The following is a 57,671-nucleotide window of genomic DNA, read 5'->3' as shown; positions in this document are numbered from 1 at the left end:
ACCGGCCGCCAGCGCGTCGCCCAGCCGCCTGAGGTCGCCATTGGTCCACTGGGGAGTGCTGTTGAGAATGCTCAATGGCCAGCTTTCATGGGTCGTGAGTCGTCCAGTAGTAGATTCTGCGCGCCGCTTTCTACCGCATGGCTGTGGTTCGCGTACGCGAGCAGCCCCTGGGCAGAAAACGGCGTCAACCGAGCGTCAAACGGCGGCCTGGCCAAGGAAGCGCCCGCAGCGCTTTCAAAGCGGATTCACAGCCAATTCTTGATCGGCACCTCAACAGTGCTCGCATGCTCGTGTCATGACTGAAACACCCCGTGAACCTGTGACGCAGCCTGTCGCCACGACCGAGCCGGCGCCCGCCGCCGTCGCGCCCACCGAGAACAAGCCGAGCCGTCTCATGCAGGCGCTGGCCTGGGTCGGCATCGCGGCCGGCACCGTCTTCATCGTCGCCGTGGTCTTCGGCACCGGGTTCTTCCTCGGTGCGCATTCCGGCGACGGTTACGGTCATCACCATCGCGGAGGCCACGACCGCGGCGGCATGATGATGTTCCATCGCGGCGGCCCCGACGGCGGGCCGGGTCGGATGGGACCGCCGCACGGCATGATGCCGCCGTGGGGTCCCGGCCCCGGCTCGTTCGGCCCAGGTGGCCCGGGCAGTGGTTCAGAGCGGTCTGAGACCCCGGCGACACCGGCACCGCCTGCGCGACCATAATCACAGCCCGCTCTTTTGGACTGACTCCAAAGAGCGCGCATACTGGAGCCGTGACCACGGTGCATGTCCACGACCCCAAGGCCCTGTTGCGGGCCGCTGGGTTGCGCGTGACTGCACCGCGGGTCGCGGTTCTGCAGGCTCTGGCCGACCATCCGCATTCGACTGCAGACGATGTGGCCGGTCTGGCGCGTGAGAACCTCGGCTCGGTGTCCACCCAGGCGGTTTACGACGTCCTGCGGGCCTGCGTGAACGCCGGTCTGGTCCGTCGTATCGAACCTGCCGGTTCCTCTGCGCGCTATGAGACCCGCGCCGGCGACAATCACCATCACCTGGTCTGCCGGGTGTGCGGTGCAGTTGCCGACGTCGATTGCGCGGTCGGGGAGACCCCGTGTCTGGAACCCTCTGACCTGGCCGGTTTCGCAGTTGACGAAGCCGAAGTCGTGTTCTGGGGAGTCTGCGCGGATTGCCAGACAGCCGCCCCCAACTAGACCACTCTGCAGCCCAACGGACGCCCCGGCCACTTCCCCTTGGTGGCCGGGGCGCCTTGGTTTTCGCCCAAGCGTTGGGTGGGGTCGGCCGAATCGTGAGATTCTCGCTATCCATGACCCGCAATCGGCTTCTGGTCGCCGCGCTGCTCGCAGCGCCGGTGCTGGCCGCCGGGTGTAGCGCGGGCACCGAACCCGAGCGCGGTGCGGCCATGGTCTTCGCGGTCGGCGATTGCGTGAGCATCCCGGCCGCCAGACCCGATGCCCCGCAAGTCACGCGGGCCGGCGAGGTCTCCTGCGACGTCGACCCCAGCTACACCGTCGGGGCCATCGCCGACGCCAACGGCGCGTGTCCGAGCACCGAATATCAGCACCTGCCCGCCCAACTCGCCGATCCGTCGACCACGCGCTTGTGCCTGGTCCCGAATCTGGTCGCCAACCACTGTTACGAACTCGGCATGCCCGCGGGCATGGTCGAACGTGCCGACTGCACCGCGCGCAGCGTCCGGGGCCCGGGCGTCATGGTTCAGGTGACCCAACGGCTGGACGTGCGGGACGGGTCGGCCTGCCCTGCCGAAACCGGGCACTACGCCTGGCCGTACCCGTCGCCGGCGCGAACCTATTGCACGCGGACGGTTCACTAACTGGCATGATCGAGGCCATGCGTGCCCTGACTGTCGGTTTCGGGCTGGCCGGTCTCGCGCTGGCATTGGCTGCACCTGCTGGTGCGCGTCCCTCAGATCCCGGTGTCGTGTCCTATGCCGTCATGCCCAAAGGCTCGGTGGGCAACATCATCGGTGCCCCGATGACGTGGGAGTCCCAGTTCACCTCGCCGTTCCAAGGTTTTTCGGTGGAGAACCCGGTGTGCAACAACTGGGCCGACATCGGCCTCCCCGAGGTGTTCAACGACCCGGATCTCGCGTCGTTCAACGGAGCCACCACCCAGACCGCCGCCAACGACCAGAGCCATTACGTCAAGCAGGCGATCGGCGTCTTCGCGACGGCCGAGGCCGCCGACCGTGCCTTCCACCGCGTGGTGGACCGCACCAACGGCTGCTCGGGGCAGACCACCGCGATGCACCTCGACAACTTCGTGACCCAGGTGTGGACCTTCACCGGCGGCCCGGCGAGCGCCACCGACGCGGACTGGGTGAAGCAGGAGGCCGGCACGGACCGGCGCTGTTTCAACACCACCCGCAAACGCGAAAACGTGCTGCTGCAAGCCAAGGTGTGCCAGTCCGGCAACGCGGGCCCAGCCGTCAATGTCCTGGCAGGTGCCATGCAGAACACGCTGGGCCAGTAGAACATGTCGGTCCGATCTGGATGATGGAACAGAACCGAGCCGTTTGATCCGGTGAGGACCGGGAGGGGTGGTTGCTGTGGCAGTACCCGTCAGGACCGATGCGGCCCGGTTGGCTCCGGTCGAGTTCACCAGCGCCGAGGATGCCGCGGCGTTCATCGAAGCCCGCTGTTTGGATGACGGGCCGGTGGGGCAGGTGGGCCTGGAGATCGAGGCGCATTGTTTCGACCTCGCGGACCCGCTGCGGCGTCCGGGCTGGGATGAAATCTCCGACATCATCGCCTCGGTGCCCGCGCTGCCCGGCGGCAGCCGGATCACCGTCGAGCCCGGCGGCGCGGTCGAGCTCTCTGGCCCACCGGCCGAGGGATCGTCGGCTGCGATCACCGCACTGCTGGCCGATCGAGCCGTGTTGCGCGCGGAGTTCGAGCGACGCGGCCTGGGCCTGGTGCTGTTGGGCGCCGATCCGGTGCGGCCCACCGAGCGGGTCAATCCGGGCCTGCGCTACCAGGCCATGGAAACGTTCTTCGCGGCCAGCGGTTCTGCCGGGCCCGGTGCGGCGATGATGACGTCGACCGCCTCGGTTCAGGTCAACCTCGACGCCGGCCCACGCGACGACTGGTCCCGGCGGGTCCGGCTGGCACACGCCCTGGGGCCGACGATGATTGCCATCACCGCGAATTCGCCGATGCTGGGCGCACGATTCACCGGTTGGAAGTCGTCGCGGCAACGGGTTTGGGGTCAGCTGGATTCCGCCCGCTGCGGCCCGATTCTGGGGGCCGACGGAGATGATCCGGCCAGTGACTGGGCGCGCTATGCGCTGCGGGCACCGGTGATGCTCGTCAACACCCCGGACGCGGTGCCCGTGACCAACTGGGTCCCGTTCGCCGACTGGGCCGACGGGCGTGCGGTACTGGGCGGCCGCCGCCCCACCGAAGCCGACCTCGAATACCACCTCACGACGCTGTTCCCACCCGTGCGGCCGCGGCGCTGGCTGGAGATCCGCTACCTCGACAGCGTGCCCGACGCCCTGTGGCCCGCAGTGGTATTCACACTGACCACGCTCCTGGATGATCCTGAGGCTGCCGCGATCGCCACCGAGGCCACGGCACCGGTGGCCACCGCATGGGACCGGGCCGCCCGGATCGGACTCACCGATCGGCGGCTACAGGAGGCGGCGATCACATGTGTGGCGGCCGCGGCGGAACGGGCCCCGGTGGCATTGGCGGAATCGATGGAGCAGCTGACGCGTTCGGTCCAGGAGGGACGCTGCCCGGCCGACGGCTTCGCCGACCAGGTAGTAGGTCATGGAATCGCTTCTGCGATGAGCCAACTGGTGAAGGGCGAGCTTTGATCAACCGCGAGGCGCTGGCACTGCAGCTCACCCGGGCGCGGGAACGTACCCTGCGTCTGGTCGACTTCGACGACGCCGAATTGCACCGCCAGTACAGCCCGTTGATGAGCCCGCTGGTCTGGGATCTCGCCCATATTGGTCAGCAGGAGGAACTGTGGCTGCTACGGGGTGGTAATCCAGACCTCCCCGGCATGCTCGATCCCGAGGTGGACCGGCTCTACGACGCCTTCGTACATTCCCGCGCCAGCCGCGTCGAGCTTCCCCTGCTGCCGCCGGCCGACGCCCGCACCTACTGCGCCACGGTGCGGTCGCGCGCGCTCGACGCCCTCGATTCCCTTGACACCGACGACTCCGGCTTCAACTTCGGGCTGATCGTCAGCCACGAGAATCAGCACGACGAAACCATGCTGCAGGCGCTCAATCTGCGGTCCGGGCCGCCACTGCTGGACACCGGCAGTGCGTTGCCCACCGGTCGCCCCGGTGTGGCCGGTACCTCGGTGCTGATCCCGGGCGGCCCGTTCGTGCTCGGTGTGGACGAACTCACCGAACCACACTCGCTGGACAACGAACGTCCTGCCCATGAGGTGGACGTGGCTGCGTTCCGCATCGGCCGGGTACCGGTCACCAACGCCGAATGGCGCGAGTTCATCGACGACGGCGGCTATCAGCAGTCTTGTTGGTGGTCGCAACGCGGTTGGGCGCATCGGCAGGAGGCCGGTCTGGTGGCGCCCCAATTTTGGGGGCCGGAGGGCACCCGCAGCAGGTTCGGTCACATCGAGTCCATCCCGGGTGATGAACCGGTGCAGCACGTCACGTTCTTCGAAGCCGAGGCCTACGCCGCCTGGGCCGGCGCCCGTTTGCCCACCGAGGTCGAGTGGGAGAAGGCCTGCGCTTGGGATCCGGCGGCCGGTGCCCGGCGCCGATTCCCCTGGGGTGCATCGGAACCCACCGAAGCACTGGCCAACCTTGGCGGCGAGGCCCGTCGGCCCGCCCCGGCAGGGGCGTATCCGGCCGGAGCCTCGGCCTACGGCGTTGAGCAGATGCTGGGCGATGTCTGGGAGTGGACCACCTCGCCGCTGCGGCCGTGGCCCGGCTTCACCCCGATGGTGTACGACCGCTACACCGAGCCCTTCTTCGACGGTGACTACCGGGTGTTGCGCGGCGGCTCGTGGGCGGTGTCCGCCGACATCCTGCGGCCCAGCTTCCGCAATTGGGACCATCCGATCCGGCGGCAGATCTTCGCCGGTGTCCGTCTGGCCTGGGACGTCTGATGTGCCGGCATATCGGGTGGCTCGGTGCGCCGCGATCGGTGGCCGCCCTGGTGCTGGATCCGTCGCAGGGGCTGCTGGTGCAGTCGTATGCGCCGCGTCGGCAGAAGCATGGGTTGATGAACGCCGATGGTTGGGGCGCAGGTTTTTTCGACGACGGTGTACCGCGTCGGTGGCGCAGCGACAAGCCGTTGTGGGGTGATGCCTCGTTCGCGTCGGTCGCAGCCGCGCTGCGCAGTGGGTGCGTGGTCGCCGCGGTGCGTTCGGCAACCATCGGCATGCCCATCGAGCCGTCGGCCTCGGCGCCGTTCACCGACGGACAGTGGTTGCTCTCGCACAACGGGATCGTGAATCGGGCAGTGTTGCCGTTGACCGGGGTTGCCGAATCCACCGTGGACAGCGCCGTGCTGGCCGCGCTGATCTTCTCCCGAGGCCTGGACGCACTAGGGTCTACGATCGCCGAGGTCGGCGCGTTGGATGCCAATGCCCGGCTGAACATCCTGGCCGCCAACGGTTCTCGTATGCTGGCCACCACCTGGGGTGACACCTTGTCGATGCTGCGGCTGCCGGACGGCGTCGTGCTCGCCAGTGAGCCCTACGACGACGATCCCGGCTGGACCGACATTCCCGACCGCCATCTGGTAGACGTCTCAGACTCGCGCGTCGAGCTCACCCCACTGAAAGGTTCGGTATGACGCTCACCCTGTCCAATTATCTGGCCGCCGATTCGGCTGCCACCGCGCTGCGCCGCGATGTGCGCGAAGGGCTGGCGCAATCGCCGAAGATGCTGCCGCCCAAGTGGTTCTATGATTCGGTGGGCAGTGATCTGTTCGACCAGATCACCCGCCTGCCCGAGTACTACCCCACGCGCACCGAGGCGCAGATCCTGCGCGATCGCTCGTCAGAGATCGTCGCGGCCGCCGGTGCCGACACGCTCGTCGAGCTTGGCAGCGGCACCTCGGAGAAGACCAGGATGCTGCTTGACGCCATGCGCGACGGTGCGCAGTTGCGCCGGTTCATCCCGTTCGACGTCGATGCCGGGGTGCTGCGGGCTGCCGGCGCGGCGATCGGCCAGGAGTATCCGGGCATCGAGATCGACGCGGTGTGTGGTGATTTCGAGGAGCACCTGGGCAAGATCCCTTCGGTGGGGCGCCGCCTGGTGGCCTTCCTCGGTTCGACGATCGGCAATCTGACACCCGGTCCACGCGCGGAGTTCTTGGCCTCGCTGGCCGAGACCCTGCGGCCCGGTGACAGCGTGCTTTTGGGCACCGATCTGGTCAAAGACGCCGACCGGCTGGTCCGTGCCTACGACGACAGTGCCGGTGTGACAGCAGCGTTCAACCGCAACGTGCTCTCGGTGGTGAACCGCGAGCTCGGCGCTGATTTCGATCTCGACGCCTTCGAACATGTGGCGAAGTGGAATGCCGACGAAGAGCGAATCGAGATGTGGCTGCGGGCAGAGTCGCCGCAGCGGGTGCGGGTGGCGGCGCTGGATCTCGACGTCGATTTCGGCGCCGGCGAGGAGATGCTGACCGAGGTCTCCTGCAAGTTCCGGCCCGATGGGGTGGCCGATGAACTGGCGAAGGCCGTTCTGCGGCAAACACATTGGTGGACCGACGAATCCGGTGACTTTGGCTTGTCGCTGGCGGTGAAATGAGCCTCGCGCAGCAGTGGGCCGACGCCCGCCCGAAGGTGGCCGGGCTACACCTCGACAGCGGTGCCTGCTCGCGGCAGAGCAACGCGGTCATCGATGCCGTCGCCGCACATGCCCGCCATGAGGCCGAAGTCGGCGGCTACGTGGCTGCCGAGGCGGCAGCGCCGGTGCTCGCGGCAGGCCGGGCGGCCGTGGCCGCACTCACTGGGCTCGACGCCGACAACGTGGTTTACACCTCGGGCTCCAACCATTCCCTGGATCTGTTGCTCGGCAGTTGGGCGGGGGAGCGCACCCTGGCCTGCCCGTCCGGCGAGTACGGGCCGAACTTGGCGATCATGGCTGCCAACGGTTTTCAGGTGCGCGCGTTGCCGGTTGACGGGGATGGCCGGGTCGTGGTCGAGGAGGCGTTGCGTGCCCTGGTGTCGAATCATCCGGCGCTGGTGCACCTGACCGCGCTGGCCAGCCATCGTGGAGTGGCTCAGCCATTGGCCGAGATGGTCGCGGCGTGCCGCGAGGCGGGCGTGCCGATCGTGGTCGACGCCGCGCAGGCCTTCGGGCATCTGGACTGTAACGTCGGCGCCGACGCGCTCTACTCGTCGTCGCGCAAATGGCTGGCTGGGCCACGCGGCGTGGGGTTCCTTGCGGTACAGCCCGGATTGGTGGCGCAACTGCAACGGCGGGTGCCGCCGGCCGACTGGGATGTGCCGGTGACGGTGCTGCAGAGTTTCGAGCACGGTGAGCACAACGCCGCGACCCGCATCGGATACTCGGTCGCGCTGGGTGAACACCTTGCCGCCGGACCGGAAGTCGTCCGGGAGCGGCTCGCCGAGGTGGGCCGCGCAGCGCGGCAGGTGTTGGCCGGCGTCCCCGGATGGCGGGTGGTGGAACCCGTCGACGAGCCCACCGCGATCACCACGCTGGAACCCACCGATGGCGCCGATCCGGCCGGGGTGCGCGCCTGGTTGATCGTCGAACGCGGAATCGTCACCACCGCATGTGAACTCGCGCGGGCGCCGTTCGAGATGGCCAAGCCGGTGCTGCGGGTTTCACCCCACGTCGACACGACGGCCGAGGACCTGGAGCAGTTCGCGGAGGTGTTGCGGGACGTGCCGTAGTCGACGGCGGTTACGCAACTCGTAGAACGACTTTCGGGTGGTGTCGTCCCCGGTGTCCTCCGGATGTGACCCCTTGCGGTAGGTCATCACGGGGCGTAGGATCGAACACAAGTTCGAATAGAAGTTCTCCCCCGGAAGGGCAACTGAAGCTTCGCCCGCGCCACTGGCTCGACACGTTCCTGGGACGCCAGGACCTGCCGGAGTCGATATTTGTCGACCGCACCGCACGCCCGCGTGCCACCGTTTTGTTGAAAGCTTGGGTATCTGTCATGGACGCCACCTATCTGGACACCGTCATTGATGTGCTCATCGATGACCTCACCCCGTCACCGACTCCCGACGAGGACGCTGATCGCCGGTTGTTTCATCTACTCGATAGTCCCCGGCGGGTGGTTGATGACCAGCCGCTGCTGGCGGTCCTCGCGGCTGCGGTCATCGCCGGCAACCTGTTCGATTTTGTGATCGCCCAGGCAGTCGCAGCGGCTGAACGCGCCGGGATCCCAGCCCGCCAACATCTACGCACCGGGGCGGACCTGTTGACTGGGCTGGGTGTGGCCCCTGCGGCGGCGTATCGGGCAGCACGAGTCGGACGCGTCGCGCACACCTTGCCCGCGGTGACTCGGCAGCAACGTCTCGGGGCGTTGGGCATCGACTTCGCAGATGCGGTCGGGAAGGGCGTCAAACACATCCACGACCGTGTCGAGCTATCCGACGAGGACAGGGCCCAGGTGGTGCGGGCCCTGATGATCCAGAACACGCCGTCGGCAGTGAACGCGAAGGCTCGCGAGATTGCGATCAGCCGGGCGTCGGCCCAACCAGCGCAGGAGGCGGTGGTGCCGGTCGCCGAGAACACCGAACTCAACGAGATGACCCTGAACCAGAACGACGACGGCCGCATCAGCGCCACCCTTGACCTCGATGCGCTCACCGGTGAAGAACTGTTCGCCGCATTGGACCCGCTGTGCCGGCCCGTCCCACTGCCGGATGGATCGCCCGACCCCCGCTCGACCACCCGGCGGCGTGCCGACGCGTTCGGGCAACTGGTCCGTGATTACCTGTCCCACTCGGGCCGCCCCAGCTCCGGCGGAGTGCTCCCGCACGTCACGCTCATCCGGCCCGCCCACCCGACGACGCCTGCGGAGGCGGGGGTGTTCGGTCAGCGGCGCGTGGACAGGCTCGGCTTCACCGGGCCGATCAGCACCGCGACCGCGGACCTGATCGCGTGCGACTGCACGGCCGAGTCGGTCCTCATCGACGAGAACCAGGCGCCCCTGGACGTGGGCCGCGCTGAGCGACTGTTCCCGCCCCGCATCCGCAAGGCCTTGGCCGTACGGGACCACGGGTGCGCCTTCCCCGGCTGCGGCAGACCCGTGTCCTGGTGCGACGCCCACCACATAAACCCGTGGGGCACAGGAGGAATCACCAGCCTCGACAACGGTGTCCTACTCTGCCGCCACCACCACACATTGATTCACCACAGCGGCTGGCAGATCTACCTCGGACCTGACCGCCATCCCTGGTTTATCCCACCACACGACCCGGCAGGCCCCGAACCATCACACCTGCGCTCACACGCACGCCGCACCCTCACCGCCATGCCGACCGCCGCATAGCGAACTTCTCGACGTTGTTTGACACCTACACAGTGAAAGCCGCAGGAATGCGGCGGGTTCGGCGGTAGCTGGGCAGGATCGCCGGGCCCGCCGTTACCCCGCCTTGTGCGCGGTCAGCAAGAAGGCCGGGAACTTGATGCGGCCCTTCTCGTCGAAGTCGTGTTCGGGCAATTCGAACGGAACATCGGCCGGCATCGCGACAGCATTGGCGTGGATGAACGCGGGTCGGATCTCGTCGATCTCCCAGTACTTCGACACCGCTGCGCGCAGCTCGTCCTCGTCGACTTCGTTGGGCTTGGTCTCCAACTCCGCCGGGAACGCGCCCTTGGCGAACACCAGCACGTAGTAGTGCGCACCCGGGGCCGACGCGCGGTGGATGGAGCGCAGGTACCCGTCGCGGCCTTCGACCGGCAGGGAGTGGAACAGGGTCGAATCGATCACGGTGTTGAACCGGCCGTCATAACCGGTGAACGACGTGATGTCGGCCTGGGCGAAGCTGGCTGTCGACAGGCCGCGCACCTGCGCGGCGTTGTTGGCTGCGGCGATCGCCGTCGGGCTCAGATCCAGCCCCACGACGGTGAGGCCGTCGGCGGCCAGCGCCAGCGACAACTCGGCATGGCCGCAGCCCGCGTCGAGCACATCGCTCTCGAACTTCCCGGCCTGGTGCAGCGCGGCGAGCTCGGGCTGTGGCTCACCGATATTCCACGGCGGTTGGCCCTCGAAACCTGCTTCCCCCTTGTATGCGCCATCCCAGTCCAAGACCTGTCCAGATGTCATGGTTCCAACGTACGCGCCTCAATCCCAGGTATGGACGGGCTCATTGCTGTGCATCCGCTGGATGTACAGCCGCAGCATCTCCGCCAGCGCCTTGGGCCGGGCCAAACCTTGTGACTGCAGCTTGTGCACCGTTGCCACCTGCCACGTCGCCCCCGTCCGGCCGGTCTTGGCGCGACCTTCGATCACCCCGAGGTAGCGATCGCACACCTCAGCGGCCACCCCCCAGCGGCGCAACCCGTCGTGCGCCATCGGGAGCAGCTTGCGCAGCACCAACTCATCGGGGGTCACCTCGCCCAGGCCGGGCCAATACAGCCGGGCGTCCAGGCCGTGCTGAGCGCCCTCCACGAAATTGTGGTGGGCCGCCGCGAAGCTCATCTTGGTCCACAGCGGCCGGTCTTCTTCGGACAGCGTTCGCAGCAGACCGTAGTAGAACGCCGCATTCGCCAGCATGTCCACCACGGTCGGCCCGGCCGGCAGCACGCGGTTCTCCACCCGCAGGTGGGGCACGCCGTCCACCACGTCGTACACCGGACGGTTCCACCGGTAGATGGTCCCGTTGTGCAGCCTCAGCTCGGCCAGCTGGGGTGCCCGGCCCGCCGCGAGCTCGGCGACCGGATCCTCGTCGGACAGCTCGGGCAGCAGGGACGGGAAGTACCGCACGTTTTCTTCGAACAGGTCGAAGATCGAGGTGATCCAGCGCTCCCCGAACCAGACCCGCGGCCGCACGCCCTGGGCCTTGAGTTCGTCGGGACGAGTGTCGGTGGACTGTGTGAACAGTTCGATGCGGGTCTCGGCCCACAGCTGATGCCCGAAGAAATACGGCGAATTCGCCCCGACCGCGAGCTGCGGGCCGGCCAGCACCTGGGCGGCGTTCCAGTTGCGGGCGAAGTCGGCGGGGGAGACCTGCAGGTGCAGCTGCATGCTGGTACAGGCCGACTCGGGCGCGATGGACGCCGACTGCAGGCTCAGCCGTTCCGGCCCGGAGATGTCGATGGGCATGTCCTCGCCGCGCGCGGTGAAGATCGAGTCGTTGAGCGCCTGATATCGGGTCGACTGGCTCATCCAGCCGTCGGAAAGATGCTCGGGCATCAGCGTCGGCAGGATGCCCACCATCACGATGTGCGCGCCGTCCTCGCTGGCCTTGATCTCGGCGGCGTTGAGGCTGCGCCGCACCTCCTCCTCGAGGTCCAGCGCGGCGCGGCCGGGCAGCGGCCGCGGCGGAACGTTGAATTCGATGTTGTAGGCGCCTAATTCGGTCTGATAGGCCGGGTCGGCAATGGAGGCGAGCACTTCCTGGTTGGCCATGGCGGGCTGGTACTCGTCGTCGACGAGGTTGCATTCGATCTCCATGCCGGTGAGCGGACGCTCGAACTCGAAACCCGACTGCGCCAGCATGGTTTCGAACACGTCCAGACACAGCTGGACCTTGCGCCGGTACTCCTGCCGGTGCGCGCGGCTGAACTCGGTGTTCTTGACCTCTTCACCCACACCGCGATGCAACAACGCCAGCGGTCGTGCGCGCAGCAGAATGGCCAAATGACCTCACGGGACGACGACGATCAGGGTGGGCTCGAGCAGATTGCCCACCCTGATCGCGTCGCCTCGCTGACCGGGGTGCGCGCCGTGGCCGCGATGACCGTGATGGGGACGCACGCCGCCTATGGCACCGGCCTGCTTTCCCAGGGCTATCTGGGTCTGATGAGCGCCCGCCTCGAAGTGGGGGTGGCGATCTTCTTCGTGCTCTCCGGGCTGCTGCTGTTTCGCCCGTGGGTGCGGGCCGCTGCCACAGGAGTCGACGCGCCGAGCACCTCGCGCTATGCGCGAAACCGGTTCCGCCGCATCACGCCCGCCTATGTCGTCACCGTCCTGATCGTCTACGGCATCTATGAGCTGCGGCCAGTGCAACCCAATCCCGGGCACACGTGGACCGGCCTGCTCCGCAACCTCACCCTCACCCAGATCTACAGCGACAACTACTTCACGGACTACCTGCACCAAGGGCTGAGCCAAATGTGGAGCCTGGCGGTGGAGGTCGCCTTCTACGCTGTGCTGCCGCTGCTGGCATATCTGCTGTTGGTGGTGTTGTGCCGCAGGCGTTTTCGGCCCATACCGTTGCTGGCCGGTCTGGCGGCCCTGGCCGTGGTGAGCCCGTTGTGGCTGGTGCTGCTGCACACCGCCGAATGGATGCCGGTGGGCGGCGGCACCTGGCTACCGCACTACCTGATCTGGTTCGTCGGAGGGATGACGCTGGCAGTGCTGGGGGCGATGGGGATGCGGGTCTATGCGCTGGCGGCGCTACCGCTGGCGCTGGCCTGCTATCTGGTGGTCTCCACGCCGATCGCGGGCCTGGTCACTTCGCCGGTCCTCGACCTGTCCGCGGACCTGGCGAAGACCCTGTTCTATGCGGTCATCGCGACTCTGGTGGTGGCCCCGCTGGCTTTGGGTGGGGACGGCCTCTACGCCCGGCTCATGGGCAGTCGACTAATGGTGTGGCTGGGGGAGATCTCCTATGAGATCTTCCTGCTGCATGTGGTCGCCATGGACCTGGTCATGGAGTTCGTATTGGGCTGGAACGTCTACACCGGTTCGGCCACCGTGTTGTTCATCGTGACGTTGGTGGCCACGGTGCCTGCGGCGTGGCTGCTACATCGCCTGACTCGGCCGCGCGGGTAGTGGCCGGGCCGGCGCCCGCCCGCCCGGGCGGGGCCGCCAAGCCGTCGGAATGAGCGGGCGGGGAGTCGGTGGAACGGCCGTAATCCTGTTGCGGCGAAAGCAGATCGGCGTAATCGCCGTACTGGGGTGCTTGGTGGGTGGCTTGGGATTGTGCGTAGGCCTGGGCATAAGCCTGACCGTATGCGGAGCGTTGCGACGAATCGGGTTGGGTCACCGCGCTCTGCTGGTAGTACTGCTGCACCGCCTGGTTGTAATAGTCGAGGTAGGCCTCGTAGCCGCCGGCGACGGTGGCCGCAGCCGGCGCTTCCGGTGCCAGCCACAGCGCCGCGACGGCCGCCGCGGTCTGCAGTCCGTTGAGCACCGCGATCGTGGTCAGAACCCATCCAGAGGCTTCTGGGGAGGAGGCCAGGGCACTCGACAGGGCATCGAGGAAACCCGCACCGGCCAGAAGGGCGGGGAGCCAGAGGCGGGCAGACTGCTTGGGTAGCAGGCCGATTGCCGCGGCCAAACCGGCCAGCACGGCGAACCTGACGTGCCAGTCATTGCCGCCGCCATCGGCGGCCGGGCCGAAACTCACGCCATAGGCCACCAGCCCCAGCACGACCACCGCGATCGACAGGTTGCGGTGAAGCGGATTGGCCACGATCACTCCTTCACGTCAGTCAGTGCTGTTCGCGGATGCTCGCAGATAACGCATCTCATCGTCGGTGGCGACCATCGTGACCACCGCCGAGCCGGCCTGGGTGCTCACCTTGACGGTGTCGTGTTCCAGTGAGATCAGGTCCAGGACCACGTCGGCCTGCTCCGATGGCCGGCTGTTCGGTGGGGCGAGCACCATGCTGGTCACCCCGATCCGGACGGATTGCTCGGGAACCCCGTCGAACATCTCGACGGTGTAATTGCGCTCCGCGCCGGCCTGGATCGCGCGCCGGTTGAAGTCGGCAACCCAGAGCAGGTCATGGCGCCCGACCACCTCGACCATGTCGCGCCAGAACGCCGGACGGCGGCTGTGCACGAGCACCCGGGCGCCCAGGGCCAGTGCGCGCAGCACCACCTGCTGGGCCAGATGCAGCGTGCCCACGATCTCCACCCGGCGGATCTGGGGGCCGAACACCGGGAGGGCGACGGCCCGTCCCTGCTCGTCGGCGCCGATCACCTGGCCGCAGCCCGAGGCGGGCAGCGCCAGATCACTCAACGCATCGCCGCGAAGGCCCGACGCCCAGTGCTCGATATGGCCGCTCCCGGGGACCGTCGGGATCGGAAGTGTCGCAGCGAGCGCGGAAAACTGCTGACCGTGAAGCGGAATGAGACCGCGCAGCTGGGTGGGGACGCGCACATCGCTGTCGAAGCGGACCAGACCGCGAACCTGGACCACATCTTCTTGGCTGCCGTGATTCGGGTCCTCGCGCAGCGACAGGCACACCGTGGTGGAGTAGCTGGGCACCGTCCACAGCAGTCCGAGGCCCGCCGTGGTCAGCATGTCCGGCTCCACGGCGAAGCTGGACAACCGGAAGTGGCCTTCGCGGCAGTCCTCCCAGGTTTCTTCGACGGTGCCGAGATTGACGCCGTCGCTGAGCTCATTGGTGGCCGCCGCGATGCCGCTCGCAGACAGGAACTGAGGCTGAAGGCCCGCCTCGGCGAGCCGGTTGGCGACGCGGCGGGTGGCGGTGGTGGCCGCGCGCAGGATGCCGTCGCGGTCCCCGCCGCGGCGGCGGACCGCCTCGGCGCAGCGTGACGGATTGAACCGCACGGCAATCCACACCGTGCGCTGGGCGATCGCGGGCAACGGTCCCAGCACTGAGTCGTAGACGGCGGCGACGTCGGTGTGGCCGGCCGAGCGGGCGCCCTGACTGATGATGTCGATGGACTCGAGCGTGATGTCGAACTGTCGCAGGCAGTCCAGCAGGGCCTGGACGGGAACCATCTCACCCGACACCGTGACCCCTGGCTCCAAAACGGTCAGCGCCCTGGGGTTTTCGTCGATCTTCAGCAAGGACAGCAAAGTTGTCCCGTTCCAACGGAATCCGACCTGCAGACCGTCGGGGGTCGGTACGTCGAACGGCTCGGCGGGCAGCGAGCTCGGCCCGCCCTTACCCGTGCGACGTCGCCTGTTGCGGACAAACCTCGCGCGTAGTGCGAGCGACCGCGGCGCAGTCGTGCCCGAGACGACCGGAGCTACCAGCAGCAACCCCACCACCAAGCCCGCCGCCGCACCCTGCCAGCCGGGCCGGTGCAGTAGCTGGGCGACGACGATGCCGACGGCGACGACAATTTGCAGGGCGACCAGGTCGACCAACGGGACGAGCCGCTGCGGCCCGGTATCGCCGGCGGTGGTCAGCTTTGCTGCGAAAGTCAATGGACGCATCGCTTTTCAAATAGGCGCTCGGACGTCGTGTCGAGGTGGTGCGGACGTGCTAAACACTACGCATGCCAGCGCAAGTTACCACTCGCGCACAGGTGAACGGCTACCGTTTCCTGATCCGCCGCCTTGAGCACGCGCTCATCCGGGGCGACTCGCGGATGATCCACGATCCGATGCGCGGTCAGATGCGTGCCCTGATCGTGGGGGTGGTGATCGCTGTCCTGATCACCGGGGCGTCGGCGGTGATGGCGTTCTTCAAGCCCGCACCCAATATCGGCGACGCGCAGATCGTGCTGAGCAAGTCCAGCGGTGCGCCGTTCGTACGGATCGGTGACCAGATCCACCCGGTGCTGAATCTGGCTTCGGCGCGGCTGATCATCGGTAGGAACGACAGCCCCAAGCAGGTCGACGACAAATTCCTCGACGTCGTGCCGCGCGGGCCCATGGTCGGCATCGTCGGCGCGCCGGCCAGCATCGACCGCGGTGACGACCTGGCGATGTCCTCGTGGACGGTCTGCGACAACCTGTTGATGCCGGCCGTCACCGAAACCACCGGCATGCCCAGCCTGCAGACCACGGTGCTGGCCAACGACCCGGTGCTCGACGGCGGCATCCGCCCGGCCGACCCGGCCGAGGCGATCCTCACCGAATCCGGCGGCACCACCTACCTGATCTACCGCGGTGTGCGGGCGCCGATCGATGTGTCAGATCCGGTGCTGGTCAACGGGCTTCACCTGCAGGGCGCGGCCACCCGGCCGATGTCGTTGTCCGTGCTCAACACCTTCCCGCTGGTCGCCCCGATCACGCCGGTGGCCGTCCAGGGCTCGGGGGAGCCGGGACCGCTCGGGCCCGACCACCCGGTGGGCGCCATCGTCAAGTCCGTGGACTCGCGCGGCGAACAGCTCTATGTTGTGCTGCGCGAAGGTCTGCAGCCGGTGTCGCAGGCCGCCGCCGACGTGATCCGCTACGGCGCATCCGGCGAGGTGGCCACCGGGCAGGCTGCCGAGATCCCCCCGGCGACGCTGGCGGAAGTGCCGACCGTGCATCGGCTGGCGGTCGACCATTACCCGCTGAAATCACCGAGGATCGTGCCGCCCGACCCTGATCGAGTGGTGTGTATGGGCTGGCAGCGGTCCAACACCGACGCCCGCGCGAACGTGCGACTGTTGGTCGGACACCGGTTGCCGACCGCCGAGGGCGCGCAGATGGTCCGGCTGGCCAGCGCCGACGGCAGCGGGTCAGGTGCCGATTCGGTGTACCTGACGCCCGGTGCCGGGGAATACGTGCAGGCCACCGGCGGTGATCCGGACAGCCGCTCGACGGGGCAGCTGTTTTACGTGTCCGACACCGGAGTGCGTTACCACATCAAGGATCTGCCGACGGCCGACGTGCTCGGGGTCAGCGGGGTCAAGGTGCCCGACGGCCCGGCCAACGCCCCGCAGTGGGCGCCGTGGCCGGTGCTGTCGCTGTTGCCGGCCGGACCGGAGCTGTCCCAGGAAGCGGCCCTGGTCGCCCACGACGGCATGGCTGCCGACCCGGACAGCAGCAAGGTGTCGACGGGCAAGCCTTAGTCACAGGCGCATCTCCCGGAAAAACGCGTACACCCGGATGATCCAGAAGCACAGCGGGAACAGCGAACCCACGGCGATGTATTCGAGTATCTCGACCTGCCGCCGTGCCACCGGGGAGAACTCGCGCAGCGGTGCCACCAGCCCGCAGGCCAGGACCAGCACCATCAGGGCGAGCAGCACCACCACGGCGCGGACCTGCCACCCCTCGACGTACAGCGCGGTCTTGAGGATCACGGCCACCGCGATGATCAGCCCGCTGCCGATGAGTGTGGCCGACTGCACCAGGTCGTGGTGGCCACGACCGCGCAGGCACAGCACCGTCGCCACCATGAGCGCGAAAACTGTTCCTTGCCAATAGAACCCGTTGGTGACGTCCACCGCCAGGTAACAGCCGACCGGGGCTGCCAGGGCCGCCGCGACAAGAATCCCGGTGAGGTGCTGATTGGCCCGCCGCACCCGGCTGATCAGATTCTCCTCGGTGGGGATGATCTGCTTGCCGATCGCGTTGACGCCCTCGACCGTGGGGCCACCCTGGGTCTCGATGTCGTCGAGCGGTTCACCTGCCGTCGGCACCCGGGGTATCGGGAGTTTCGACAGCCCGATGGTCACCCGGGGGGCGAGATAGACGACGATAACGGCCGCGGTCGCGAGCAAAGCCCCGACCGTCCGAATAGGCGGCTGCCACAGCAACATTGCCGTCGAACTGACGCCGCCGAAAACGCACGTCGCGATGATCGCGGTGTACACCGCCGATCCGCTGCCCGAGATGAGGAGCACCAGCAGCGCGCCGAACGCAGTCAGGGCGAAGGCCATCGGCAGCGATGTCACACCGGAACCGCCGGGCACCAGGTACAGCGAGCCCGTGAACAACAGCGGTGTCGACACCGCGGTGATCCAGCCCGTAGCCGCTGCCGCCGCCGGTCGGTGCGCCACCAGGCAGGCCAGCAGCAGCCCCATCGCACCGAGGGCCAGCACCGCCGCGGGCACCGCCGGCTGGGCGGCCCAACGGGGCAACACACCGGCGAGCGTGACGGCGGCGGCTGCGGTGACACCGAAACCGGCCAGTGCATGCGCGTTGCCGGTCAGCCAACTCCGGACGGTGCCGGGGCCCTCATCTGCGCCGCGGGTGTCGTCGACGTCGTCGAACAGCAGGGGGCTGACCGGCTGGCCGACCGAGCAGATCATCAACAGGTCGCCGTCGCAGACCCCTGCTTCGGCGAGGGACAGGTGCGGGGCGATCGGAGTTCCGCCGAGCGGGGCCAGTGTCCATCGCCCGTCGGCTGCGTCGAACTCGACGATCGCGTCCTGCGTGGTGATCTGTTCATTCGCGATATCGATGACATCGGGAATGTACTGGGCGATGCTGACGTGTGCGGGCAACCCGACGTCGATGTTCAATTCGCCGACGACCAGGGTCAGTCGGCTGAGTTCGGGTTCAGCTTCGGGTTCGAGCTCTGACTCAAGTAGGGTCACAATCCAGTCGGCCTCCTGCGCAATGGGATTGCTCGACACGAACAATACCCAGCATCCGGTGCCAGCAGCTTCGGGGAGGGAAGGTTGAGTACCCAGGGGTTTGTCCGCCGCCTACGGGTGGCGCCGCCGCGGATGCCCGGCGGCGAGGTCAACCTGGCTCCACCGCCCGAGGTGCCGCGGGCCATCCCGGGCAATCTGATGATGCGCCTGATGCCGTTCGTGATGGTGGTCGCGGTGATCGGCATGATCGCGCTGATGGTCACGGTCGGCGGCCGGGACATGGCCAGAAACCCGATGTTCCTGCTCTTTCCGATGATGATGATCATGTCGATGGTCGGCATGTTCATGGGCGGCGGAAACCGCAATGGCAAAGCCGCCGCCGAGCTCAACGAAGAACGCAAGGACTACTTCAGCTATCTGGCGAACCTTCGCGAGGAAGCCGACACCACGGGTGCCGAACAACGCACGGCGCTGGAATGGAGCCATCCCGATCCGCGGGCACTCGGCGACGTCGTGGGCACCCGGCGCATGTGGGAGCGGCGGCCCAGCGACGCCGACTACTGCCACATCCGGGTCGGTATCGGGACCCACCGGCTGGCGACGCGGTTGATGGCGCCCGAGACCGGCCCGCCCGAGGACCTGGAGCCGGTGTCCACGGTGGCGCTGCGCCGGTTCGTCAAGACCCATTCGGTGGTACATGCGTTGCCGACGGCGGTGTCCCTGCGGGCGTTTCCCACCATCACCTTCGAAGGGGAGCGCAAGCTGGCTCAGCAGCTGGTGCGCTCGATGGTGTTGGAACTGTGTACCTTTCACGGTCCCGACCATGTCCAGGTGGCAGTCGTCACGGCCAATCCCGACGGTGAGAACTGGAGCTGGGTCAAATGGCTGCCACACGCACAGCATGCCTCGACCCGCGACGGCATGGGGTCGATGCGGCTGCTGTTCCCCACCCTGGAGTTGATGGAGACCGCGATGTCTGCGGAGCTGGCCGAGCGCGGCCGGTTCACCCGCAACGCGCAGCCGACGCAGGGCCTCAAGCAACTTGTCGTCGTACTGGACGACGGATTCGTCACCGGAGATGAGCAGCTCATCACCGATGCGGGCCTGGACAGTGTGACGCTGCTGGACCTCAACGGCCTGCGCGCCGGGGCCTCGGCTCGGCGCAGCCTGCAGCTGGTCCTCGACGGTGACGACGTGGCCGCCCGTACCGCGGTGGGGGTGGAGCGGTTCGCCACCCCGGACACGATCACGATCCCCGAGGCCGAGACCACCGCTCGGCGGATCGGCCGCTACCGTCCGGCGAACGCCGCGCACATCGTCAGCCTGGAAGCCGATTCGCGGGCAGTCGATCCAGGACTGATGGCGCTGTTGAAGATTCCCGATGCGGCCGGCATCGTGCCTGAACAGGTGTGGCGGCAGCGGTCTCCGCGCGAGCGGCTGCGGGTGCCGATCGGCATCACTCCCAACGGTCAGCCCATCGAACTCGACATCAAGGAGGCTGCCGAAGGCGGCATGGGCCCGCACGGGCTGTGCATCGGGGCCACCGGCTCGGGCAAGTCGGAGTTCCTGCGCACCCTGGTGTTGTCCATGATCACGTCGCACTCACCTGAGCAGCTCAACCTGGTACTGGTCGACTTCAAGGGCGGGGCGACGTTCCTCGGCCTCGACGGGATCGCCCACATCGCGGCCATCATCACCAACCTCGAAGACGAGCTGACCATGGTGGACCGCATGCGCGACGCGCTGGCCGGTGAGATGAACCGCCGCCAGGAGTTGCTGCGCGCCTCCGGAAACTTCCCGAACGTCACCGAATACGAACGGGCCCGCGCAGCCGGGGCCGACCTCGAGCCGCTGCCCGCGCTGTTCGTCGTGGTCGACGAGTTCTCCGAATTGCTTTCGCAGAAACCGGACTTCGCCGAGCTGTTCGTGATGATCGGCCGGTTGGGCCGCTCGCTGCACATGCACCTGCTGTTGGCCTCGCAGCGGTTGGAGGAGGGCAAGCTGCGTGGCCTCGACTCGCACCTGTCCTACCGGATCGGCCTCAAGACGTTCTCCGCGGGTGAGTCGCGCAGCGTCCTGGGCGTGCCCGACGCCTATCACCTGCCCAGTGTGCCGGGTTCGGCCTTTCTGAAATGCGATGCCTCCGAACCGATCCGGTTCAATGCCTGCTATGTCTCCGGTGACTACGTCAAACCACGGATCTCGGCACGCACCGGGCGGGTGACCCAGTTGGGGGCGCTGGCGCCCAAGTTGTTCACCGCCACACCGGTCAAGAAGGATCCGGTCCCCGAGCGGGTGCCGCTGCCGCACGAGATGCCCGAGGCCGAGCCGAACGGGATTGTCGCCGGCCCGTCTGGACCTGTGAAGACCACGCTGCTCGACATGGTGGTCAGCCGGTTGCGCGGCCACGGCAGGCCCGCCCACGAGGTGTGGCTGCCGCCGCTGGATGACAGCCCCGCGGTCAACGAGCTCCTGCCCGAATCGGATTGGTCGGCACCGCAGAATCTCAACGGTCGGCTGTGGATGCCCATGGGTGTCGTGGACCGGCCCTACGATCAGCGTCGCGACGTGCTCATGGTCGACTTGTCCGGCGCGCAGGGCAACGTCGCGGTGGTCGGCGGTCCGCAGTCGGGCAAGTCCACCACGCTGCGCACGCTCATCATGTCCGCGGCCGCCACCCACACTCCCGAGCAGCTTCAGTTCTACTGCCTGGACTTCGGCGGCGGCACGCTGACCAGCCTGGCGAAGTTGCCCCATGTCGGTGGAGTGGCGGGCCGGATGGACGCCGACGCCATCCGCCGCACCGTGGCCGAGGTGGCCGGGGTGTTGCGCAGCCGTGAGCAGCTGTTCCGCGAACTCGGCATCGAATCCATGCGCGACTTCCGCCAGCGCAAGGCCAAAGGCGAGGTGAGCCAGGACAAATTCGGCGACGTGGTGCTGGTCATCGACGGGTGGGCGTCCATCAGGAGCGATTTCGAGCAGCTCGACCCGGTGATCCAGTCACTGGCCATCCAGGGCTTGTCCTACGGCGTACACCTGGCGATCACCGCCTCGCGCTGGATGGAGATCCGGCCTGCGGTCAAAGACATGCTCGGCACCCGTGTCGAGCTGCGCCTCGGCGATCCGATCGACAGCGAGGTGGCCCGCCGCTCGGCCGAACTTGTTCCGATCGGACGTCCCGGGCGCGGTATCAACTCCGAGCGTCTGCACATCCTGATCGGGCTGCCGCGGCTGGACTCCAGTTCCGGGGTGGAGGATCTGCCTGCCGGGGTGGCCGAGGCCGTCGAGGCGGTGCGTGCCCACTATCAGGACCGCGAGGCGCCGAGGGTGCGGATGCTGCCGCACGACGTGAATCGCGAGGATGTCGTACGGGTCGCCCGCGAGGCCGGACAACTCGGCAAGGCCCGCATCGCGATCGGCATCAACGAGGAAGAACTCGCCCCGGTGGTGCTGGATTTCGATGCGCAACCACACCTGGTGGCGTTCGCCGATACCGAATGCGGAAAGACCGGCCTGCTGCGCAACATCGCCGCCGGCGTGATGGAGAACGCCACTCCGGTCGAGGCCAAGATCATTCTGGTCGACTTCCGTCGCTCGATGCTGGGTGTCGTCCCCGACGAGTACCTCGGCGGCTATGCCACGGCGCCGCAGTCGTGCACGGACCTGATGACGGCGCTGGCCGGTGCGCTCAAGGATCGGCTGCCGCCCGACGACATCACCCAGCAGCAGCTCAAGGAACGGTCCTGGTGGTCGGGCCCGGACCTGTTCGTGATGATCGACGATTACGACCTGATCCCAGGTGGCTCGCTGAGCCATCCGCTGGGACCGCTGGTCGAATACCTGCCGCAGGCCCGCGACATCGGGCTGCGCGTCGTGGTCACGCGCCGCAGTGGCGGCGCCGGGCGGGCGATGATGGATCCGATCGTCGGACGTCTGAAAGACCTGTCCTGCAACGGTTTGGTGATGAGCGGAAGTAGAGACGAGGGCGGACTGTTCGGCGGGTACAAGGCCGGCCCGATGCCTCCCGGCCGCGGCATGCTGGTCTCCCGGACCAACCGTAGCGGCGTGGTGCAGCTGTCGAGGATGCCCGACCTGTGACCGGGATCGAGGAGCTTCGCGCGGTGCACGTGGTGTCCGCGGCACCCGAGGCGATCCGGGTGTCCGTGGTCGGCGGGCGGACCCAGCTCGACGTCGCGCTGCCTGCCGACGTTTCGGTGGCGGCTTTTCTTCCTGAGCTGGCCCGGTTGATCAAGTCGCGGGACGAAGAACGCAGTGACGACTTGGCCGATCGCGACGAGCGGCGGACGTTCTGGGTGCTCAGTCGTGAAGGCCAGGCCGGCGCAGGTGCGCTCGAGCCCGACCGGAGCTTGCGCCAGGCCGGGGTGAAAAACGGCGAACTGTTGCGACTTTCGGCTCGGCAGGCACTGTCCCCGCCCGCACTGTACGACGATGTTGTGGACGCCGCGGCTCGGCTGAATCGCGCTTCGTATGCGGCATGGGACGCCACCGCCGCGCGGATGACGGCGTTCGCCGGGCTGTGGTTGTGCTCGGCGGTATGGGTCGGGCTGCTGCTGGCGCCCACCCTGGCGGCCCACCGGACGGTGATCATGGTGGCCGCTGCGCTGATGCTGGTGGCTCTGGTGGCCGGCGCGGCGCTCGTGCGCCGGGTGCTGGGCCGCCCCGACATCGCTGCAGCGGTGGGGCCGTCGGTGATCGCGATCGGCACCGCGGCAGTCTGGGTGGTGGCCGCCCCGCGGGGTGCGGTCGGGCTGGCTGTTGGTTGCGCAATATTGTTGGGGCTCAAGGTGTTCTGTTACCGGCTGATTTCTGCCGGGCACTGGACCTACATCGCCGCGGCCGTGTTGCTGAGTTTCGGTGTCGCGGCGTTCGCTGCCCGGGCGTTGGGCGCACCGGTGACAGTGGTGGCCACCCTGACCGCAGTGATCGCGGTGTTCGGGTGCCTGGCGGTGCCGGTGCTCACGGCACGGCTGGGCCGATACCCGGTGCCGTCGGCCGCCACATCGCACACCGAGGACCCGTTCGCGACGTCGGCGGGGCAGACCCCGCCGACGGGCACTCCGATGCCCAGCGCGGAACAGGTGTGGGATCGGGTGCATTCAGCGGTGTTGACCCGCTCCGGCCTGCTGGCCGGTGCGGCAACCACCGCGCTGATCGGCTCCACCGTGCTGATGCGGGTCGACACGGGTTGGGCGGCATTCGCTTTCGCCGTGGTCTGCGCTGCGGTGCCGGCCTTGCTCAGCCGGAGAGCGGAGACCTGGCCGGAGCGGGCGGCGCTTGCCGTGCCCGGCTGTGCGCTCGCGCTGGTGGTCTGCGTGCAAGCCCAGGCCGGGGCGTGGCCGTTGCAACTGACCGGTGTCTGCCTGCTCGCGGCGCTGGCCGTTGGCGGTGTCGCGGCCCCGTACGTTCGCCGAATCCGAACCGTTGCGCCCTATCTCGAATATGTGGCCGTGGCCGCGGTGATCCCGCTGGCACTGTGGCCGCTCGGACTGTACGAACGGCTGGGCGGCTAATGAGCGCCCGGCGGTGCGCGGCGGTGGCGACCGTCGTGCTCACGGTGGTGCTGTCGGGCTTCGGTGCGCCACCGGCCGGTGCGGTCACACCCCCGGTCGTCGAACCCGGACCGCCGCCGAGCGGCCCCGTCGCACCGGCAGAGCCCACCGAACAGAAGTCGATCTGCGGCGTCCCCACCGGCGTACTCCCCGGCACCGACTTCACCAAGCAGACCAGCGCGGAAGCCATGCTCGAGTACCGCAAGGCCTGGCGCTTTTCGCGCGGCGCCGGGCAGAAGGTGGCGGTGATCGACACCGGCGTCAACCGTCATCCGCGCCTTCCCGCGCTGGAAGCGGGTGGCGACTATGTGTCGAACAGCGACGGACTCGTCGATTGCGATGCCCACGGCACCCTGGTTGCCGGCATCATCGGGGCGGCGCCGGCCGAGGGCGACAGCTTCGCCGGGGTCGCGCCCGAGGCGGCGATCCTGTCGATCCGGCAGAACAGTGGTGCCTACAGTGTCGCGGGCACCAGCAGCACCCAGAACGACGACCCCAACGCGACATCGGTGGGCTACGGGAACACGCACACGCTGGCACTTGCGATCGTCCGGGCGGTGGACCTCGGTGCCACGGTGATCAACCTGTCGGAGGTGGCCTGCGCTCCGGTCGCGGCCGGCATGGATGATCGGGAGCTCGGCGTGGCCGTGCGCTACGCCTATGAACGCAATGTGGTGGTGGTGGCTGCGGCCGGAAATTTCAACTCCCAGAGCATGTGCAACTCGCAGAACAACATGAACGATCCGAACCAGCCGTTGCACACCGGATGGCACAGTGTCAGCACCATTGCCAGTCCGGCCTGGTTCTCCGACTATGTGCTGGCCGTCGGCGCCGTGACCACGTCGGCCACCCCGGCCGACTTCAGCCTGCATGGGCCGTGGTTGGCGGTGGCCGCCCCCGGCGAGCGGGTCACCTCGCTGGATGCCGGCGGGCCCGGCCTGAGCAACGCCCAGTTGGGCCAGCAGGGCCTGGCACCGTTGAACGGCACGAGCTTCGCGGCACCGTTCGTCTCTGGTGTGGTGGCGTTGATCCGCTCGCGCTACCCCGGCCTGACCGCCGGTGAGGTGATGGATCTGGTCGAGCGGACAGCCCGCACGCCGGGGAATGGACCCAACCAGGCCACGGGTTATGGAGTCGTGGACCCCGTCGCCGCACTGACCTATCAGCTCCCGCCCGAGCCCGCCGAGCGCGACGTCACCGCCGCTTCACCGATCAGCGGCCCGCCGCAACCTGATGCGGGTAATGTGCGGGCGCGCAGGATCGTCTTCACCGTCACCGCGGCGTGTCTTGCGTTGATGGTGGCGGCGGTGGCGGTGTCTGCTGCCCGGCGGCGGACCAAGTGAGTTAGGGGGAAAATGCCGGACGAGAACCGACCGATCGGCGAGCCCACATCGCTCGACGACTTGGCTCCTGGCGAATTGGACGAGGTGGAGGCACGGGCTGCCGCGCTGCTGGAACAGATTGCGGCGCAACGTACTGCTCGGCAGAATCATACTGCCACCTCGCCCGCCGACGACACCACCGATGCGTTCGTGGTGTCTCCGCCTCCTGAGCCGGCTCCCGCTGCACCGGCGCGCCGGCTCGCCCCGCCACCGTGGCAGATGCACAGCACGATCGGGTCCAGGGAGTTCGCCGAACGATTCGAGCTCGATGAGCCGCAACCGCAGCGTAACCCCGAGCCGGCAGCTGCACCTGAACCTGAGCCTGAGCCTGAGCCGCCGACCGGTTTGATCCCGATTCCGCCACTGCCGCCAAGGCATGCCGCGCCGCCGGAGGCAGGCCCGCAGCTGCCTGCGCCGCCACCACCGCCACCTCCCCCTCCGCCGCTACCTCCGCTGCCGTTTCCGCCGCCGGGTTTCATGCCACCGCTGCCGCCACCGCCGGCGGGCATGGCCCAGCCGCCGCCGCAGTATTCGCCGGTGCCACCCTCACTCGATGACGCCGGAATCATCAACCGCGCCCGCAGCGCGCCCCACTCCGGGTGGCGCCGAGCTGTGCATCTGGCGAGCGCCGGCCGCTTGAATCCCGGCGAATCGCGCAAAGAGCGAGAGCGCGAAGACCTGCTGGCCCAGATCCGGCAGCCGATCGCCGGGGACTTCCGGATCGCGGTGCTGTCGATCAAGGGCGGTGTCGGCAAGACCACCACCACGCTGGGGCTGGGCTCGGCGCTGTCGATGATGCGTCATGACCGGGTGATCGCGGTGGACGCCAATCCGGACCGCGGCACTCTGGCCGAGCGGGTCAGGGACGCGTCGAGCCAATCCACGGTACGAGATCTCTTGTCGGATACTGATATTCAGCGCTATTCCGACGTCCGTAGCCACACCCGGATGGCGGGCAGCCGACTGGAGGTGCTGGCCAGCGAGCAGGAACCGGCAGTGTCGGAGGTGTTCGGCGAATCGGACTACCGCCGCACCATCAGCATCCTGCGTCGCTACTACAACATCATCCTGACCGACTGCGGTACCGGAATCATGCATTCCGCGATGGCCGGTGTGCTCGATCTCGCGCACGCGATCGTGCTGGTCAGCTCGCCGGCGATCGATGCCGCGCGCAGTGCCTCGGCGACGCTGGACTGGCTCATGCAACACGGTCACTCCGCGCTGGTCCGCGAAGCGCACGTAGTGCTCAGCGCCTCGCGACCCGGATCGGCAAAGCTCAAGCTGGACAAGGTCTACGAGCACTTCGAAGCCAGGTGCCGCTCGGTGCACATGATCCCGTTCGATCCACACCTGGCCGAGGGCGCCGACGTGGACTTCGACCTGCTGGACCCGGCAACGCTACAGGCGTACCTGGAACTGGCAGCCGCCGTGGCGGAAAAGTTTCCTCGGCTGCGCGGTGCGCCCCAGTACCGCTGACCACCGCCGTCGGCGACCGAGGCAAATAAGATCCGGGCCGGCTACGGGTGTGGGAGCTATCGGTGGGTGACGTGGACTGTCGAGTTGGCCCCGGTTATCTACGCGGTAGTGGCAAATTGCGGTGCGAGTGGCATTGCGGCGATGGCAATTTCGCAAACCTAATTGTCCGCGCCCTCAAATACGGTAAGCCGTAATCGAATTCGGGAAAGGGCGTGGCGGCGTCTTTGCGATTCTGGAACACTGACCGGAATGAGCAACGATGCCCTCCGGCATCAGATGACCGAGGTGCTGGCCTTGGTCTCCGAGCAGATGGCCGATATTGCTGCGGTGCAGCGCGAGCAGGCGCAGCTCACCGCGAGTGCTGAGGAAGCCGATGGCTTGGTCGAGGTGACGGTCGACGCCCGCGGCCACGTCATCGAGACCGTCATCGACGAGTCGTATCTCGAAGAGTACGAACTCGAAGAACTCGGTGGCCACGTCACCGCGGCAGCGCAGTCCGCGGCGCAACTCGTCGCGCAGCGGGCGGCTGCCCTGATGATGCCGATCGAAGAACGGCGCCGGATGATGCCGGGGCTGTCCGACATCGCCGACGGTGCGCCCGATCTGCGCGACCTGACCAGAGCTGTGTTCGGCGCCGACGATGCAGGCGTCCAGCCGAGCGAGCCGGACGACGACGACCGGGACGAATCCGCATTCCCCACCGTGAGGAGCTGAATCGATGGCTGACGAGCTCGGTGTCGGACCTTCTGACCTGCGCGCAACCTCGAGGAACCTGAACGATGTCAGTGTCAGGATGAAGAACGTTCTGTCCACCCTGCAAGCGAATCTGGCTGCCGAAGGTGCCGCCTGGGGCGACGACAAGATGGGTGACGGCTTCGCGAAAGGCGGCCAAGGATATCTGGCGCAAAAGGATTGGGTCGACGGCTCCGTGGCAGTCAAGACCGATCTGCTCGATTACTACTCGGACGGTTTGAAGGGCTCAGCGGACTCCTTCGAACAGCAAGATCAGCCGTAGCGGTCAACGCCATGAGGTGGTGCGCCGTGTAGGCCGGTCGCCACACCGATTCCCTTATGGACATTCAGATCCCACCCGAGCTCCAATGGGTGTCGTATCTCGCGGGCGGTGAGTGGCCGCAAGGCAGCGAAACCCGCACGCGCCGGATCGGCGAGCACTATCAAGCTGCGGCCGAAGCGCTGCAGGAGCTCATCCCGGACTTGAACCGGGTCCGCGGAGAAACGATGTCGGTGCTGACCGGCGACACCGCCGACGCCGCGGATCGACAGTTCGCCATGCTCTTCGACGGTGATTACACGGTGGACAAACTCGCCGAGGGCATCTCGGGAATGGGTGAGGGCGCCACCAATTTCAGCTCCGAGATCGAGTACAGCAAGTTGTCGATCATTGTCGGACTGGCGCTTGCCGCCGCTGAGATTTCCTACAGCCTGGCCATGGCGGGTCCCACTTACGGCGCGTCGACGGCCGCGATCCCCGTCATCGAGACAACGACCATCGCGTGGATACGTGCGCTCGTCATGTGGGCGATCCGGCGTCTCGGCGCGAAGATGGCCGAACTGCTGACCAAGACGATGATGAAGCGGCTCCTGGTGGCAGGCGGGTGGGAATCCTTGGAGGAGCTGGGGCAGGGGCTGCTGCAAGAGGGGATCGTCCAGGGCATCCAGAAGAACAACGGACACGCCGAGTTTCGGTGGGACCGGTTCAAGCAGACCGCGATTGCCTCGACCGTCGGTGGTGGCGCCGGCGGTATCACCGCCGTCCCGGTCGCGCACGGTCTCGGGCCCGCTCGCAACCGGTTCACCGCGGCGCTCAAGGGTGGAACCACCATGTTCTCCGCCGGGGTATCGGGGAACGTGGCCGGCACCTGGTCCGTCGGGGGCGAATTCGACACGATAGCGATCCTCGCCAGTTCCACCAGCACCAGCATCGGTGGTCTGAAAGGCATCGGCGGTGGCCACACACCTCAGCAGAACAACCAGACGAATCCGGCCGGTCCGGTGGGGCCCGAGCCCCCGAACGTCGGCCTGCGGGGCAACGAACCGGATGGCGAACTCGACAGCGGCCGGCAGGACAGCGACGACCACGGTGAGACCGACACCAACCGAACCCCACAGAACGGTCCTTCGGGGCAGGCGGCCGTCCCTGCCAAGTCGAGTCCGGGGCGCGCCGGCGCCGGGCAGACGAATAACACTGCACCGCAATCGGATTCCAAGTCCGCATCCCGCAACGGGGAACAGCACGGCGCGGCCGACAAGTCGACAGGCCAGGACTCCGACGAGACAGTCGATGACGAGGCGCCCAACCAGGTTGACGCCGAACCGGACACGACGACCGAACCCGACGAGCAGCCTTCGGCGGAGCCTCAGCAGGACGCCGACGATACCGCTGACGGGCCCACGGATCAGCCCGCGCACACCGCCACGCTCAGCCCGGACCAGGACGTCGCCGGTCCGGCGGCGAATGTTGCGACGACCGACGTGCCGCAGGCTGCAGTGGCCCCCGAGCCGGTGTCGGTCGATCCGGGACAGGTCGGCGACGGGCAGACCGACGTCACTCAGGATGTCGAAGGCGCCCAGGTCGCAGACGTCGTCGCACAGACACCTGCTGATCCGGCGCAGCAGACCTCCGTGCCGGACGCGCCCGGGCAGCAGGCCCCGGCCCTCGGAGCCCCTGCCCAACCGTCGCCGACCAGCACCGTGCCATCGGCGCCCACCTCGCAGACGTCGGTCACCACCACGCCGGCAACCCCTGAGCAGAACGCCAAACCGACTGCAGTAAAACCTGATTCGAAACCCGTCGATCCCAAGCCGCAGGCTCCGGCAGCGCGGTCCACCGCATCGGAGTCGCAGGTTGCTGGGGTGCCGGCCGCGCGTCTGCAGGACACTGCCGCCGACGTCACGCCGGCGAATGTGACGCCGGAGGTCACCGACACCGGCGGTCCGCCGCAGGGCGGCCAAAACTGCCTGCTCGACGCGGCCGATGATCTGTCTCGGCACTTCCGCAAGCCATACCAGGTGGCCGGGGAGCCGACGTCCACCGGAATGCCCGCGCAGGCTCTGTACCAGGCCATCGGGTCCCGGGCCGATTTCGCCACCTACCGCCAGATCGAGGCCAGGCTTAGGAGCATGGCGCCCGGCTCGGCCGCGGTCATCACCTCGGCGTGGGCCGGCGACGGGCAGCGCCAGGGCGGGCATGCCTATGTGGCGATCTTCGACGGCAAGGACGTCTATCTGCTCCACCGCGGTGAGCGCACGGGCTGGCCACCGTACTGGGGGCAGAGCGCGGTGTCGACGACCGCCGTCGGTTTCCTTGATTCAGAAGGTGTTCCGGTCGACAAGCTCGGGCGGCTGCCCGATGATCTCGACGCCGCGATCGCAGTGGGCGACGTGCAGGGCACTGCTGAACAGCCGTCGGGCGACCAGTGGCGCGACGTCACACCGCAGAGTCAGATCGCTGACGCGGCGCTGGCCAAGCGCGTGCCTCCGGTAGATGCCGGTGACCTGCGGAACCCGTTGGGGTTGATGGAGTCGGCCGACGCACGGGCCCGCGCGAACGCCACCTGGTGGGCCGGGTTGAACGGTGATGAGCAGCGTGCCCTGATCGACACGTACCCGCAGCACATCGGTAATGCTGAGGGCATTCCGCCGACCGCCCGCCACGAGGCGAACACTCGCCAACTCGACGCCGAACGCCGGCAGTTGCACTCCTGGCGGGACAGCGGTCACCGGCTGAGCCGCAGCCAGAGCCGCATGCTGGCCCGGCTGGACCGGATCGACAGCGCACTCGCCGACGCACAAGCCCGCGCCCAGGACGCCGGAGTCGGCCCGCCGATGGTGCTGGCCTTCGATGCCTCGGCCTTCGGTGGTGACGGTCGGGCGATCGTCAGCTTCGGCGCTGATCCGTATCAAGCTGATTCGGTGTCGTGGCACGTGCCCGGGCAAGGCACCACGATCGACTCGATCGGCGCCGGTATGAACGACGCGCTCAACCACCTGCAGACTACCCAGCAGGCGAATCCGGGATCCTCGGCAGCGTCGATCGCGTGGCTGGGCTACGACGCACCCAGCGGCTGGAGCGGCTGGCGGGCAGCCGGACACCAGTCCGCCCGCGACGGCGGTGCGGTCCTCTACAGCGACATCCGGTCGTTCAACGCGGCGCGCGACACCTGGGCCGGCGACGGTAGCCACTTCACCGACAACCACATCTTCGCCCGCGCCTACGGGACGACAGCGGTCGGCTATGCCGGGCGAGATGGGCGGCTGGCCAACGATATTCGCGCCATCACCCTCACCGACTCGTCAGGGGCAGGCCCGGTGCGCCGTGCCGGCGAGTTCGGAATCGGGGCCGACAACGTCTACGTCGCCGCCACAGCTCGGGACCTGCCCACCGCTCTGGCCGGGCGAACACCGATCGTCGACGTCAGTCTCGGCGTCGATCCGTGGGCGGACGCCTTCGGGGCCAATCGGGGAACCGACAGCGCACAACTCGACTTGCCGAACGAGACCGACGTCCCGGCCGTGGATCCGGCGCCGGCCACGGTCCAGAGCACCCGGGAGATCGCGGATGAGGCTCTGGCGCAGCGGGATCCACCCGTCAGTGCCCGCGATATGGCCAACCCGCTGGGTGAGGCCGAGGCTGCCCGAACCCGGGCCGAGGCCAACGTGCACTGGTGGTCCGGATTGTCGGAGGATCAGCGCCAGGCGTTGATCGAGACGTACCCCGCCCAGATCGGAAATTCCGAGGGTATTCCGCCGGCTGCCCGCGACGTCGCGAACCGGACTGCCTTGCAGCGCGCCCGGGATCATGTGCGGAGCAAGCTCGATCGCGGTGAGAAGCTGAGCAAGTCGGAGCAGAAGTTCCTGCTACGGATGAACCGGTTGAATGCCTCGTTGCAGCAGATGGGCCGCGAAGCGGCAGACGCTGGTCTTGATGCGCCGCTGGTCCTGGCCTTCGATCCGCCGGCTTTCGGCGGCGACGGCCGGGCGGTGGTGAGCTTCGGTGCGGACCCGTATCAGGCGGATTCGGTGTCGTGGTTGGTGCCGGGATTGGGCACGACGATCGACAAGCTCGAAGGGAACATGCGCGCTGCGCTGAACCACCTGCAGTCGACGCGTGAGGAGAACCCGACGCTGTCGGCGACGTCGATCACCTGGATCGGCTATGACGCACCGAACGATATGGCCACCCCCCGAGTTGCCGGCTCCGCGCTCGCTCGCCGGGGAGCCGAGATCCTGTACAGCGACATCAGGGCGTTCAACGCGTCGCGCGACACCGTCGCCGGCGACGGCAGCCATTTCCGTGACAACCACATCTTCGCGCACTCGTACGGCTCGACCACCGCGAGTTACGCGGGTCGGGACCAGCGGCTGGCCAACGACATCCGCACGGTCACCCTGCTGGGTTCGCCGGGGGCGGGCCCGATGCAGCAGGCCAGTGAGTGGGGTATCGGCGCAAACAACGTGTTCGTCGCATCCTCCTCACTGGACCCGGTCGCCGGATTGGGCGGACGCGAGCGCGGCGAGAACGGCCGGTTCCTGGGCCGCGGTCTCGGCGTGGATCCGGCGATGGATACCTTTGGGGCGGTCCGGATTACCGCGCAATTCCCGGCGTCGATGAACGACGGTGGCAGCGTCGGAACGCATAGACACTATTACCGGTACATGGACGGCGACGCCGATCCGCGGGTGCGTACCGAATCGTTGGCCAACTTCGGCCGGATCGCGGGTGGGCACTCCGAAAGAGTTCACCGCGAGGAGCCTCGCCGCGCGGTCGACGGGCGCACGGTGGAACCGGCGGCCGGACGGCCGCTGCGGCTGGACGGCGACACCGAGACCGACCAGTCTCCTGATCGGCGGCTGTGGAATCCGCGCTGGCATCCGGCCGAGGTCGAGCCGTCGGCGGCGCAGGTGGCGGCGGACCAGGCGCTGGCACAACGGATCCCGCCGGTGGGTATCGACGACCTGGTCACTCCGCTGGGAGACGAGCCCCAGGCGGCGGACCGGGCCCGCGACAATGCGTCGTGGTGGTCGGGATTGGACGACCAGCAGCGCGCCGCGCTGCTGGAGGCGTACCCTTATCAGATCGGCAATGCCGAAGGTATTCCGGCGGTCGATCGCGATACCGCCAATCGCCGTGTGGTGCAACGCTATCTGGACCGGGCCGCCGGTATCCAGGCCCAGATCGATGCCGGCGCCCGGCCCACCGATACGCAACTCGATTTCCTGCTGCGGGTGAATCGCCTGGACAGTGCACTGCAGCGGGCCGATGCGGCCGCTGCGCAGGCCGGCGTGGGGGAACCGCTGATCCTCGCGTTCGACCCGCCGGCATTCGGCGGCGACGGGCGCGTGCTGGTGAGCTTCGGCGCCGACCCGTATGTCGCGGACTCGGTGTCGTGGTACGTGCCCGGCATGGGGGCTCAGATCAACAAGCTCGACTACCTCATGCACTGCGCGTTGAACATCCTGCAGTCCACGCGCGCCGAGAACCCCACCTTGTCCGCGGCCTCGATCGCCTGGCTGGGCTATGACGCACCCAACGACTCGGGGACTGTGCGGGTCGGTCGTTCGACCCTGGCGGAGGCCGGCGGCGACATCCTGCACGCCGACATCAGTGCGTTCAACGCGGCGCGGAACGCATTCGCCGGGGACGGCAGCCGGTTCCGCGGCAACCACATTTTCGGGCATTCGTACGGGTCGACGACCACCAGTTTCGCGGGACGCGACGGCCGACTGGCCGAGCACGTCAGCACCATCACGCTGATCGGTTCGCCTGGTGCGGGTCCGCTGCAGCATGCCGGTGATTTCGGACTCGATGACGGCAATGTGTTCGTCGCCTCGTCGTCGCGCGATTTCGTGACCGGACTCGGGGGGCGGACCTCGGACTCGATGGGCCGCCTGGGCAGGGGTCTGGGTACCGATCCGGCGATGGACACCTTCGGCGCGCAACGGGTGCGTGCGGAGTTCCCGGCGTCAATGGACCGCAAGGACACCACCGCGACCCACAACGCGTACTTCGACTTCCAGGAGACCGACGGACCGGGTACCCGGCAGTGGCTGGTCACTCCTGCGAACGCAATCCCATCCGAATCGCTGGCGAACCTGGGCCGTATCGCTTCTGGGCACACCGGTCGGCTCGACCTCGAGAACCCGCGCACCATGCAGGAGCGGCCCGGGCGAATATTCGGAACCCGCAGGGAGACAGTTGAACCCGCGGCCGGACGGAACAACACCCAGGGGCGCCACTGGTGGAATCCGCGGTGGCGGGATGCCGACATCGAAGTCGATCCGGACCAGGCCGTCACCGAACCCAACTGGTCCGCGGACCCGAGCGGTCACCAGCCACAGCACGCGGCGACCCGGGCGGTCGCGGATGCGGCTTTGGCACAGCGGATTCCGCCGGTCGCTGTCGACGGCCTGGTCAATCCCCTGGGCAGGGGCGGGAATGCCACGGCGCGGGCCGAAGCGAATGCGCTGTGGTGGTCGGGGCTGACGGAAGATCAACGCCAAGCATTGATCGAGTCGTATCCGTCGCGGATCGGCAACGCCGAAGGCATCCCGCCGGTGGCCCGTGACGTCGCGAATCGTCTTGCCATCAAGCGTTTCCAGGAGCACGTGCAGTCGATGATCGACCGTGGTGTGCGACCGGGAAAGAAAGACCTCGCCAATCTGCTACGCGTGAATCGGCTGGACGCCGCCTTGCAGGCCGCCGCCCAGAATGCAGCGCAGGCCGGAATCGGCGGCCCGACGGTGCTTTCGCTCGACCCGTTCGAGTTCGGTGGCGACGGCCGCGCGGTGGTGAGTTTCGGTGCCGATCCCTATCAGGCGGACTCGGTGTCGTGGCTGGTTCCCGGCTTCGCGACCACGGTCGACAAGCTCGAAGGGAATATGCACAATGCGCTGAACCACGTTCAGTCCACGATGCACGAGAACCCGACGCTGGCGGCCACCTCGATCGCCTGGATCGGCTATGACGCACCGAACGGCATGGCCAGCGGCCGGGTGCTGAGCCCGAAGTTGGCGCGCCAGGGTGCCGAGATCCTCTACGACGACATCCGGGCGTTCAACGTCGGCCGCAACACCCTGGCCGGTGACGGCAGCACGTTCACCGGCAACCACGTCTTCGGCCACTCCTACGGTTCGACGACCGTGAGCTACGCGGGCCGTGGCGGCCGGCTCAAGGCTGACATCCGCACCGTGACGCTGCTGGGCTCTCCGGGCGCCGGACCGTTGCACCACGCCGGCCAATTCGGGCTGGACGACGGCAATGTGTTCGTCGCGTCGTCGTCACTGGATCCGGTCACCGGGTTCGGTGGGCGGCGAGCCGAGCAGAACGGCCGCTTCGCCGGACGTGGCCTGGGCATGGATCCGGCCATGGATGAATTCGGGGCGGTCCGGGTGGCCGCCGAGTTCCCGGGCTCGATGAACACCGCCGGTACGTTCGGAACTCACAAGAACTACCACCACCTCGTGGATCGGGGCGACGGAACACAGGTACGTTCTGAATCTCTGGCCAACTCCGGGCGGATTGCCGCCGGCCGCACCGACAGGGTGGACCACGAAGACGGCCCCCGCCGGGTTGTCGACGGGCGCACGGTGGATCCAGCCGCCGGAAGGGCGCTGCGACTGGACGGCGATACCCAGATCGACCGAGGCGAGCCTCGGCGCTGGAATCCACGATGGCATCCGGGTGAGCCGGTGTCGACTGCGACGCGCTCGCTGGCGGATCAGGCCCTGGGGCAACGGATTCCACCGCTGTCCGTCGACGATCTGAGGCATCCGCTCGGGTCGGAACCGCAGGCGGTGGTCAAGGCTCGCAACAATGCCGGCTGGTGGTCGGGATTGTCGGAGGAACAACAACACGCGTTGGTCCGCGCGTATCCGCAGCAGATCGGCAACGCCGAAGGCATCCCCGCCGCTGTTCGTGACACCGCAAACCGGGAGATGATGCGGCATTATGCCGCTCGGGCCGCGGCGGTGCAGGCCAGATTCGATGCCGGTGAGAAACTCACCAAGCAGGAGCTCGACTTCGTGCGGCGGGTCAACCGACTCGAAACCACCATGCAGCGAGCGGAAGTGGCGGCCCAGCAGGCCGGGGTGGGACATCCGCTGCTGTTGGCACTGGATCCGGGGGCCTTCGGCGGTGACGGCCGTGCGCTGGTGAGCTTTGGAGTGGATCCGTACACGGCCGATTCGGTGTCGTGGTACGTGCCGGGTCTGGGTTCGCAGCTGGACAAACTCGACTACATCATGCACTGCGCGTTGAACATCCTGCAGTCGACGCGCGCCGAAAACCCTTCGCTGGCAGCAGCGTCCATTGCCTGGCTGGGATACGACGCGCCGAACGATTCGGCATCGGCGCGAGTGGCGCGTCCGGGCCTCGCCCGCGCCGGTGGCGAGATGCTGTACACCGACATCAGCACCTTCAACGCGGTGCACGACGCTTTGACCGGCGACGGTAGCCGGTTCACCGGCAACCATGTGTTCGGGCACTCGTACGGGTCGACCACCACGGCCTACGCGGGGGTGAACGGCCGGTTGGCTCCGCACATCAGCACTGTCACGCTGATCGGCTCACCGGGAGCGGGTCCGCTTCAGCAGGCCAGTGACTTCGGAATCGACACCCGCAACGTATTCGTTGCCTCGTCGTCGCGGGACTTCGTCACCGGACTCGGCGGTCGGACCTCGGATTCGCGGGGCCGGCTGGGGATCGGCCTGGGTACCGATCCGGCGATGGATACGTTCGGTGGGCAGCGGATCAGCGCCGAGTTCCCGGCATCGATGGACCGCAAGGACACCCTGACCACTCACAACGCCTATTTCGACTTCCTGGAGACCGATGGCCCGGGCACGCGGCAGTGGCTGGTCACTCCGACCCATGCGGTCCGTACCGAAGCACTGACCAACATCGGCCGTATCGCCGCCGGACACCCCGAGCGGGTCCACCTCGAACCACACCGGACCGTCGCCGACGGAAACGCTTCCCGCACTGTCGAACCCGCGGCCGCCCGGCCGGTCATGCGGCTCGACGACGATCCCGGTGTCTTTCACCCGACCGACACCCACAACCGAAACCGCGTTCCCCGCTGGACCCAGGGCAACGATTGCGCCCAGGTTCTGGCCGAAGAAGTGCGGGCCCGCACCGGCCGGAAGGTCCAGCTCGACGTGTCCTCACGGCGCGGAACGCCGGCGCGGGCGATGTTCAAGGCGTTCGGGTCCAGCGCGAATTTCGCGACGTACGCCGAGATCGAGCAGGAGTTGCTGGGCAGGCCGTCGGGCACGATGGCGGTGATGGCGTCGCGCTGGAGTGGCGGACAGCCGGTCGGCCACGCGTACCTGGCGGTCAACGTCGACGGCCGTGTGCGTCTCTACGACCCGCACACGCGCCAGTATTCGGGTTGGCCACCGCACTGGGGGCAGGACGCGGTAACTCAGACCGCCGTCGGTTATCTGGACGAGAACGGTGTCCCGTTGAAACGCGGGCGGTGGTACAACCAATTCGCCGCCTCTGCCATCGGCACCGTGCAGGGGATGCCCGACGGTGTGGACCACGGAAACATCGACGGCAGAACGGCCGCCGAGCGCGACACCGCGAATCGTGCTGCACTACAGCATTATCGGGAACGAGCTGACCACATCCGAACCAAGCTCGACCAGTTCGGCCCGACCACCCGCGAAGAACGTGCCTTCCTGGAGCGCATCGACCGGCTCGACCTCGCGGTGCGCAAGGCCGATGCCGACGCTGCCCGCGCCGGTCTCGATGCACCACTGGTGCTCGCCTTGGACACCTCGGCATTCAACGGCGGCGGTCACGCTGTGATCAGCTTCGGTGCCGACCCGTATCACGCCTCGCACGTGACGTGGCAGACCACGCGAGGGTCGATCGACCAGCTGGGCACCGTGACGGCCCGTGCCCTCGACGGGCTGCAAGGCACCCGGCAGCAGGATTCGGCGGCCATCGCGTGGATCGGCGCGGACACCGGGGCATTGCACCAGGAACTGGCAGCCTTCCGCGCGACCCGGCAGTCTTTGGGAGAGCCCGGACTGTTCACCGGCAATCACGTTGTCACCCAGGCCGACTCGCGGACTCCCGCCGAGCGTCCCGCGACCCAGGTGGTCGCGCACCGGGGCGCCTCCCACGACTTCCCGGAGCAGACCCGGGCCGCGTACGTCGAAGCGTTGCGACAGGGCGCGGATGCCCTCGAGTGCGATGTCCGGCTCACCAAGGATGGTGAGCTGGTACTGATCCACGACAAGACCGTGGACCGGACGTCGAGCGGCACCGGCCGGGTCGGCGACATGACGCTGGCCGAGCTGCAGGCGCTCGACTACAACGGTCACGGCATCCTGACCCTCGATGAGTTCATTCAGCTCGCCCAGGACGCCGACCGTCCGGTGACATTGTTCATCGAGACCAAACATCCTGCCCAGCAGGGCTTGAAGATCGAACGCGAGGTCGTCGCCGCGCTGGAACGGCACGGGCTGACGAATCCGGGGCCGGACCAGTTGGTCAAGGCGGCGGTCATCTCGTTCTACCCTGATGCGCTGGTACGGGTCCGAATGGCCGCCCCGTACGTCCCCACCGTTCTGTTGGGCCCGTCGGCCCGGTATCTGGCCGGCATCGTCGGCGCCACCGCGATCGGTCCGTCGATCGACATGCTGCGCAACAACCCCGAACTTGTCGGGGCAGCGGCCGCACGAGGGCTGGCCACCTACTGCTGGACGGTCAACAACGAAGCCGACGTGCAATTCGCGCGAGATCTGGGCGTGGACTGGATCGCCACCGATCATCCGGGCCGGACCGACACCATGCTCGGGGAGCCGGCAAACCAGCAAGAGGCCGACGCGGTCCGGCAAGAAGCCGGTACCGCAACGGAACCCGCTCGTCACGACCTGGTTCGGCAGGTGGCAGACGACGCGTTGTCGCATCGCATACCGCCGGTGCGCCCCGACGAACTGCGTAATCCGCGGGGGCCGGCAGAGGAGGCTTCGGCACGTGCGGCCAACAACGCCCGCTGGTGGTCCGGGCTGACCGACGAGCAACGCAGCGCCGTCATCGAGACCTATCCGCAGCACATCGGCAATGCCGAGGGCATCAACGCGGCCGACCGTGACCGCGCGAACCGCCTTGTCCTGCAGCAGATGCGCCAACAGGCAGACGCGCTCCAGTCCAAGGCGGATCGCGGAGAACGGCTGAGCAGCGCCGAGCGCAAGTTCCTCCGCCGGATGGACAAACTCGACCTCGCACTGCGTAAGGCTGCCGTGGACGCCGCACAGGCCGGGGTGGCCGGACCGTTGCTGTTGGCTTTCGACGCAACAGAATTCGGCGGCGACGGCCGCGCCGTGCTCAGCTACGGCGCCGACCCGTACACCGCCGACTCGGTGTCCTGGCACGTGCCGGGGGTCGGCACCACGACGGACGCGCTGCTCGGCTTCAACACCACGACCGCACTGAATCACCTGCAGGCCGTGCAGCAGCAGAATCCGGGATTGTCGGCGGCCTCGATCGCCTGGATCGGCTACGACGCCCCGAGCGGTTGGAGCGTCCTACGCGCCGCGGGGCACGGCATGGCCCGCACCGGCGGTGACATCCTCTACAGCGACATCCGGGCATTCAACACCGCCCGGGACACCCTCGCCGGCGATGGCAGCCACTTCACCGGCAATCATGTTTTCGGCTACTCCTACGGATCGACCACCACCGGATACGCCGGTCAGAACGGGAGATTCGCCGGGCAGGTCCGCAGCGTGTCCCTGGTCGGCTCGCCCGGGACCGGCCCGGTGCGTACCGCGGGTGAGTTCGGGATCGGCGCCGACAACGTTTTCGTCGCCTCCTCGTCGCGCGACGTGATCACCGCGTTGGGTGGGCGCACCGCCGGCTCCAACGGCCGCATCCTCGGGATCGGTATCGGCACCGACCCCGCCATGGATTCCTTTGGCGCCGTGCGGGTCACCGCCGAACCGCCGTCTTCCATGAACCGCGTGCCGACCGGCGGCACCCACCACACCTATTTCCTGAACACGGAGGCGACGACAAACCTGGGTCGTGTCGCCGCCGGGCGTACCGACGCCGTTACCACTGAACAGCACCGCACCGAGCTGGGCCGGAGTCGGCACGCGCCGGTGCTGCGGACGGTCGAACCCGCCGGGGATCGGGTTGGGGGCCGGCGATTCTGGAATGCACTGTGGCGCCGGCCGCCCAACTGCGCCGTCACGGTCACCGAAGAGTTGTCCTCGCTGTTCGAAGGCCGCAAGTTCGGTCTCGACGTCGGGCCGTCACGCCGCGGCGTGCCGGCCCGGGCGCTGTTTCAGGCGATCGGATCCGATGCCCGGTTCGCGACGTACGACGAGGTCGAAGCGGCCCTGCTGGGAGATCCGTCGCTGCGGGCCGCGGTGCTGACCTCGCAGTGGGCCGGTGGGCGGCAGGGCGGTCACGCCTACCTGGCCGTCAAGGTCGACGGTCGGGTGCAGCTGTACGACCCGCACACCCGTAAGTACTCGCCGTGGCCTCCGCACTGGGGCCGGCATGCGGTGACGCAAACCGCCGTCGGCTATCTGCGCACCAACGGCGATCCGGTCGGCCCGATGACCGTCGACGTCCCACTGCAGCTCGACGCAGCCGATGCCGTCGGCAATGTGCAAGGCCCGCAGAGTGATTCAGACTTCCTCCAGGGCCAGGCGGAGTACCGTGCGCAGGATCCGGCCACCCGGCTCGTGGACGCCCGCTACGCCGAACCGCTCGGTGACGTGGTCGACAACGCCACCGACCGGGCCCGGGTTCGCCAGCTCGCCCGGGACCTGTCCGGGCGATACGGCCCGTACCGCATTGAGTTCACCGCCGAGAACCTGACCAACTCGGTCCAGCTGACCGGCGACATCTTCGACGGTGACACGAAGATCGGCACCATCATCCGGGAGTTCTCACGGGACCCTGACGGCACCCTCGTCGCAGCCCACACCGGCCTGCACATCGATGACAAGCAGATGCGCGGCCAAGGGTTCTCCAAGGCCGTGACCTACGAGCTGGAACGTCTGTATGTGCGCTCCGGCTTCGACCGGATCGAGCTGACCACCCACGACAAGGGCAGCTTCGCCTTCGCCAGGCGAGGTTACGCCTGGGACCCCAGGCCGCGTCAGCTGCAGGAATCGCTCGACCGGGTGAAGATGTCGGCCGGCAAGCTGCGTGAGTCCGTCAGCGAGGAAGCCAAGGATATTCTCGATCGGGTTGTGCAACAGCTAGATCCGGGCAATCCACGGCTGCCGGAGCCCATCGATCTGGCGAACCTCGCCACTCGCGAGGAACCGGATCTGGGCCAACGACTGCTGGACGGCGCCGCTGGGAAACACACCAACGCCGTGCACTACGTCAAATACCTGGACCCGGAGTCGGTTGCTCCGGCCCGCAGCGGTCTGAAGGGGTGGCTACAGAACTTGTTCGGGCGCGACTCCGCTTCGCGCCCGGCCGACGACAACTGCGCCTACGGCGTGGCCGGCGAGTTGTCGACGATCTACCGCAGACCCTTCGACATTCGCATCGCGCCCTCGCGCACCGGGGTACCGGCCTGGGCACTGTTCCAGGCGGCGCAGTCCCGCTCCCAGTTCGCCACCTACGACGACATCGAGACCGAGCTGCTGGGCCGGCCGGCTCGGTCGTCGGCAATCGTGGTGTCCCGCTGGGCAGCTGACGGCAGCCGTCAGGGCGGGCACGCCTACCTCGCGGTGACCGATGGCACGCGGGTGCAGCTCTACGACCCGAAGACCAGGGAATACTCGCCGTGGCCACCGTACTGGGGCGAGGCCGCGGTGGACCGCGTCGCCGTCGGCTACCTCGACCACAACGGCGACCCGGTGGACCGGCTCAGCGATGATGTGCCGCTGCAGATCTCGCTTCAGGCTGCCGATGCCGTCGGCGATGTCAAGGGCCCTCCGGGTGGCTCCGATTTCGGGGCAAGACAACAGAATTACCGCGACCAGGACACGACCACCCGTCGTGTCGATGCCCGCTATGCACAACCATTGGGGCAGGTCGTCGACAACCTCGACACCGCACAGGTGCGGCAACTGGCCGCGGATCTGTCCGGCGTTTACGGCCCATACCGGGTCGAGATGTTCCGGGCGATCGCCGACGACCGCAGTGGCGAGGTCATCGTCGGCGGCCTGATCCTCAACGGCGATGACGAAGTCGGGTTCATACAGCAGACCTACGTCCGAGACAGCGCGGGAAATCTGGTTGTGCATCAGAACGTGATCGAGATTCCTGACCAGGACTTTCGTGGCCGGGGCTTTTCGAAAGCCGTACGAGCCCAGCTGGAAAGTTATTACGTAGCATCGGGCGTCGACCGCATCGAGCTGCGCACCGAACAAGACGGCGGCTACGCCTGGGCGCGCCAGGGCTTCACCTGGAACCCTGACCCGGAGAAGTTGCGGGCATCTGTCGAGGACGTCAAGCAGTCTGCCGTGCGGCTGCGCGCCGAGGTCAGCGCCGAGGGGAGAGCGGTCCTCGATGAGATTGTGCGGCGGCTGGATCCTCGGCGGGCGGATCTTCCCGAGCCGATCGACATCGCGGCATTGGCCACGGTCGAGGAACCGCACCTCGGGCGCGACCTGCTGACCGGGACGCACTGGAGCGGGGTCAAGTATCTCGGGGCTGCCGATGCGATGGCACAACAGGACTACCGAGCTGAGGATCCCGCCACGCGACGTGTGGACACGCGCTGTGCCGACCCGCTCGGCGAGGCAGTGGACAGCACCGACCTGGGACCGGCCCGCCGGCTCGCGATGGACCTGTCCGGAAGGTATGGGCCATACCAGGTCGAGTTCGAAGCCGCACCGAACTTCGACGGCCGGGGTTTCGATCTTCATGGCACGATCCGCAGCGGCGACACCGAAATCGGCCTCATCACGCGGCACTTCTATCGCGACGGCGACGGCAACCTCGTGGTCGAGAACATCCTCGTGGAAATCACGAACACCGACTACCGCGGAAAAGGTTTCTCGAAAGCGCTCGTGTCGGAACTCGAGCAGTACTACGTGCGATCAGGTGTCGACCGCATCGAGTTGATGTCCGACGAGCAGGGCAGCAATGCATGGGCGCGTAGGGGGTTCACCTGGAATCCCGACCCGGATCTCTTGCAAGAGTCACTCGACGGTGTCAAAGAAGCCGTGCGCCAACTGCGTGACGAGGTCAGTCCCGAGGCTCAGGCGGTGCTCGACGAGATCGTGACACGACTCGAAGTCGATCACCCGCGGTTGCCCGAGCCGATCGAGCTCGCGCTGCTGGCCACCATCGCCGAACCGACACTCGGCCGCCAACTGCTCGACGACACCTCGCTCTACTACGTGAAGTATCTGCCCGGCCCGGCGGGCCACGTCGAGGTCGACCACGACACGGGATATCCGGCTGACGACGTCCCGCTGCGGTTGGGCACTTCCACGGACGTCGTGGATCCGCTCGGCCGCCTCGGTCTGCCCGACCATCAGCCGGGCACGCTGTCGACATCCGAGGCCATCACGTTGTTCAGCGATGGCGAACTCCGGATGCGCGAGCTCAACGAACAACTCACCCGCGAAGGTGTCAGCGCCGAAGACCGTGCCAGGCAGTTGACTGAGCTTCGAAACGCCTTGCGGGCTCGGGCATATGAGTTGATGGAAAACCGCGTTGCGGCCGAGTGGTTGTCGGCCAACACGACCAACCCGACGTTCGCCGACCTGGTCGACCGTCGCGAGGAGAGCGGGCTCGTCGGTGACGCCGCCTTCGAGGCCATCATCGACAGCGCCACCCACAGCCGGCTCGAACCGGGCAGCCTGTCCGACATCGAGACCGGCGCGGTGTACTCGCAATTCGAACTCGGCCTGCGCGCACTCAACGAGCAGATGATCCGCGACGGCCTCAGCGCCGAGGAGCGGGCCAGGACGCTGTCCGGCCTGCGAAGCTCGTTGCGGTCCTGGACGCGCGAACTGATGGAGAACCGCTCCGCCGCGGACTGGATGTCGGCCAACGAGAGCAACCCCAGCTTCGAAGACCTCGTCTCCCGGTACGAACGCAAGGGCCTTGCCGGTGACGACGTGTACAACGCCATCATCGACGCCGCCACCCACAGTCACTATTCGGCGGGAACCTTGACCAACGAGGAGACCCGCACCGTCTACACCAACTACGAGCTGCGGATGCGGGAACTGCGGGACCAACTTCTGCGCGACGGAGTGAGCGTCGAGGAACGGGCCAGGACCATGTACGGGATGCGAGCGACGATCCGCAGCTGGACTCGGTCCCTGATGGCAGACCGCGCGACCGCCGACTGGCTGAACGAGAACGAACAGAATCCGACGTTCGAGGACCTCGTGGAACGAAACCGCGCCAAGGGACGTGTCGGCGATGAGATCTATGAGGCCATCATTGCCAGCTCCACCCGCAGCCGTGGCAGTGTGAACGCAGATCTCGGTATCGATCCGGAGAACCCGCCCGATCTGCCGCCCATGCGGGGGCCCGATGACGGCAGACCGGATCAGGATCAGGAAGAGGACAGCACATGACCAGCCAGAAGCGCACACCGCTGCGCTACGACCAGTCCGGGCTGCGCGGTAAGCGCGCGCACGTCCTCGTCGACGAGCCCACCGACGAGATCGACTGGCCGGCGAACCTGCCCGCAGGCATCAAAACCGTTGTGATCGTGGATGACACCCCGAACCCGCATCACACCCTGCGGGTGCATCCGGTCGACGATCCCGATCGGGTCGCCCTCGTAGTGTTCGACCAGCTGGCGCTATGTCAGGAGGGTGGGGAGTAGGCATGGACCCACGAAGAATCGAGCTCAACCGCAGGCACAGCCGGGAGATGAGTGCGCTGTTCACGCAGTTCCACGAAGCTCATCCCGACATCGAATCCGAGGTCAACGGTGCGCAGATGACTCCGGAACAGGATGCCGAGTGGACGGCATTCAGCGCAGCCCTACTGGCCAAACACCAGGCCGAGCGCGCTGCGCTCGCCGATGTGATCGAAGCCGAGCAGAAGAACACGGGAAGGTAGACGCGATGGAGGCGGCACAGGCAATCTCGTTGGTCGCAGACTGGATCAGGTCGCGTGGACTCGACTACCCGACCGCCGGCCTGGCGGCCGATCGCTTCGACAGGGGCTGGAGCGTGTACGCACCGGTCGAGGTCGACGACAGTGATCCGATGGCGTTCCTGGACATCCCGGTCGGTCGGTCGATCTTCCTGGTGGGCGACTCCGGCCGCATCGAAGAGGTGTCGTCGTCGGTTCCGCCTCAGCAGGCGCGCGACGAGTTCAGCGCTCAGGAGCCCGCGCCCCGGCCCAGTGGTGTCGCGGCCCCCAACGGTGCAGCGCAATCGAACGGTGAGGTCTCCGACGAAGCGGCCTTCATGGCAGAGTTCGAGAAGCAGTTCCGGCTCGCGGCCGCGGAGGACCCGTCGGCGGTAGCCGACTTCACCATCGTCGATGAGCCGCCCGCACCGGTCGACGCGCCGAGCAGCGCGGATGCCGCGGCCGCCGAGGAGGCTTCCCGGCTCATCGACGCGATCGTGCAGCAGCTGGCTCAGCTCGGCCCGGAAGGGTGGGACGAGTTCTCCGCGGTGTTCGCCTTCACCGTCACCTCCCAGATAGCCCAACTGCAATTCTGGGCCCAGGACCGTACCGGCCTGGTCCCGGTGCCGCAGTCGATCGCCGACCTGGTGCGCCAACACCGAGAGGTCTCGGCCCGCATGGGTGCCGGGCCGTGGTGGCGGCTGCTGTTGAACGTAACCAACACCGGCCAGGCAACCGTCGACTACGACTACGGTGACGAGCCGTTCCCGGACGACCAGATCGTGGCGGCCGAGCATTACCGCAACGATCTCGACACCTATCCGCGCAGGCAGGTGCCGGTGTGGTTGGCCGGCTACACCGCCGGGCCCGACGCCCAGGGACGCGACGCCGCTCGGGCTGCTGACGCGGCGGCCGCGGACCAGGCCGCCGGCCGCACTGCTGTGGTCACCGACCAGATCCCGCCGCTTTCCGACCTGTTGGCCCGCTGGGCGGTGCTCTCGGCCGCCTATGCCGGCGTCGGATCGGGTTGGGGTCCACGGATCTACCCCGGCTACGCCTGGTTCGAGAGCGATGCCCGCAGCGGGTCGACTCTGTTTCTGCTTCCTGGCGACCGCGCCGTGCTCTCCGGCGGGAAATGGAATTCCGAGTTGCTCGAGGCTGCCTACAACGGCGGTGGCCCACTGCCCGATCTCTACGGGGGAGCGCCCGCATGGGTCAACGACTCGGTGCTGAACACCCGAAATCGGAATGGGCTGCTGAGTTTCTGCTACTGGTGGGCCAACGGTCAGTGGTATCGCGGCGGCACCGACACTTCCGGCGAACTCGATCTGACCGTGCCAGACATCTGGAGTCCCGACGCCACGGTCACCGCAATGGCAACCCAGACCGGGCCTGGCACGGTGGATCGCTGCCGGGCCCTGTTGGAGGTCGCCACCGAGCGCACCGCCACGGTCGACGACGTCGCGGCAGTATTCGGCGATCGTGACGACGCACAGGTCTATACCGCGGCCAACCAGCTGAGCCTGGCGGGACTGTTGGCTCAATAGCAGCTGAACTCTCGGCGAACAAGGCCGTCTGGCATGGCGGTCTGCGGTAGCGCGCAATAGCGTGAATTGCGATGCTGCATAGAATGTTTCACCGATGGGGGATCGGGTGACCCTGCAGATCCCCGGCCCCCTGCAATGGGTGTCGTACCTGGTCGGATCGCAATGGCCGAAGGGCGACGAAGACGCCATGTTCCGCATCGGCGGTGAATGGGGTGACCGCGCCGAACAGTTGAGAGATCTCATCCCCGAACTGAATCGGATGCGGGCCAGCACCAGTGCCGTCCTGCAGGGCGTCACCGCAGGTACCGCCGACCAGCAGTTCGCGTTGCTGTTCGACGGTGACGCCACCGTCGACAAACTCGCCGATGCCATGGCGGCGCTCGGTGAGCTCGCCGAGAGTACCGGCAAGAACATCGAATACACGAAGTTGCAGATTCTGACATCGCTGGCCATCGCGGCGTTCGAGATCACCTGGGCACTGGCTCAAACCTCGGTGACCTTCGGCGCATCGGCGGCCCAGATCCCGCTCATCGAAGTGAGCACGTCCGCGGCGATCCAGCGCATGGTGATGGTGCTGATGAAGGACGTCATGACCGACCTCGGCAAGGCGATGACGAAGACAACCGTGCACCGGATCATCAAGAAATCCGGAGTCGAGGCGGCCGAAGCCCTCGGGCAGGAACTGTTCATCCAGAACATCCAGCAATCCAAAGGTCATCAGAACGGGTACGACTGGAACCGGCTGGGAACCGTCGCCGTGGCCAACTCCGTCGGCGGTGCCGCCCAGGGCACGGTCAGCATTTATGGCCAGCGCGCACTGGGCGTTTCGGCCGTCAAGGGTGCGGCCGTCGGATACGTCGCCGGCATGTCCAAGAAGGTGACCGGAGCACTGGCCACCGGCGGCGAGATCGACCCGGTTTCCGTCCTCGGATCGGTGCCCACCGCCGTCACCGGCGGAGTGCGGGGCCGAGCCGCGGCACACAGCACCAAGGCTGCGACAGCAGACGGGGGCGGTGCTTCGGCGGCGAGTAGCGGGGGAGACGGGGACTAGACATGGACAACGATGCGGCACGGCATGAACTCATCGATGCGCTGGCACTCGTTCAGGAACAGTTCGCCGATCTCGCCGTGGTCGAGGCGCAGCGGTCAGCTCTGTCCTCGGCGGCCACTCGTGCTGATGGCACTGTCACGGTAACCGTGGACTGCGACGGCGTCGTCATCCACACGGCGGTCAGCGAAACCTATTTGGACGACCACGATCTGGCCGATCTCGGACGACACATCACCGACGCGGCCCAGGATGCCGCCCGCGACATCGAACAGCAGGTGGCGGAATTACTAGCCCCACTGGCCCAGCGGCGTGAGCAGATGCCTTCGCTGTCCGACATCGTCGAGGGTGCTCCCGACATCAGAGATCTGCTGTCGACCCGGGTGGCGGGCCCGCAGGGCCACGACGAACCCGACGACTTCCCCACCGTGAGGAGTGCGCGATGACCGTACCGCTCGGCATCACGCCCGCTGACCTACGAGGGACTGCGCGGTACCTCGCCTACGTCAGCAACGACATGAAAGCAGTGCATTCAGCGCTGATGCAGATGCTCGCCGGAGAAGGCGAAGCCTGGGGGCACGACAAGATCGGCAAGCAGTTCGCCGACGGGGCGAAAGGCTATAAAGCGCAGTTGGATTGGGTCGATGGGTCGATCACCGCGAAGACCGACCTGCTCGACTACTACGCCGACGGCCTCCACACCACCGCTGACGCCCTGGAACAACAAGACAAGCCCTGACGCCTCACTCTGAGCGACCCGGCGTGAACTGCTGCCCAGGGGCCGGACGCACCGGTCCGGGTTGGACAGCCGAGTCGGGCTGCCAGGTGTTACCGCGCTGTGGAATACGGCGCCGGGGCTCAGCCTGGTCGGCCGGTGATCTCTCCTGCTGCTCGGCTTCCTCGTCGGCGCCGACCACCGGAACCGACGCGTCAGCGCCACCGATGACGTCCTTGCCGTTCTTCTTCCGTCGCAAGGCCTTGTTGACCTGGTGGCCCTTCCCGTTCTGATCGCCGGCGCGCTGACCCGCTGCCGGGGCACCTGCTCCGGGGCTGCCCGCGCCCGCACCGAGACCGGCACCGGCCCCGGCCGCCCCAGCGGGCATCTTCGCCGCGGCGGTTGCGGGCGCGCTGCTCGGCAGGCCACTCGGCATGCCGCGCAACGGAACTCCGCCCCCGGCACCTCCTGCGCCCTTGCCGGCCCCGGCGCCGGCGCCGCCGAGCCCTTGGGGCCCCAGGCCGAGGACACCCTCGGGCGGGCCTCCCATCCCTTGCCCCAGCGGGTTCTGGGTGGCGTTCTTGGCGGCATCCATCGCCTGGCCGATCGCGTCCTTGGCGGCGTTGGTCGCGGTATCCATTGCCGACTTGGCGGGATCGGTCAGACTGTCGAGAGCGTCCTTGGTCGGATCAGTGGTGAGATCCTTTTGGTCGATCGGCTTTTGGTCGATGGGTTTGAGCTTGTCGAGGTCTGTCGGTTTGGTGGCGTTCAGTTTGTCGAGAGCCGATTTGTCGAAAGGCTTGATGCCGCTGGGGCCTCCGGGGCCGCCGGGGCTTGGTATGTTGGGGCTGCCCGGACCACCGGGGCTGCCCGGACCGCCCGGGCCACCGGGGGCCGTCGGATCTCCGTACGTTATCGGCGGCAGTGCCGGAAGTTGGGGAAAGTTCTGCGTTGCCGCTTCCACAGCCGGGTTGTACACGTTTTTAAACAGCTGGACGGCTTGTTGGTAGGCATCGATGGAGTTGTTGATTTCTTCGAGTTCTTTGAGGGCATCGGCCGCGGTCACGTAACCGTCATCGTTGTTCCGCAGGTAACCACTACCATCGATGTGGTACCTGGCATTGAAACTATCGATGGCCGAGTTGAGTTCACTCTTGTTGAACTTGCCGTCGTCCAGCAACTGGTCGTTTGGGTGATCGTCCGGGAAATCTCTCTTGATTTGTTCGAACGCCTCCTTCAACACCGTCAGCCGGTTGGCTATGGCGTCTGAAGCTGGCTTGAAATCATTGATCGAACTCGCCGTGACCTGGTGGGATGCCGCTTCGGCCGCCGCGGCACTCTCACCCGACCATTTTCCGGCTATTTCATTGCGGACTGTCTCCTTGAAATCCTCGGAATCCTTCTTCAAGCTGTCCCCACTGGTCTTCCAGTTCGCGGCCAGATTGCTGATCTGCTCGGGGTTGAGCGAATTCTTCTCCCCCTGCATCATGACGAATTCTTTGTCCTCCCAGTTCAGCTTCTGAGGACCCGTGAGTTCGTCTTGGACCTCACGATACGTGCTGTTGTCGGATAACACCTGGTCGAGGTCGCCGAGAAGCTCGCTCCTGGGCTGATATTCGGCGAACTTGTTTTCTTCCCTCAGACCCTTCGACACTTGGACGAAGCCGCCGTCATCGCCGATCAGGGCAGCGCGCTTGGGGTAATTGGAATTCTCGACGAACGCGTTGTCATAGACGGCACCACTGCGGCCCTCTTCGTTGGTGCTCGTGCCCATCGTTGCACCGAGATAATTTCCGAAGCCGCTCATGATGTCCTCAACCCGTTCGTTCGTGCGGTAACTAGTCGTTCTGGTTGGAGCGCATCGCTTCCGCCGCGTGCCGGGCGGTCTCGATGAATGCTGTCGACTGCGTCAACTGGTCGGTCACGTAATCCGTCAACTGCTTGCCGCGACCATCGAAGAGTTTCTCGACGAGACTCGCGAGTGGGTTGGCCGGTGTCCCGAAATAACCAGTGGTTTCGTCGAGGGCGTGCCCCTGGAGAGTTTGGAGGCTTTCCTCGTATGGCTCGAACGCCCGGTTGAGCGTCGAGATCACGGCCGGGTCGAGGTAGAGTTTCTTGTTCGCGGTGTCGGCGTTGAGTCCGGCCCAAGGGTTGGTCATGATGCTCCTCCGTACTGGTCGGTTATGCGGATCCCGATGTCACGCAGTGAGGTTGAATGGCACGGTCACCTCTTTCTCGACGCGAAGGAGGACCGCTGCCGAGTTGACGAAGTTACCGGCGGCGTACAGCAGCACCAGGTCGCCCACCTTGGCGATCTTGTTGTTCATCAGATAGGCGAGGTTGACGCCGAAATCTGAGACGGTCAGATGCCCGAACTGTCCTGCGAAGTCGTAGAGGCCTGGCGCGGGTTGCAGGTGAGTCTGTTTGGCAAGCATGTCCGTGACGTAGCTCGGCTCGATGAAGGACGGGGCGAACCAATCGACGTCATCGGGCTTCAGGCCTGCGCGTTGATAGCACTCCGTCACGGTTCCGACGGCGACCCGAAAGCTGGCTATTGCGTTGTCCCTCACCGTGCCCGGCCCGCGCCGGTCATAGTTCTCCCACCGGTCGATCCAATCCGCCAACGTCGGGAACGTCGGATCATCGATGGCGCCGTCAGCTCTCCCGTGCATCATTCCTTCAGATGGATTGTGTGACCGGGCCGCGACGGAAACGATTCGGGCGAAACCATGATTGCGGTTGAGAAGCGCGCAGAAGCCGCTGTCGCCCAGCAACGAACCCTCGGTCGCCGGGCTGGCGGCATACTCATGCCGGTCGAAGTAGAAGATGCTGTCGCCACCGGTCACCATCGCGTAGTCGCCGGCCCAACCTGCCTGCAGCACCGCGTCGGCAAGCATCAAGCCGTACAGGCCGCCGGAACAGAACTGCCGGATCTCCGTCGCGGAACCCGCGGACGTCCTGCCCAGCACGGACTGTTGGATCGAGTTCTGTATCGGCCAGAAGTGTTCGCCCTGATACAGGGTGCCGCAATGGAATGAGGCCGCCAAGCTTTCGGCTGCCGCGGACAGCGCGGCACCGTCGATCTGACGCCCGGCGGCCTCCACCATTTCGTGAACCGACTGCATCTCCGCTGCCGCGGTCGCGAGATGCATGGGGCGGCCAGCGCTGTCCGTGCCCTCGGGCACGTACACGGAAACGGTGTCAAGGTAGGGCATCGAATTCCCGGTCCGCTCTCTCGGCAGACAGCTTCTCTGCCAAGGCCTCTGACTGTCGCTTCTCGATCTTCTTGAAGACCTGCATCAGATTGGGCACGGTCGCCGGAATGATCTGGAATGAGTTGGTGCCCTCGTTGACCACATAAGCACCGTCGTCGGCGATGTTGATCAGCGTCAGGTGGGTGGCCTCGCGCAGCTGGTAATCCCTGGTGAACTCGGCGGATCCGCTGAGCAGAATCGATCCGGTGATCTTCGCGTCTCGAAGCGCCGAGGTCGGTGTCTGGTCCTCGAGCAGCTCCTCCTTACGAGGATGGGTCCCAGGGTGGTACGCCGGCAGCGCTTCGAGGACCACCTGCGGAAAATCGATGTTCACGCATCCGATGATCTGGACGTCTTCACCGAAGATGAGTTGCTCGCTGGGGTCCTGCGTGATCACCGCGCAATAGCCGGTCGTGCCGATCAATCCGAGCAGACGATAGATCTGCTGCCCCGCGCCGGACTCGATCTGGCCGAATCCCTGCAGAATATAAGCCGGGTAGCGCAAAGCCTCAAGAATGCGAACACGATTCGGGTTCAGGCTCTCGCGTAGCCGTGTCAGCGCCGCTGCGCGGTCGGCTTCGACCTCCGACATGTACGTGCGTCCGCGATGGCGGTAGGACAGCGGGGACGGCAAGCGGTCGAGGCCGAGTGCCTCCCATACGCAACGGAACTCGAGACCGCTCATGAACCACGGTTCGACGCCATGGCGCAGCGGGGCCACCTCATCGGTGATCACGTTGAGCCCCTTTCACTCTCGCTGCCGCGAACGGGATGTGCAAGCGGGCTCGGTGGCGAGATGCCGCCAACCGAGCCCGCTGACGGAGTGCCGCGCTAAAAGCCGCCGGCCAGGTGCCTGTCGAGTGCCGCCGCGTCTTCCTGCGACTGATTGCCACCGGACCGGGTCTGGGTGATCTCGTTGAGGATCGCATCCATCTGCTGCAGGATCTGAGTCTGCTTCTGATGCAGGGTTGCTGCTGCGTCGCCCTCATACACGCCCTGCAGCGCGGCGAATACCTGGCTGACTTCCTCCCGCATCGCGTGCGCGTTGTTGGTCGCTCCCTGGATGTCGTCCAGGGATGCGTAGTTGGCTCCGTACTGGTACCGAATGCTGTCTGTATCCATTGATCAAACCTTTCCTGTGTCCGGGCAGCTGCTAGTCGGCGTCGTGGGTGACAAGCGCGTTGATGTCAGACTTGCCCTTGTCGACGATCTGCTGCAGGTTGTTGATGACGTAGTTGAAGTCCTCGTGGTGCTGGGTCATGATTCCGCGGAACTTGGCGGCTTTGCCGCCCGTCCACGAGCTGGCCGTCATGGCCTCGGTCTGGTCGAGGATCTGGGAAGCCAGCCGCCGGACATCCATCATCTGTTTGTCGATGTTTTCGATCTTGCTCTGAGCTTCCGCAGGCGTCAGATGGAGCGTCATGCTTTACCTCTCTTTGTCATACCCGGCACGAATTGCCGGAGGTCTGTTGAGAACTCGCTGGTGAACACGGAGCGGATCTAGCAGTCCCCCCATCTGTAGCCGGACAGCTCGACAAGCTGGCCGATGGCCTGCTTGATCGTGTGGTCCGACCCCGGCTTCAGGGTGGTCCACAACTGGCCAGTGGGCGAGGCGCTCGGTGCGGCCACGATCCGTCCACGCTTGGTGTAGAAAATCCCGACCGCCCCGGGCGTGCGCGAGATCCGGTCGAGGTCGTCGTCAAGCGCTTGGTAGACGATCTCGGCGAACGCCAAGCGCGACGCGAGCGCCGCTCCCAACGTCATCGCGGAGCGCGTGTCGGCTCCCAGCGCCCGGACCTGGTCGGACAACGCGGTGCAATCATGCGTGTCCGACAGGGCCTGGGCGGCCTCGGTGAGCGGGGCACCGACCGGAGAGAAATCGGCGGGAGTGGATGCCGGGAGCCGCCGGAGCAATGAACTACCGGCACTGGACAGGCTCGCGCCGTCGTCGATCAGGTCCAGGGTGATCTCGTCACGGACTCGACAAGCCGAGACGCATTGCGCTCCATACCGAACCACCGCGACGCGAGCCAGGCCATCGGGGGTCACCAGGCGCATTGCGAGCTCGCGGTCGGGCCGTTGCAGTGACTGCACCACTGCGGCGAGTTCCGTTCCGACTTCGCCGGCCGACAGCAGGCCGCGCTCGGTCAGGCTCCGGGAGGCCTCGCCCATGGCCTCGGCCCGTGCCGTCTGTGTGGGGTGGCGTGACCGCAGGTTCAGCACCACCGGCAGGGCCTGGACACCGAGACGCGCTGCCAGAACGTGCAGTTCGTCATCGGTGACGGCGAACTGCGGAGCGAGCGAGGCCGTCATATGTTGAGCCCCCGGTCGACACCGATCACCGGGGGAGTGACCCAACCGTTGTCCACCGCTTCGAGCGTGCGCTCCGGTTCATCGGCGAAGCCCTCGCCTGCGGGTGCCTCGGGGGCGGTGAACTCGTCGAACACCGCGGTGTCAGGACCCCAACTGACATTCGACACCATGAACGGTGCGTCGTTCTGCTGCGCGGCTGGAAGCCAGGATTGTCCGGCGTCGGAAACTCCCGCCCCCGGCTCGCCCGCACCGTCCAAGGTCGCCGCGGGTTGCACCGATTCGTACTCGCGTTGCTGATCACCGCGCCCCATGGCACCCATCGGCGCATAGGGCGCCCCATGCATCCCGCCCGCTCCCGCGGCTCCACCTGACCCGGCGAATCCGGTCTTCTGCAGAGCCTTTGGATCAGCGCTGGACTTGATGCCGGGGGCCAACATCGGGGCAAGGGGTGGTGGAGGCACCGCTGCAGCACCCCCGGCGGATCCACCGCCCCCGCCGGCGCCGCCTTCGCCACCCTGTTCGGCCTTGAGCGCATTGCCTTTTGACACCTGCGGGGGTAGGGGTTGTTCCCACGGCTGGGCCAGGGGAGCAGCCGCCTCCTCGTACTGTTGCATGACGGCCGCCGCGTTGGCCTGGTCAGCGGTGGCGGCCGCGTCGAACTCGGCGAACGACCCGGTCAGCACGGCCCCGTTGTACGCGGCCAGCGAGGCCATCATGTCCTGGGCGGTCTTCGCCTCGACGGCCTCTGACACACTGGGCATCGCCAGAACCGCCACGGTGTTGGCGACTGCGGCTTCCTCGGCGCGTTGACCGTTGCCCGCGGCGCTGAGGCTGATTGCCTGTAGCCACCGACCGAACTCCTCCAGGCGCCGTGCCGCAGCGTCGGAGGCCTGGCTGTCCCAGGCAGTCCGCAGGCGTGCCACCAGTTTGTCGAAATCGACGGAGATGTTTGCCAATTCGTTGGCCACGCGGATCCAGGCCGCACCGGCTCCGCCGACCGACGCCGGGCCGGGTCCCTCGGTGAGGTCGCGAGCAAGCTGCTCGGTGCTGCGCGACTCCCACGCAACGTCGGTGAACCCCACGCCCGGAAACCTCCCCTCGTCGACAGAAATCAGATGGTCGTGTGGATGATCAGCCGGCGAAGTCCTCGGAAGCGGCGATGTTGGACGAGTGGCCGCGCAGCGTGGCTGCCACTTCGTGAATCTCGGTCATTCCCTGATCGGCGGAGGTACCGAACGAAGCGTGGACCTCGTTGAGGGTCTGGGCAATTCGTTGCGAGACCTCGTCGCGGGCCGACGGTGTCACGGTGAGGTTGGGTGCCTCGTCGGTCATCACCCGCTGGACGCGGTTGGCGAGCTCGTCGAGCTGATTGCTGATCTCCTGGACCTCGGCGGGCTGAATGGACATACCGGGGTTGTCGGCCATGACGGTTCTCCTAACGGGCTGGCTAGATCCGGAGTTCGACGTCCGGGGTCTGATACGGGTCGGCCTCCCCGAGGACCGGGGGCGCCGCAGTGCCGAGATCGCCGACGATCTCGCTGCCTTGGTCGGTGGTGTGCAGGAACGATGCCGATGTGTGGTTGTTGCTCGATGAGGCATTCGCGCCCTGGCCGGCGCCCATCGCCCCCATGGGTGCGCCTCCCATCATGCCCGGCCCTGCACCACTCATCCGCGGTGCAGCTGATTGCGCTGGGGCACTGGTACTTTCCGCTTGCAGCATGGATGACATCGGTAGCGAGCGAGGCACTGCTGCGCCGCCGATCCCTCCGCCGGCACCGCCGACGCCCATTCCTGCTCCCCCGATCGCGGGGCCGCCCTCGGCGTCGGCGGCTTCGGCAGCGTCCGGTTCCATCGGGTCGATCGCGGGATTCGCGGCGGCCTGACTGGCCGCCGACGCTGCGCCGGTCCCCGCCTGAACGCCTGCCTCGGCACCTTTCATCGCCATCGGCATCAGCGAGGCCAGCCCGGCCAGTGACGAGGCACCCTCAGGTGCGGCGGTGATGCCGACCGGCGCACCGGCCGCGGTGACCTGGGCGGCCTGTGTCGCCAACGAAGCCTGCAGTTCGGTCATCACCTCGGCCGTGGTGGCAATTGCCTTGTTGGCCGCGGCGATTGCCGCTGCCCAGCCCCACGGAAAGATGATCATGGGCCCGATGGCCGCGATCGTCGCGGCGAATTCGGTGATGATCTCGATGAGCCTGACCCTGGCCTGGCCGACGTTGGCGGCGGCCGCGGTCAGGCTGCTGCCGAGGGCATCGGATTGGGCGCTGACCTCGGCCCCATCGGTGATCGCGGACGTGGTCTTGGCTGCAGCGGCCGTGCCGGACGCCCCCTGCCAGGCATCGCCCACTGAACTGACCGACTTCGACATGGAGCCACCGGTCGACTGGAGCATCTTGGAGATGGCCGGTAGCACCGTCGTCGGATCGACCCCTTCGAACATGCCGCTGCCCAACGTGCTGAGTGCGTCGGTGACGGGGCTGATCAGTGCGCTCGGGTCCATGGGATTGGCGGGCGGCTGCTGTTCGGGCTGGCCTTCGGGTGGCGGTTCTTCTGCCGGCTTTTGATCTGCAATTGGCGGCAAACCCAGGCGCTCGAGAATCTGCCGCACTGGCAAATTCAGAAAGTCTTGCAGGTTCAGTTCTTGAGCAGCGATAACCGGTGTGGCGTCGTAGCCGGGAACGTGTTGAGCTAGCTGGCCAACCGGGGTTACCGGCTGGGGAGGCAACACTGTGGGCATATGGCGTCGGGCCTAGGCGTTGTCGTTCGACAGGACGGCGGACCGGGCGCCTTCGGTGGCGACGCCGGTAGCGGCATGTATCCCGCCCACCAGCAGCGTGCCGGCCAGATTATGAGCCTGAGCTGGTCCGAATGCCGCCAGATAGACCGCTCCGATGGGACCGAGCGCAGCCGCCGCTGACATCAGCATGGCCGCGGAGTCGGCCGAACCGGCGGTGGTGATCGCGGCTCCGGCCGCTTCGTTGGCAGCGGAAAAGGCGGCCATGCCCGAAGGTTGGGCGGCGAAAATGTCGCTCATCGTGCTAATACCTTTCCAGCTGGAAGCGGAGCTGTGTGGGCACGAGACCAATAAACTATAGCGGCGCGAACCGCTTGCAGCTATTTGTATTTCGGGCCGAATAACGGTGCGTGAATCGTTCGTTTTGGTAATTAGAAGAACTGAGAGAATTGCTGGTCGCGGTGATTCCGGCGGGAGCGTTGGGTGCCTGGCAGTGGTACCGCGCAGGCCAGGCCCGGCCCGTTGGTCACAGTGGCGGAGGCGGCCCTGTTTGCCCGCGCGGTCGGCGATGGGGCGCGAGTGGAATGTGGTGTGCCGGCAACGGATCCGCACTCGTATCCGATCGACCTTGAGAAACGCCATGTGCCGTAACCGGTTTCGAATATCGGCAGCGAACGTCAATTAGTGCCGTCCATGGTGGGCTGGCAGGGGGGAACCCGGCGTGGTCTCGAATGAGCGAACTTCGGCCGGCTATCGTGGTGGCAACGAGCCGCTAACCCCCCGGTTCGAAAGTGCTGCCATCCCAACGTGTCAGCGGCGCCTGCTGGAGCTCCTGCATCCGCTGCGCGAACTCCTGGGACAGAAACTGCTGGCGGGAAGTGGCCACCTGCGCGGCGGCACCGGCGGTTTCGACGATCAGTTTGGCCAGTGCGTCGGCACCCAACTTGTGCGCAGCGGGTCCGAGCCACAGCCCGGTCATCGCACCCAAGCCGTCGACCTCGGCACTGACGTTGCCGTCACGACTGGTGACGCGCGCCGAAATCGATTGGCAGTGCTCATCCATGGCCTGCACGAGATCACGCTGCTTGCGGATGCGGCCGATCAGCGAGTCGGCAAGACCGCTCATACCGACCTGCCCCAGGTCGTCGGAAGACCGTCCTCGTCGCCGAGTACCTCGTCCTCTGCGCGGGCCAACTCGTCTTCGGTCGCCAGCTTCAGCGGATCGA

General features: G+C 67.0%; 43 protein-coding genes and 1 pseudogene (2 of these 44 cut by a window edge). 25 read left to right on the top strand and 19 right to left on the bottom strand.

Translation table 11 applies throughout. From position 1 onward, the window contains the following. A protein-coding gene (locus tag BKG60_RS01085) for a hypothetical protein (RefSeq protein ID WP_070943767.1) crosses the window boundary here: on the bottom strand, positions 1–75 show its 5' end (the start). Its footprint begins 777 nt before the window's first position; only the first 75 of its 852 coding nucleotides appear in the window; the start codon lies at positions 73–75; its stop codon lies off the left edge, out of view. A 220-nt stretch (positions 76–295) separates the two neighbouring features. Between BKG60_RS01085 and BKG60_RS01080 the strand changes: the two genes are divergently transcribed. From BKG60_RS01080 to BKG60_RS01035, 10 genes are all read left to right on the top strand, one after another. Next, complete coding sequence (locus BKG60_RS01080; RefSeq protein ID WP_070943768.1) at positions 296–709, top strand: hypothetical protein; 414 nt, start codon at positions 296–298, stop codon at positions 707–709. A gap of 50 nt (positions 710–759) precedes the next feature. Next, the gene (locus BKG60_RS01075; RefSeq protein ID WP_070943769.1) at positions 760–1,197 is read left to right on the top strand and encodes a Fur family transcriptional regulator; all 438 of its coding nucleotides are present in this window, start codon (positions 760–762) and stop codon (positions 1,195–1,197) included. Between the two features lie 113 nt (positions 1,198–1,310). Then, positions 1,311–1,838, top strand: a complete 528-nt coding sequence (locus BKG60_RS01070; protein ID WP_070943770.1) for a hypothetical protein — start codon at positions 1,311–1,313, stop codon at positions 1,836–1,838. Positions 1,839–1,855: 17 nt separating this feature from the next. Beyond that, positions 1,856–2,497: a sensor domain-containing protein gene (locus BKG60_RS01065; protein WP_070186468.1), complete on the top strand. Its 642-nt coding sequence runs from the start codon at positions 1,856–1,858 to the stop codon at positions 2,495–2,497. 76 nt (positions 2,498–2,573) lie between these two features. Then, complete coding sequence (egtA, locus tag BKG60_RS01060) at positions 2,574–3,845, top strand: ergothioneine biosynthesis glutamate--cysteine ligase EgtA (protein ID WP_070943771.1); 1,272 nt, start codon at positions 2,574–2,576, stop codon at positions 3,843–3,845. Then, the gene (egtB, locus tag BKG60_RS01055) at positions 3,842–5,116 is read left to right on the top strand and encodes an ergothioneine biosynthesis protein EgtB (protein WP_070943772.1); all 1,275 of its coding nucleotides are present in this window, start codon (positions 3,842–3,844) and stop codon (positions 5,114–5,116) included. Before egtA ends, egtB begins: the two co-directional genes overlap by 4 nt. Continuing rightward, on the top strand, positions 5,116–5,808 hold the full coding sequence (egtC, locus tag BKG60_RS01050) for an ergothioneine biosynthesis protein EgtC (protein ID WP_070943773.1): 693 nt from the start codon (positions 5,116–5,118) through the stop codon (positions 5,806–5,808). Before egtB ends, egtC begins: the two co-directional genes overlap by 1 nt. Next, positions 5,805–6,770: an L-histidine N(alpha)-methyltransferase gene (egtD, locus tag BKG60_RS01045; RefSeq protein ID WP_070943774.1), complete on the top strand. Its 966-nt coding sequence runs from the start codon at positions 5,805–5,807 to the stop codon at positions 6,768–6,770. The genes egtC and egtD overlap by 4 nt, the downstream gene beginning before the upstream one ends. Next, the gene (gene egtE / locus BKG60_RS01040) at positions 6,767–7,882 is read left to right on the top strand and encodes an ergothioneine biosynthesis PLP-dependent enzyme EgtE (protein ID WP_070943775.1); all 1,116 of its coding nucleotides are present in this window, start codon (positions 6,767–6,769) and stop codon (positions 7,880–7,882) included. The genes egtD and egtE overlap by 4 nt, the downstream gene beginning before the upstream one ends. 269 nt (positions 7,883–8,151) lie before the next feature. Next, the gene (locus BKG60_RS01035; RefSeq protein WP_070943776.1) at positions 8,152–9,495 is read left to right on the top strand and encodes an HNH endonuclease signature motif containing protein; all 1,344 of its coding nucleotides are present in this window, start codon (positions 8,152–8,154) and stop codon (positions 9,493–9,495) included. Between the two features lie 93 nt (positions 9,496–9,588). Here BKG60_RS01035 and BKG60_RS01030 read toward each other — a convergent pair whose 3' ends face one another. Next, positions 9,589–10,272: a class I SAM-dependent methyltransferase gene (locus BKG60_RS01030; protein WP_070943777.1), complete on the bottom strand. Its 684-nt coding sequence runs from the start codon at positions 10,270–10,272 to the stop codon at positions 9,589–9,591. A gap of 18 nt (positions 10,273–10,290) precedes the next feature. After that, positions 10,291–11,760 carry a glutamate-cysteine ligase family protein gene (locus BKG60_RS01025; RefSeq protein ID WP_070186467.1) on the bottom strand — a complete coding sequence of 490 codons (1,470 nt, stop codon included), beginning with the start codon at positions 11,758–11,760 and terminating at the stop codon, positions 10,291–10,293. A gap of 48 nt (positions 11,761–11,808) precedes the next feature. On the opposite strand from BKG60_RS01025, the gene BKG60_RS01020 reads away from it, so the two are divergent. Beyond that, the gene (locus BKG60_RS01020; RefSeq protein WP_070943778.1) at positions 11,809–12,945 is read left to right on the top strand and encodes an acyltransferase family protein; all 1,137 of its coding nucleotides are present in this window, start codon (positions 11,809–11,811) and stop codon (positions 12,943–12,945) included. Here BKG60_RS01020 and BKG60_RS01015 read toward each other — a convergent pair. Further along, positions 12,875–13,588 carry a DUF5336 domain-containing protein gene (locus tag BKG60_RS01015; RefSeq protein ID WP_131823359.1) on the bottom strand — a complete coding sequence of 238 codons (714 nt, stop codon included), beginning with the start codon at positions 13,586–13,588 and terminating at the stop codon, positions 12,875–12,877. The genes BKG60_RS01020 and BKG60_RS01015 overlap by 71 nt on opposite strands. 15 nt (positions 13,589–13,603) lie before the next feature. Further along, complete coding sequence (gene eccE / locus BKG60_RS01010) at positions 13,604–15,310, bottom strand: type VII secretion protein EccE (RefSeq protein WP_075909007.1); 1,707 nt, start codon at positions 15,308–15,310, stop codon at positions 13,604–13,606. Between the two features lie 62 nt (positions 15,311–15,372). On the opposite strand from eccE, the gene eccB reads away from it, so the two are divergent. Beyond that, positions 15,373–16,878, top strand: a complete 1,506-nt coding sequence (gene eccB, locus BKG60_RS01005; RefSeq protein ID WP_075909006.1) for a type VII secretion protein EccB — start codon at positions 15,373–15,375, stop codon at positions 16,876–16,878. On the opposite strand, the gene eccD (BKG60_RS01000) is transcribed toward eccB, so the two are convergent. Then, positions 16,879–18,390 (bottom strand): type VII secretion integral membrane protein EccD, encoded by a 1,512-nt coding sequence (gene eccD, locus BKG60_RS01000; protein ID WP_239252103.1) that lies wholly within the window; start codon positions 18,388–18,390, stop codon positions 16,879–16,881. 45 nt (positions 18,391–18,435) lie between these two features. Here eccD (BKG60_RS01000) and eccCa point away from each other — a divergent pair, with 45 nt between their 5' ends. The 13 genes and pseudogenes from eccCa (at position 18,436) to BKG60_RS00935 (ending at position 48,165) form a co-directional block, all read left to right on the top strand. Next, positions 18,436–22,449 (top strand): type VII secretion protein EccCa, encoded by a 4,014-nt coding sequence (gene eccCa / locus BKG60_RS00995; RefSeq protein WP_075909005.1) that lies wholly within the window; start codon positions 18,436–18,438, stop codon positions 22,447–22,449. Then, positions 22,446–23,882 carry a type VII secretion integral membrane protein EccD gene (gene eccD, locus BKG60_RS00990; RefSeq protein ID WP_083650182.1) on the top strand — a complete coding sequence of 479 codons (1,437 nt, stop codon included), beginning with the start codon at positions 22,446–22,448 and terminating at the stop codon, positions 23,880–23,882. Before eccCa ends, eccD (BKG60_RS00990) begins: the two co-directional genes overlap by 4 nt. Further along, positions 23,882–25,264, top strand: a complete 1,383-nt coding sequence (gene mycP, locus BKG60_RS00985; protein ID WP_075909004.1) for a type VII secretion-associated serine protease mycosin — start codon at positions 23,882–23,884, stop codon at positions 25,262–25,264. Before eccD (BKG60_RS00990) ends, mycP begins: the two co-directional genes overlap by 1 nt. 84 nt (positions 25,265–25,348) lie before the next feature. Continuing rightward, positions 25,349–26,779 (top strand): annotated as a pseudogene (locus tag BKG60_RS00980) (MinD/ParA family ATP-binding protein); the annotation flags it as partial. Between the two features lie 249 nt (positions 26,780–27,028). Continuing rightward, positions 27,029–27,493 (top strand): YbaB/EbfC family nucleoid-associated protein, encoded by a 465-nt coding sequence (locus tag BKG60_RS00975; RefSeq protein WP_075909002.1) that lies wholly within the window; start codon positions 27,029–27,031, stop codon positions 27,491–27,493. A gap of 4 nt (positions 27,494–27,497) precedes the next feature. Further along, on the top strand, positions 27,498–27,794 hold the full coding sequence (locus BKG60_RS00970; RefSeq protein WP_070943786.1) for a WXG100 family type VII secretion target: 297 nt from the start codon (positions 27,498–27,500) through the stop codon (positions 27,792–27,794). A 56-nt stretch (positions 27,795–27,850) separates the two neighbouring features. Further along, positions 27,851–44,323 carry an alpha/beta hydrolase gene (locus BKG60_RS31285; protein WP_075909001.1) on the top strand — a complete coding sequence of 5,491 codons (16,473 nt, stop codon included), beginning with the start codon at positions 27,851–27,853 and terminating at the stop codon, positions 44,321–44,323. Beyond that, on the top strand, positions 44,320–44,577 hold the full coding sequence (locus BKG60_RS00960; RefSeq protein ID WP_070943788.1) for a DUF7161 family protein: 258 nt from the start codon (positions 44,320–44,322) through the stop codon (positions 44,575–44,577). Before BKG60_RS31285 ends, BKG60_RS00960 begins: the two co-directional genes overlap by 4 nt. A 2-nt stretch (positions 44,578–44,579) precedes the next feature. Beyond that, complete coding sequence (locus BKG60_RS00955) at positions 44,580–44,816, top strand: hypothetical protein (protein WP_075909000.1); 237 nt, start codon at positions 44,580–44,582, stop codon at positions 44,814–44,816. Positions 44,817–44,821: 5 nt separating this feature from the next. Next, positions 44,822–46,378, top strand: a complete 1,557-nt coding sequence (locus BKG60_RS32255) for a hypothetical protein (protein WP_075908999.1) — start codon at positions 44,822–44,824, stop codon at positions 46,376–46,378. A 94-nt stretch (positions 46,379–46,472) separates the two neighbouring features. Further along, complete coding sequence (locus BKG60_RS00945) at positions 46,473–47,429, top strand: WXG100-like domain-containing protein (protein ID WP_131823360.1); 957 nt, start codon at positions 46,473–46,475, stop codon at positions 47,427–47,429. A 2-nt stretch (positions 47,430–47,431) separates the two neighbouring features. Continuing rightward, complete coding sequence (locus BKG60_RS00940) at positions 47,432–47,872, top strand: YbaB/EbfC family nucleoid-associated protein (protein WP_070943792.1); 441 nt, start codon at positions 47,432–47,434, stop codon at positions 47,870–47,872. Next, positions 47,869–48,165 carry a WXG100 family type VII secretion target gene (locus BKG60_RS00935; RefSeq protein WP_070943793.1) on the top strand — a complete coding sequence of 99 codons (297 nt, stop codon included), beginning with the start codon at positions 47,869–47,871 and terminating at the stop codon, positions 48,163–48,165. Before BKG60_RS00940 ends, BKG60_RS00935 begins: the two co-directional genes overlap by 4 nt. A gap of 4 nt (positions 48,166–48,169) precedes the next feature. Here BKG60_RS00935 and BKG60_RS32655 read toward each other — a convergent pair whose 3' ends face one another. The 13 genes from BKG60_RS32655 to BKG60_RS00870 all read right to left on the bottom strand — a co-directional run. Then, entirely contained in the window at positions 48,170–49,948 is a 1,779-nt protein-coding gene (locus BKG60_RS32655) for a hypothetical protein (RefSeq protein WP_075908998.1), read from the bottom strand. A 31-nt stretch (positions 49,949–49,979) separates the two neighbouring features. Beyond that, complete coding sequence (locus BKG60_RS00925; RefSeq protein ID WP_070943795.1) at positions 49,980–50,300, bottom strand: hypothetical protein; 321 nt, start codon at positions 50,298–50,300, stop codon at positions 49,980–49,982. Positions 50,301–50,339: 39 nt separating this feature from the next. Next, positions 50,340–51,293 (bottom strand): 3-oxoacyl-[acyl-carrier-protein] synthase III C-terminal domain-containing protein, encoded by a 954-nt coding sequence (locus BKG60_RS00920; protein ID WP_165617743.1) that lies wholly within the window; start codon positions 51,291–51,293, stop codon positions 50,340–50,342. A gap of 49 nt (positions 51,294–51,342) precedes the next feature. Further along, complete coding sequence (locus tag BKG60_RS00915) at positions 51,343–52,131, bottom strand: ESX secretion-associated protein EspG (protein ID WP_075908997.1); 789 nt, start codon at positions 52,129–52,131, stop codon at positions 51,343–51,345. Between the two features lie 95 nt (positions 52,132–52,226). Further along, positions 52,227–52,517, bottom strand: a complete 291-nt coding sequence (locus tag BKG60_RS00910; protein WP_070943798.1) for a hypothetical protein — start codon at positions 52,515–52,517, stop codon at positions 52,227–52,229. A gap of 31 nt (positions 52,518–52,548) precedes the next feature. Then, entirely contained in the window at positions 52,549–52,818 is a 270-nt protein-coding gene (locus BKG60_RS00905) for a WXG100 family type VII secretion target (protein ID WP_070943799.1), read from the bottom strand. A 77-nt stretch (positions 52,819–52,895) separates the two neighbouring features. After that, entirely contained in the window at positions 52,896–53,708 is an 813-nt protein-coding gene (locus tag BKG60_RS00900; RefSeq protein ID WP_075908996.1) for an ESX secretion-associated protein EspG, read from the bottom strand. Continuing rightward, on the bottom strand, positions 53,705–54,790 hold the full coding sequence (locus tag BKG60_RS00895) for a PPE domain-containing protein (RefSeq protein WP_070943801.1): 1,086 nt from the start codon (positions 54,788–54,790) through the stop codon (positions 53,705–53,707). Before BKG60_RS00895 ends, BKG60_RS00900 begins: the two co-directional genes overlap by 4 nt. A gap of 49 nt (positions 54,791–54,839) precedes the next feature. Then, positions 54,840–55,133, bottom strand: a complete 294-nt coding sequence (locus BKG60_RS00890; protein ID WP_070943802.1) for a PE domain-containing protein — start codon at positions 55,131–55,133, stop codon at positions 54,840–54,842. Between the two features lie 22 nt (positions 55,134–55,155). Then, on the bottom strand, positions 55,156–56,319 hold the full coding sequence (locus BKG60_RS31810; protein ID WP_070943803.1) for a hypothetical protein: 1,164 nt from the start codon (positions 56,317–56,319) through the stop codon (positions 55,156–55,158). Between the two features lie 141 nt (positions 56,320–56,460). Then, entirely contained in the window at positions 56,461–56,745 is a 285-nt protein-coding gene (locus BKG60_RS00880) for a hypothetical protein (protein WP_070943804.1), read from the bottom strand. Positions 56,746–57,217: 472 nt separating this feature from the next. Then, entirely contained in the window at positions 57,218–57,571 is a 354-nt protein-coding gene (locus BKG60_RS00875; protein ID WP_070943805.1) for a YbaB/EbfC family nucleoid-associated protein, read from the bottom strand. Continuing rightward, positions 57,568–57,671 carry the 3' portion of a hypothetical protein gene (locus tag BKG60_RS00870; RefSeq protein WP_070943806.1) on the bottom strand. The gene runs 214 nt beyond the window's last position, so the window shows 104 of its 318 coding nt (coding positions 215–318); the start codon falls outside the window, past its right edge; the stop codon is at positions 57,568–57,570. The genes BKG60_RS00875 and BKG60_RS00870 overlap by 4 nt, the downstream gene beginning before the upstream one ends.

The sequence above is a fragment of the Mycobacterium syngnathidarum genome (genome assembly GCF_001942625.1).
Taxonomy (GTDB): Bacteria; Actinomycetota; Actinomycetes; order Mycobacteriales; family Mycobacteriaceae; genus Mycobacterium; species Mycobacterium syngnathidarum.
Note: the sequence above shows the minus strand (reverse complement) of the source record. Positions and strands in the feature narration are given on the sequence as shown.

Coding starts and splice junctions, on each gene's coding strand:
- BKG60_RS01070 (WP_070943770.1), top strand. CDS start 1,311: ATGACCCGCAATCGGCTTCTGGTCGCCGCGCTGCTCGCAGCGCCGGTG.
- BKG60_RS00975 (WP_075909002.1), top strand. CDS start 27,029: ATGAGCAACGATGCCCTCCGGCATCAGATGACCGAGGTGCTGGCCTTG.
- BKG60_RS00925 (WP_070943795.1), bottom strand. CDS start 50,300: ATGACCAACCCTTGGGCCGGACTCAACGCCGACACCGCGAACAAGAAA.
- egtE (WP_070943775.1), top strand. CDS start 6,767: ATGAGCCTCGCGCAGCAGTGGGCCGACGCCCGCCCGAAGGTGGCCGGG.
- BKG60_RS01065 (WP_070186468.1), top strand. CDS start 1,856: ATGCGTGCCCTGACTGTCGGTTTCGGGCTGGCCGGTCTCGCGCTGGCA.
- eccB (WP_075909006.1), top strand. CDS start 15,373: ATGCCAGCGCAAGTTACCACTCGCGCACAGGTGAACGGCTACCGTTTC.
- BKG60_RS00935 (WP_070943793.1), top strand. CDS start 47,869: ATGACCGTACCGCTCGGCATCACGCCCGCTGACCTACGAGGGACTGCG.
- mycP (WP_075909004.1), top strand. CDS start 23,882: ATGAGCGCCCGGCGGTGCGCGGCGGTGGCGACCGTCGTGCTCACGGTG.
- egtD (WP_070943774.1), top strand. CDS start 5,805: ATGACGCTCACCCTGTCCAATTATCTGGCCGCCGATTCGGCTGCCACC.
- BKG60_RS00905 (WP_070943799.1), bottom strand. CDS start 52,818: ATGACGCTCCATCTGACGCCTGCGGAAGCTCAGAGCAAGATCGAAAAC.
- BKG60_RS00875 (WP_070943805.1), bottom strand. CDS start 57,571: ATGAGCGGTCTTGCCGACTCGCTGATCGGCCGCATCCGCAAGCAGCGT.
- BKG60_RS32655 (WP_075908998.1), bottom strand. CDS start 49,948: ATGAGCGGCTTCGGAAATTATCTCGGTGCAACGATGGGCACGAGCACC.
- BKG60_RS00960 (WP_070943788.1), top strand. CDS start 44,320: ATGACCAGCCAGAAGCGCACACCGCTGCGCTACGACCAGTCCGGGCTG.
- BKG60_RS00970 (WP_070943786.1), top strand. CDS start 27,498: ATGGCTGACGAGCTCGGTGTCGGACCTTCTGACCTGCGCGCAACCTCG.
- BKG60_RS01035 (WP_070943776.1), top strand. CDS start 8,152: ATGGACGCCACCTATCTGGACACCGTCATTGATGTGCTCATCGATGAC.
- BKG60_RS01080 (WP_070943768.1), top strand. CDS start 296: ATGACTGAAACACCCCGTGAACCTGTGACGCAGCCTGTCGCCACGACC.
- egtC (WP_070943773.1), top strand. CDS start 5,116: ATGTGCCGGCATATCGGGTGGCTCGGTGCGCCGCGATCGGTGGCCGCC.
- BKG60_RS01030 (WP_070943777.1), bottom strand. CDS start 10,272: ATGACATCTGGACAGGTCTTGGACTGGGATGGCGCATACAAGGGGGAA.
- BKG60_RS00940 (WP_070943792.1), top strand. CDS start 47,432: ATGGACAACGATGCGGCACGGCATGAACTCATCGATGCGCTGGCACTC.
- BKG60_RS00900 (WP_075908996.1), bottom strand. CDS start 53,708: ATGACGGCCTCGCTCGCTCCGCAGTTCGCCGTCACCGATGACGAACTG.
- BKG60_RS00945 (WP_131823360.1), top strand. CDS start 46,473: ATGGGGGATCGGGTGACCCTGCAGATCCCCGGCCCCCTGCAATGGGTG.
- BKG60_RS32255 (WP_075908999.1), top strand. CDS start 44,822: ATGGAGGCGGCACAGGCAATCTCGTTGGTCGCAGACTGGATCAGGTCG.
- BKG60_RS00955 (WP_075909000.1), top strand. CDS start 44,580: ATGGACCCACGAAGAATCGAGCTCAACCGCAGGCACAGCCGGGAGATG.
- BKG60_RS01020 (WP_070943778.1), top strand. CDS start 11,809: ATGACCTCACGGGACGACGACGATCAGGGTGGGCTCGAGCAGATTGCC.
- BKG60_RS00880 (WP_070943804.1), bottom strand. CDS start 56,745: ATGAGCGACATTTTCGCCGCCCAACCTTCGGGCATGGCCGCCTTTTCC.
- BKG60_RS00910 (WP_070943798.1), bottom strand. CDS start 52,517: ATGGATACAGACAGCATTCGGTACCAGTACGGAGCCAACTACGCATCC.
- eccE (WP_075909007.1), bottom strand. CDS start 15,310: ATGCGTCCATTGACTTTCGCAGCAAAGCTGACCACCGCCGGCGATACC.
- BKG60_RS00920 (WP_165617743.1), bottom strand. CDS start 51,293: ATGCATCTCGCGACCGCGGCAGCGGAGATGCAGTCGGTTCACGAAATG.
- BKG60_RS31285 (WP_075909001.1), top strand. CDS start 27,851: ATGGACATTCAGATCCCACCCGAGCTCCAATGGGTGTCGTATCTCGCG.
- BKG60_RS00890 (WP_070943802.1), bottom strand. CDS start 55,133: ATGGCCGACAACCCCGGTATGTCCATTCAGCCCGCCGAGGTCCAGGAG.